At 36.1% G+C, this 57,671-nt stretch carries 53 protein-coding genes, 1 tRNA gene, 1 rRNA gene and 3 riboswitches (1 of these 58 running past the window's edge); of the genes, 5 read left to right on the top strand and 50 right to left on the bottom strand.

From position 1 onward, the window contains the following. From ptsG to ACQKP0_RS21810, 25 genes are all read right to left on the bottom strand, one after another. On the bottom strand, positions 1 to 143 hold the 5' portion of the coding sequence (gene ptsG, locus ACQKP0_RS21930) for a glucose-specific PTS transporter subunit IIBC (RefSeq protein ID WP_427407954.1). Its footprint begins 1,933 nt before the window's first position; 143 of the gene's 2,076 nt are visible here — the first part of the coding sequence; its start codon is at positions 141 to 143; the stop codon falls past the left edge of the window. Between the two features lie 248 nt (positions 144 to 391). After that, entirely contained in the window at positions 392 to 1,234 is an 843-nt protein-coding gene (glcT, locus tag ACQKP0_RS21925) for a glucose PTS transporter transcription antiterminator GlcT (RefSeq protein WP_427407953.1), read from the bottom strand. 256 nt (positions 1,235 to 1,490) lie between these two features. Continuing rightward, a complete protein-coding gene (locus ACQKP0_RS21920; protein WP_427407952.1) occupies positions 1,491 to 2,405 on the bottom strand; it encodes a nucleoside hydrolase in 915 nt (304 codons plus the stop codon). Between the two features lie 29 nt (positions 2,406 to 2,434). Next, a complete protein-coding gene (locus ACQKP0_RS21915; RefSeq protein ID WP_427407951.1) occupies positions 2,435 to 3,394 on the bottom strand; it encodes a nucleoside hydrolase in 960 nt (319 codons plus the stop codon). Positions 3,395 to 3,482: 88 nt separating this feature from the next. Continuing rightward, positions 3,483 to 4,433 carry an ABC transporter permease gene (locus ACQKP0_RS21910; RefSeq protein WP_427407950.1) on the bottom strand — a complete coding sequence of 317 codons (951 nt, stop codon included), beginning with the start codon at positions 4,431 to 4,433 and terminating at the stop codon, positions 3,483 to 3,485. Continuing rightward, positions 4,423 to 5,514 carry an ABC transporter permease gene (locus tag ACQKP0_RS21905; RefSeq protein WP_427407949.1) on the bottom strand — a complete coding sequence of 364 codons (1,092 nt, stop codon included), beginning with the start codon at positions 5,512 to 5,514 and terminating at the stop codon, positions 4,423 to 4,425. The genes ACQKP0_RS21910 and ACQKP0_RS21905 overlap by 11 nt, the downstream gene beginning before the upstream one ends. After that, on the bottom strand, positions 5,511 to 7,058 hold the full coding sequence (locus tag ACQKP0_RS21900; RefSeq protein ID WP_427407948.1) for an ABC transporter ATP-binding protein: 1,548 nt from the start codon (positions 7,056 to 7,058) through the stop codon (positions 5,511 to 5,513). The genes ACQKP0_RS21905 and ACQKP0_RS21900 overlap by 4 nt, the downstream gene beginning before the upstream one ends. A 72-nt stretch (positions 7,059 to 7,130) precedes the next feature. Beyond that, a complete protein-coding gene (locus ACQKP0_RS21895) occupies positions 7,131 to 8,195 on the bottom strand; it encodes a BMP family ABC transporter substrate-binding protein (RefSeq protein ID WP_427407947.1) in 1,065 nt (354 codons plus the stop codon). A 35-nt stretch (positions 8,196 to 8,230) separates the two neighbouring features. Continuing rightward, positions 8,231 to 9,160 (bottom strand): ribokinase, encoded by a 930-nt coding sequence (gene rbsK, locus ACQKP0_RS21890; RefSeq protein WP_427407946.1) that lies wholly within the window; start codon positions 9,158 to 9,160, stop codon positions 8,231 to 8,233. A gap of 20 nt (positions 9,161 to 9,180) precedes the next feature. Next, the gene (locus tag ACQKP0_RS21885; protein ID WP_427407945.1) at positions 9,181 to 10,158 is read right to left on the bottom strand and encodes a LacI family DNA-binding transcriptional regulator; all 978 of its coding nucleotides are present in this window, start codon (positions 10,156 to 10,158) and stop codon (positions 9,181 to 9,183) included. A 264-nt stretch (positions 10,159 to 10,422) separates the two neighbouring features. Beyond that, positions 10,423 to 11,757, bottom strand: coding sequence for an NCS2 family permease (locus ACQKP0_RS21880; RefSeq protein WP_427407944.1), 1,335 nt, complete (start codon positions 11,755 to 11,757; stop codon positions 10,423 to 10,425). A gap of 111 nt (positions 11,758 to 11,868) precedes the next feature. After that, a riboswitch (purine riboswitch) is annotated at positions 11,869 to 11,971 on the bottom strand. A gap of 100 nt (positions 11,972 to 12,071) precedes the next feature. Further along, positions 12,072 to 13,613, bottom strand: a complete 1,542-nt coding sequence (guaA, locus tag ACQKP0_RS21875) for a glutamine-hydrolyzing GMP synthase (protein WP_427407943.1) — start codon at positions 13,611 to 13,613, stop codon at positions 12,072 to 12,074. A gap of 339 nt (positions 13,614 to 13,952) precedes the next feature. Beyond that, positions 13,953 to 14,054, bottom strand: a riboswitch (purine riboswitch). Positions 14,055 to 14,084: 30 nt separating this feature from the next. Next, positions 14,085 to 16,289 (bottom strand): transglutaminase TgpA family protein, encoded by a 2,205-nt coding sequence (locus ACQKP0_RS21870; RefSeq protein ID WP_427407942.1) that lies wholly within the window; start codon positions 16,287 to 16,289, stop codon positions 14,085 to 14,087. Continuing rightward, positions 16,286 to 17,476: a DUF58 domain-containing protein gene (locus ACQKP0_RS21865; RefSeq protein WP_427407941.1), complete on the bottom strand. Its 1,191-nt coding sequence runs from the start codon at positions 17,474 to 17,476 to the stop codon at positions 16,286 to 16,288. The genes ACQKP0_RS21870 and ACQKP0_RS21865 overlap by 4 nt, the downstream gene beginning before the upstream one ends. A 1-nt stretch (position 17,477) precedes the next feature. Continuing rightward, positions 17,478 to 18,434 carry an AAA family ATPase gene (locus ACQKP0_RS21860; protein WP_427407940.1) on the bottom strand — a complete coding sequence of 319 codons (957 nt, stop codon included), beginning with the start codon at positions 18,432 to 18,434 and terminating at the stop codon, positions 17,478 to 17,480. Positions 18,435 to 18,807: 373 nt separating this feature from the next. Then, complete coding sequence (gene nadE, locus ACQKP0_RS21855) at positions 18,808 to 19,635, bottom strand: ammonia-dependent NAD(+) synthetase (protein WP_427407939.1); 828 nt, start codon at positions 19,633 to 19,635, stop codon at positions 18,808 to 18,810. A 100-nt stretch (positions 19,636 to 19,735) separates the two neighbouring features. Then, the gene (locus tag ACQKP0_RS21850; protein WP_427407938.1) at positions 19,736 to 21,202 is read right to left on the bottom strand and encodes a nicotinate phosphoribosyltransferase; all 1,467 of its coding nucleotides are present in this window, start codon (positions 21,200 to 21,202) and stop codon (positions 19,736 to 19,738) included. A 24-nt stretch (positions 21,203 to 21,226) separates the two neighbouring features. Continuing rightward, the gene (locus ACQKP0_RS21845) at positions 21,227 to 21,781 is read right to left on the bottom strand and encodes a cysteine hydrolase family protein (RefSeq protein WP_427407937.1); all 555 of its coding nucleotides are present in this window, start codon (positions 21,779 to 21,781) and stop codon (positions 21,227 to 21,229) included. Positions 21,782 to 22,230: 449 nt separating this feature from the next. After that, positions 22,231 to 23,214, bottom strand: coding sequence for a hypothetical protein (locus ACQKP0_RS21840; protein WP_427407936.1), 984 nt, complete (start codon positions 23,212 to 23,214; stop codon positions 22,231 to 22,233). Then, positions 23,211 to 23,882, bottom strand: coding sequence for an ABC transporter ATP-binding protein (locus ACQKP0_RS21835; RefSeq protein WP_427407935.1), 672 nt, complete (start codon positions 23,880 to 23,882; stop codon positions 23,211 to 23,213). Before ACQKP0_RS21835 ends, ACQKP0_RS21840 begins: the two co-directional genes overlap by 4 nt. A 21-nt stretch (positions 23,883 to 23,903) precedes the next feature. After that, positions 23,904 to 26,387, bottom strand: coding sequence for an FtsX-like permease family protein (locus tag ACQKP0_RS21830; RefSeq protein ID WP_427407934.1), 2,484 nt, complete (start codon positions 26,385 to 26,387; stop codon positions 23,904 to 23,906). A gap of 261 nt (positions 26,388 to 26,648) precedes the next feature. Further along, entirely contained in the window at positions 26,649 to 27,362 is a 714-nt protein-coding gene (locus tag ACQKP0_RS21825) for an energy-coupling factor transporter transmembrane component T family protein (RefSeq protein WP_427407958.1), read from the bottom strand. A 22-nt stretch (positions 27,363 to 27,384) separates the two neighbouring features. Further along, complete coding sequence (locus ACQKP0_RS21820) at positions 27,385 to 29,049, bottom strand: ABC transporter ATP-binding protein (protein ID WP_427407933.1); 1,665 nt, start codon at positions 29,047 to 29,049, stop codon at positions 27,385 to 27,387. A gap of 5 nt (positions 29,050 to 29,054) precedes the next feature. Further along, positions 29,055 to 29,633, bottom strand: a complete 579-nt coding sequence (locus ACQKP0_RS21815) for an ECF transporter S component (protein WP_427407932.1) — start codon at positions 29,631 to 29,633, stop codon at positions 29,055 to 29,057. Between the two features lie 14 nt (positions 29,634 to 29,647). Continuing rightward, the gene (locus ACQKP0_RS21810) at positions 29,648 to 30,241 is read right to left on the bottom strand and encodes a YkoF family thiamine/hydroxymethylpyrimidine-binding protein (protein WP_427407931.1); all 594 of its coding nucleotides are present in this window, start codon (positions 30,239 to 30,241) and stop codon (positions 29,648 to 29,650) included. A 104-nt stretch (positions 30,242 to 30,345) separates the two neighbouring features. Further along, positions 30,346 to 30,456: riboswitch (TPP riboswitch) on the bottom strand. Positions 30,457 to 30,759: 303 nt separating this feature from the next. On the opposite strand from ACQKP0_RS21810, the gene ACQKP0_RS21805 reads away from it, so the two are divergent. Next, positions 30,760 to 32,226: an amino acid permease gene (locus ACQKP0_RS21805; protein ID WP_427407930.1), complete on the top strand. Its 1,467-nt coding sequence runs from the start codon at positions 30,760 to 30,762 to the stop codon at positions 32,224 to 32,226. 240 nt (positions 32,227 to 32,466) lie between these two features. Here the strand turns inward: ACQKP0_RS21805 and ACQKP0_RS21800 are convergent, their stop codons facing one another. The 15 genes from ACQKP0_RS21800 to groES form a co-directional block, all read right to left on the bottom strand. After that, a complete protein-coding gene (locus tag ACQKP0_RS21800) occupies positions 32,467 to 32,655 on the bottom strand; it encodes a hypothetical protein (RefSeq protein ID WP_427407929.1) in 189 nt (62 codons plus the stop codon). A 52-nt stretch (positions 32,656 to 32,707) separates the two neighbouring features. Then, complete coding sequence (locus tag ACQKP0_RS21795) at positions 32,708 to 33,424, bottom strand: hypothetical protein (protein ID WP_427407928.1); 717 nt, start codon at positions 33,422 to 33,424, stop codon at positions 32,708 to 32,710. A gap of 19 nt (positions 33,425 to 33,443) precedes the next feature. Then, complete coding sequence (locus ACQKP0_RS21790) at positions 33,444 to 34,295, bottom strand: hypothetical protein (RefSeq protein ID WP_427407927.1); 852 nt, start codon at positions 34,293 to 34,295, stop codon at positions 33,444 to 33,446. Positions 34,296 to 34,298: 3 nt separating this feature from the next. Then, positions 34,299 to 35,609, bottom strand: coding sequence for a hypothetical protein (locus ACQKP0_RS21785; protein ID WP_427407926.1), 1,311 nt, complete (start codon positions 35,607 to 35,609; stop codon positions 34,299 to 34,301). Positions 35,610 to 35,669: 60 nt separating this feature from the next. Next, entirely contained in the window at positions 35,670 to 36,326 is a 657-nt protein-coding gene (locus ACQKP0_RS21780) for a hypothetical protein (protein WP_427407925.1), read from the bottom strand. After that, a complete protein-coding gene (locus ACQKP0_RS21775) occupies positions 36,327 to 36,737 on the bottom strand; it encodes a TadE/TadG family type IV pilus assembly protein (protein ID WP_427407924.1) in 411 nt (136 codons plus the stop codon). 18 nt (positions 36,738 to 36,755) lie between these two features. After that, positions 36,756 to 38,150 (bottom strand): vWA domain-containing protein, encoded by a 1,395-nt coding sequence (locus ACQKP0_RS21770; RefSeq protein WP_427407923.1) that lies wholly within the window; start codon positions 38,148 to 38,150, stop codon positions 36,756 to 36,758. A 32-nt stretch (positions 38,151 to 38,182) separates the two neighbouring features. Continuing rightward, positions 38,183 to 38,431 carry a hypothetical protein gene (locus ACQKP0_RS21765; protein WP_427407922.1) on the bottom strand — a complete coding sequence of 83 codons (249 nt, stop codon included), beginning with the start codon at positions 38,429 to 38,431 and terminating at the stop codon, positions 38,183 to 38,185. Positions 38,432 to 38,553: 122 nt separating this feature from the next. Beyond that, positions 38,554 to 39,486, bottom strand: coding sequence for a type II secretion system F family protein (locus ACQKP0_RS21760; protein WP_427407921.1), 933 nt, complete (start codon positions 39,484 to 39,486; stop codon positions 38,554 to 38,556). A 4-nt stretch (positions 39,487 to 39,490) separates the two neighbouring features. Beyond that, complete coding sequence (locus ACQKP0_RS21755; protein WP_427407920.1) at positions 39,491 to 40,414, bottom strand: type II secretion system F family protein; 924 nt, start codon at positions 40,412 to 40,414, stop codon at positions 39,491 to 39,493. Between the two features lie 7 nt (positions 40,415 to 40,421). Further along, positions 40,422 to 41,747, bottom strand: a complete 1,326-nt coding sequence (locus ACQKP0_RS21750; protein ID WP_427407919.1) for a CpaF family protein — start codon at positions 41,745 to 41,747, stop codon at positions 40,422 to 40,424. Positions 41,748 to 41,770: 23 nt separating this feature from the next. Next, positions 41,771 to 42,931: an AAA family ATPase gene (locus tag ACQKP0_RS21745; RefSeq protein ID WP_427407918.1), complete on the bottom strand. Its 1,161-nt coding sequence runs from the start codon at positions 42,929 to 42,931 to the stop codon at positions 41,771 to 41,773. A 26-nt stretch (positions 42,932 to 42,957) separates the two neighbouring features. Continuing rightward, a complete protein-coding gene (gene cpaB / locus ACQKP0_RS21740) occupies positions 42,958 to 43,752 on the bottom strand; it encodes a Flp pilus assembly protein CpaB (RefSeq protein ID WP_427407917.1) in 795 nt (264 codons plus the stop codon). A 536-nt stretch (positions 43,753 to 44,288) separates the two neighbouring features. Then, on the bottom strand, positions 44,289 to 45,917 hold the full coding sequence (groL, locus tag ACQKP0_RS21735; RefSeq protein ID WP_427407916.1) for a chaperonin GroEL: 1,629 nt from the start codon (positions 45,915 to 45,917) through the stop codon (positions 44,289 to 44,291). 64 nt (positions 45,918 to 45,981) lie between these two features. Further along, a complete protein-coding gene (gene groES, locus ACQKP0_RS21730; protein WP_427407957.1) occupies positions 45,982 to 46,266 on the bottom strand; it encodes a co-chaperone GroES in 285 nt (94 codons plus the stop codon). A gap of 468 nt (positions 46,267 to 46,734) precedes the next feature. On the opposite strand from groES, the gene ACQKP0_RS21725 reads away from it, so the two are divergent. Next, a complete protein-coding gene (locus ACQKP0_RS21725) occupies positions 46,735 to 47,466 on the top strand; it encodes a CPBP family intramembrane glutamic endopeptidase (RefSeq protein ID WP_427407956.1) in 732 nt (243 codons plus the stop codon). Continuing rightward, positions 47,463 to 47,654: a YdiK family protein gene (locus tag ACQKP0_RS21720; protein ID WP_427407915.1), complete on the top strand. Its 192-nt coding sequence runs from the start codon at positions 47,463 to 47,465 to the stop codon at positions 47,652 to 47,654. The genes ACQKP0_RS21725 and ACQKP0_RS21720 overlap by 4 nt, the downstream gene beginning before the upstream one ends. 264 nt (positions 47,655 to 47,918) lie before the next feature. Here the strand turns inward: ACQKP0_RS21720 and tatC are convergent, their stop codons facing one another. The 4 genes from tatC to moaC are packed head-to-tail and all read right to left on the bottom strand — an operon-like array spanning position 47,919 to position 50,113. Beyond that, on the bottom strand, positions 47,919 to 48,674 hold the full coding sequence (gene tatC / locus ACQKP0_RS21715) for a twin-arginine translocase subunit TatC (protein ID WP_427407914.1): 756 nt from the start codon (positions 48,672 to 48,674) through the stop codon (positions 47,919 to 47,921). A gap of 19 nt (positions 48,675 to 48,693) precedes the next feature. Then, positions 48,694 to 48,894, bottom strand: coding sequence for a twin-arginine translocase TatA/TatE family subunit (gene tatA, locus ACQKP0_RS21710; RefSeq protein WP_427407913.1), 201 nt, complete (start codon positions 48,892 to 48,894; stop codon positions 48,694 to 48,696). A gap of 55 nt (positions 48,895 to 48,949) precedes the next feature. Further along, complete coding sequence (locus tag ACQKP0_RS21705) at positions 48,950 to 49,609, bottom strand: redox-sensing transcriptional repressor Rex (protein ID WP_427407912.1); 660 nt, start codon at positions 49,607 to 49,609, stop codon at positions 48,950 to 48,952. Between the two features lie 15 nt (positions 49,610 to 49,624). Continuing rightward, a complete protein-coding gene (gene moaC / locus ACQKP0_RS21700) occupies positions 49,625 to 50,113 on the bottom strand; it encodes a cyclic pyranopterin monophosphate synthase MoaC (protein ID WP_427407911.1) in 489 nt (162 codons plus the stop codon). A 412-nt stretch (positions 50,114 to 50,525) separates the two neighbouring features. Here moaC and ACQKP0_RS21695 point away from each other — a divergent pair, with 412 nt between their 5' ends. Beyond that, positions 50,526 to 52,454 (top strand): ABC-F family ATP-binding cassette domain-containing protein, encoded by a 1,929-nt coding sequence (locus tag ACQKP0_RS21695; protein ID WP_427407910.1) that lies wholly within the window; start codon positions 50,526 to 50,528, stop codon positions 52,452 to 52,454. A gap of 467 nt (positions 52,455 to 52,921) precedes the next feature. Here the strand turns inward: ACQKP0_RS21695 and tsaD are convergent, their stop codons facing one another. The 4 genes from tsaD to tsaE are packed head-to-tail and all read right to left on the bottom strand — an operon-like array spanning position 52,922 to position 55,543. Then, positions 52,922 to 53,941 (bottom strand): tRNA (adenosine(37)-N6)-threonylcarbamoyltransferase complex transferase subunit TsaD, encoded by a 1,020-nt coding sequence (tsaD, locus tag ACQKP0_RS21690; RefSeq protein ID WP_427407909.1) that lies wholly within the window; start codon positions 53,939 to 53,941, stop codon positions 52,922 to 52,924. After that, positions 53,941 to 54,384, bottom strand: coding sequence for a ribosomal protein S18-alanine N-acetyltransferase (rimI, locus tag ACQKP0_RS21685; RefSeq protein WP_427407955.1), 444 nt, complete (start codon positions 54,382 to 54,384; stop codon positions 53,941 to 53,943). The genes tsaD and rimI overlap by 1 nt, the downstream gene beginning before the upstream one ends. Further along, complete coding sequence (tsaB, locus tag ACQKP0_RS21680) at positions 54,384 to 55,091, bottom strand: tRNA (adenosine(37)-N6)-threonylcarbamoyltransferase complex dimerization subunit type 1 TsaB (RefSeq protein ID WP_427407908.1); 708 nt, start codon at positions 55,089 to 55,091, stop codon at positions 54,384 to 54,386. The genes rimI and tsaB overlap by 1 nt, the downstream gene beginning before the upstream one ends. Next, positions 55,088 to 55,543, bottom strand: coding sequence for a tRNA (adenosine(37)-N6)-threonylcarbamoyltransferase complex ATPase subunit type 1 TsaE (tsaE, locus tag ACQKP0_RS21675; RefSeq protein WP_427407907.1), 456 nt, complete (start codon positions 55,541 to 55,543; stop codon positions 55,088 to 55,090). Before tsaE ends, tsaB begins: the two co-directional genes overlap by 4 nt. 544 nt (positions 55,544 to 56,087) lie before the next feature. Between tsaE and ACQKP0_RS21670 the strand changes: the two genes are divergently transcribed. After that, a complete protein-coding gene (locus ACQKP0_RS21670) occupies positions 56,088 to 56,996 on the top strand; it encodes a glycerophosphodiester phosphodiesterase (protein ID WP_427407906.1) in 909 nt (302 codons plus the stop codon). A 342-nt stretch (positions 56,997 to 57,338) separates the two neighbouring features. Here ACQKP0_RS21670 and ACQKP0_RS21665 read toward each other — a convergent pair. Beyond that, a tRNA-Met gene (locus tag ACQKP0_RS21665) sits at positions 57,339 to 57,412 on the bottom strand. Between the two features lie 166 nt (positions 57,413 to 57,578). Continuing rightward, positions 57,579 to 57,671: ribosomal RNA gene (gene rrf / locus ACQKP0_RS21660) — 5S ribosomal RNA — on the bottom strand; the annotation flags it as partial.

Below are 57,671 nucleotides of genomic sequence, written 5' to 3'. Positions count from 1 at the left end.
AAAAACGGAGCCACATTTAGCAGCGTTGGATTAGTAAGCGCTGTACCAACAGCCAACAAAATACCTGCAGCAGGTAGAATGGCTACTGGTAGCATTAGTGCTTTACCAACTTTTTGTAAAACACCAAAGATTTTCTTAAACATTTGAATACCTCCCTTAAATTTTTAACCAATGACAATGCACAAAACAAACGAAAGTAAAAAAAAGGCATGAGTAATAAGATAAAAAAAGAATATAGGGATATGTTCCCCATAAATACTCTTTTCATTATCTTCATTACTCATGCCTGATCGAATCAGTAACACGTAGAATAGCAGCAGCAAGTCTTCTCCAACTTATGAAATCTATCTTTTGATCTCATAATGGACAGCTGCTACAGCTAAACAGATAATTACTTTATTTTATTTTGAATACGCTGTAAGTGCATCGTTAAATACACGGCTTCAGCATCAAATACAGGTTTTTTCAATGTTTGTTGCATTATCTTAATTAGTTTCCACGCTAAATTGTAACATAGAGGATATTCGTGTTTCAAGAAGGATGAAATTTTTTCAGGTTCTTTGACTTTTTCCCCATTTAATACACGTTCAATGGTGTAGCGCAAATGCCTTACTAGCCGCATATAATTAATTTCATCTTTATTTATCTTGATTCCAAATTGATCCTCTATTGTATCAATTAACTTGGCTATCAAACCCGAATATTGATTGATTTCAGATAAATCTTTATTAGTTACAGCACTGTGTATGTGCAATGCAATAAATCCAATTTCGCCTTCTGGAAGCTGAATATTTGTCGTATCATTAATTAACTCGACAACTTCTTGAGCAATACCATACTCAAATGGATACAATACCTTCGTTTCAGTAATGAATGGATTTTTAATCTCAAGCCCTTTCATCAAACGATTAATCGCAAATAATATGTGATCAGTTAAAGCAACATGAATATGCTCACCCAAAAAGGCCTCTGTTCGTCTACGTATTAAGTCTATAGCAGAGATTATGACTGATAAAGTAGCTTCATCTATATACGGAAGAAGTTTTTTATACTGTTCCTGCTCCACTTCTCCTTTTAATACATAAAGTTTTTCGGCCTCTTTATTTGATATGGAATGACCTTTTTTCCGGTTAAAGCCAATCCCTTTCCCAATAAGGACCACTTCATTAAATTTTGGACTAGAAGCAATTAATACATTATTATTAAGAACTTTTAAAACTTCAAACGCTTCCATAATACTCTCCTATTATCGACAAATTTCGTCATTATGAAAATAGTTTACCGAAAAAGTAGGAAGATATCAATTTATATCGAAATGCGCGAAAAGCCTTAATTTGCCTCAGACATTCTCTCATTTTTTCAAGAGTTTTTTATTAACGTAACAATGATTAATATTTACCATCATCATAAAGCCAGGAATATACCAAATATTTAGCTTCAAAGAAAAAAGTCTGCCATCAAAAATTAAGGGCAGACTTTTAATTAATTATTCATATTACTCTACTTAGAAAATGTTCTAAAAATCGTTCCGCTTCTACCCCCGTACAAATGCGAATCTTTGGCTCACCTTCAAAGTGGCCTATTGTTCTTCCTACTTCTTCCCCTTCTGTGACAACCTTAATATTCATCATTTCCGTCTTAACAAAACTCGAATCGATAACAACACCAACTGCGAGTGGGTCATGAAGCGCACAACCGCCAATATCTGGGGCAAAAGATTCATAAAATTTGATATAGAACTCAGTCATGTCTGCAAAAAAATGAGCCATTTCCTGTCCAGTAGCTCGCCATTCATTAAGCTTCGATTTTGGCAATGTTGTTTGCATTGTCACATCAAGTCCCACTAAGGTTACCGGAAAACCTGAAGAGAAAACATATTCAGCTGCTTCGGGGTCAGCCACGATGTTTGCTTCACCATACGGAGTCACATTCCCTGGTACCTTTACAGCACCACCCATAACAACAACATCTTTAACGATTGGGATTATTTCCGGTGCTTTATTTATAGCCATGGCTAGATTAGTCAGCGGGCCAACTGCAATAATCGTTACTTCATTTGGACGCTTTTTTACCTGTTCAATGATAAAATCCGATGCAAATTTGCTTTCTGCTTGTATAATTGGGGCATTCTTCAGGGCATTTCCTAAACCGTCTTCTCCATGAACATGCTTTGCCCAGCCTTCTTTCTCCCCGCGTACAAAAGTTTGATCGGCTCCTTCATATACAGGAATATGCTTCCCTATTTTCTCCAAAACCGCCAGCGTATTACGGGTCGCTTCTGCTACTGATACGTTACCATAACATGTGGTAAACCCAAGCACCTCTAGTTCTGGGGAATTTAATGCGTAAGCCATTGCCAAGGCATCATCTATCCCCGTATCAACATCAAATATAACCGGCTTCAAATTTTCTTCACCCCATTTATCAGTAAAAATTATCTTTCAGAATAAACTTTTGTATAACTTTTAAGTGCCTCAACTACCATATCCCAAAATTTAGTATGATCTAGCTTCATAGCAACATTTACATTCGGTTCAAGCCCAGTTACACCATGTACATCTACCAATGTCATACCGTAAGTAAGTTCTCCTTTTGTCTCTACATCAACCCGTAATTTTTTCGCTTCAACAACAGAAGGATCTATACAATATGCAACACAACATACGTCATGTACAGGTGGATGTTCAAATCCGAACACCTCTAAATATGTTTTACGGAAAAACACTAGTAAGTCGCTGACAAATTTTGCAGCGGGGTTATCGATCGCAGCAATCCGTTCACAAACCTCTTCAGTCGCTAAAGCTTGATGAGTAAGATCTAGTCCCATCATGGTAATAGGTACACCGCTTTCAAAGACAACCTTAGCAGCCTCCGCATCAACAAAAATATTGAATTCGGCAGCAGGTGTCCAGTTCCCAAAAGTACCTCCGCCCATGATAACCACTTCTTGTATTTTAGCTAAAATTGCAGGTTCGCGTCTCATTGCCATCGCAATATTCGTTAGCGGCCCAGTTGGAACAAGAGTAATATCCCCATCTGATTCCAGCAATTTTCGAATAATAAAGTCAACCGCATGTTCCTCTTCGCTTGTTTTACTTGGTTCCGGCAGTACTGGGCCATCCATTCCGGAATCACCGTGAATATCTGGAGCTGTTTCTCGTTTTCTAACAAGTGGCTGACCACTTCCTTTTAAAACTGGAATATCATAAATACTAGCAATTTCACAAACCTTCAGCGCATTATTTGTTGTTTTTTCAATCTCAGCGTTCCCCGCAACAGTCGTAATACCAACTAATTCAATGTTTGGATTTCCAGCTGCAAGTAATATCGCAATCGCATCGTCATGTCCTGGATCACAATCAAGAATAATTTTTCGTTTCTTATTTTCTAGCATAAAATGGTACCATCCTTTTTTTATAATCGAAATTTATACATATCAATTTTGAAAATGTCTGCTAAACGGATGCCTTACACTTTTCATCTTACTTTGTAGATGCTGCTTTTAAAGAACCTCCCTGTCTTCTTTGCTTCCGTATTGCATATAGAACTAGCGCCAAAATGGTTACAACATATGGAATTACTTGAACGAACTGGCTATGAATGGGACTGTTAGGAACCGTTTGCAAAATCGTTTCAATTGATTTCGCAAATCCGAAAATTAATGAACCTATTAATATGCCAATAGGATTACGATTACCAAGCAGAACAACAGCCAAGGCTAAAAATCCGGTACCCGCAGTCATGTCTTTAACAAACATACTTGTCATCCCCATCGACATAAAGGCACCTGCCATGCCAACAAACACACCGCTCCATGCCAGAGCAGAGTATTGAAGGCGGCGAACCGGAATACCAAGTGAGTTGGCAGCTTGCGGGGATTCTCCGATTGCCCGCAAATGGATACCATATGGAGTACGATATAACATGATAAAGCACAACACAACAGACAGCAGTGCTACCCACACAATCAGGTTATGGCCGTTTAACAGTTTACCAAGGACCGGTACACCTTCGATAAACGGGATAGTAACGGTTGGGATTTTTTCTAAATTCCCTGGGTTGTAACTACCAGTCACGTTAAAAAATTTGCTCATTAAGAATATTGTCACTCCGGATCCAAAAATATTGATCACAAACCCAGTAATAATAATATCAACTTTCATTTTTAGATGAATAAAGCCCATAGCATACGAGAGAAGGACAGAGATGATAATGCCCGAAACAACTCCAAGGGCCCAATAACCAGTAACGGAACCGACAGCGATTGAAGTGAAAGCTGATATGAGCATCAGTCCTTCCAGACCAATATTCACTACGCCGGTTACATCCGAAATCAAACCTCCAAGTGCCGCAAGCAAAATGGGGGTCGTTGACCGAAGCAGAATGGCGAAAATCGTTAAATTGATTATTTGATCCCAAAGACTAGACCACATCTGTTTTCACCGCCTTTTCTTTCACGTTTATTTTTCCGCTTTTCAAAATGGCTCGCTGTTTTAAATAATTGAATACAGCTTGAGCAGATACAAAGATAACTAACAACACTTGAATAATAACGGCTAGTTCCCGTGAAACATCACTTTCAGCTTGCATAACTTGCCCACCTACTTGCAAATACGCATAGAACAATGCGGAAAGCAGGACGGCAAGGGGATTATTACGCGCTAATAACGCGATAATAATTCCATCAAACCCTAAGTTCACGGAAAAGTTGTCCTTATAGGCGCCATGAATTCCCAGTAACTCAACAATTCCACCTAAACCTGCAAGGGCACCACTAATCATGACACTGTATACAATAATTCGAGTCGTTTTAATACCACCATAACGTGCAAACTCGTTATTTTTCCCCACAAGTCGTAATTCATAGCCAAGTCTAGTCTTATAGAGCAAGAAGTAAATAAAGATTACAGTTATAATCGCAAGAAAAATACCGTAATGAACTGGAAAAGAGTCTGAAAGTTTCCCTAACAGAATATCCTTACTGAAATATTGCATCCTAGCAAATCCGCCACTTTTTGGATCCTTAAATACATTATTTATGAGATAGGATGTCATAATAATGGCTACATAGTTTAGCATTAAGGTCGTAACAACCTCGTTTGCATTCCATTTGGCTTTTAAATAACCCGGGATAAACCCGAACATAGCCCCGCCCGCAACGGCGCAAAGGAAAATAATCGGGATATGAATCAATGGTGAAAGACCTTGAATATAAGTTGCTGCTAAAGCACCTACAAATCCACCTACATACAATTGTCCTTCAGCCCCCATACTAAATACATTCGTTTGAAATACGACAGCTAGCGCTAATCCTGTAAAGATAAGAGGCGTGGCTTTGTTGATAATTGTACTTATATTAAATGGATTAGATATAGGTCCTAATAAAAAGGCTGAAATGGCATTCATCGGATCATCACTAACAAAGAAAATAATGATAAATCCGCATATAATAGCAAGGAAAACTGCACCGAGAATGCCGATTAAATCCAGGTACAAGAACCGTTTATTATTCATCGTACCGCAACTCCTTTTTCCGATTTCTTGATGCCTAGCATGTAATAACCAATTTCCTGTTCAGTTAGTTCTTTCGTATTCTCGAGTACCGCAACTAGATCCCCATTATATAGGACTCCGATTCGGTCACTTAAACTCATGATCTCTGACAATTCGGCAGAAACTAGCAATACAGCAGCACCTTCATCCCGCTTTTTGACAATTTCTTGATGGATGAATTCAATTGCACCAATATCAACGCCCCGTGTTGGCTGGGAAGCAATGAGAAGCTTTGGATTTTTAGCCATTTCACGCGCAATAACTACTTTTTGCAAATTACCACCTGAAAGAGAACCTGCTAGGACTTCTTCACTATCAGCACGAACATCGTACTTCTTCATATACTCTTTAACAAAATTCTTTAGTTTTTTTCTGTTTAGGAAAGGACCAATTCTGAATTCAGGGTTATGATATACATCTAAAATTAAATTTTCCTCAATAGTTGAGGTTAAACAAGCGCCCGTTGTTTGACGGTCCTCTGGAATATGTCCAATTTTTAAGTTTCGAATTTCGCTAATGCTTTTACCAAGAATATTTTCCTTTAAATAGATAACCTCCCCACTAGTTGCTTGGCAAAGACCCGTAATGACTTCTACCAATTCTCGCTGTCCATTACCTTCGACACCCGCAATGCCAAATATTTCTCCGCCTCTTATCCCCATTGATACCTCTTTGAGTACTTGCAATCCTTTTTCATCAGTAACCGTGACATCTTTTAATTCCAGAACAGTATCTTCAGGCGTTTTTTCTTTCTTTTCCACTCTAAATAACACATCACGCCCAACCATTAGACGAGAAATTTCTTCTTGGTTTGTTTCCATAGTGATAAGTGTTTTAATTGTTTTTCCTGCTTTTAACACAGTCACCCTATCAGAAATTTCCATAATTTCACGTAATTTGTGTGTGATAAAAATAATTGTATAATTCTGTCTTACGAGAGATTTCAATGAATCAAATAATTCATCTGTTTCTTGTGGTGTTAATACTGCTGTAGGCTCGTCCAAAATGATGAGCTTTGCTCCACGATATAATACTTTTAAGATTTCTACACGCTGTTTCTGCCCAACTGAAATAGACTCAACCGGAACCTCTGGATTCAATTTCAAACCAAAATTATTGATTAACTCATTAATATCCACTAATTCCTTGCTACGGTCTCGGAACATGTTAAAGAGTCCCTTTCTTGGCTCATCACCAAGTACAATGTTCTCAGAAACGGTAAGCGAAGGAGCTAGCATGAAATGCTGGTGTACCATCCCCAAACCTTGGCGGATTGCATCGCGAGGGCCCTGAAAGCTGACGGGTTCCCCTTTATAAATTATTTCACCTCTCGTCGGAGCTTCAAGCCCAAAGAGGATTTTCATAAGTGTGGATTTACCGGCACCGTTTTCACCGACCAATGCATGTATTTCACCTTGGTGAATTTCTAAGTTTACTCCGCGGTTTGCTACCGTTCCATTGGGATATGTTTTATGGATATCTTTCATTTGTAATAATACAGTCATTTTTTCCTGCACCCCCAATTTGGAAAGCGACGGGGCGGCTAAGTTCAACCCCATCTGTCTCATGTTTTTTATTTATTTTAGGGTTGATTTTACACTAATTTCGCCATTGCTTAACTTCTGTTGTACTTCGGTCATTTTATCACGTATAGCTTGAGGAACATGCTCGGTGTAAAGGTTATCCTGGGCAAGACCGACCCCTTCTTCTTTAACCCCTAGTTCTTCATGAGTTCCAAATGGCAGTTTCTCTTCCTTGAATAATTTCAATGCACGGAATGTGGAAGTATCAAGGTTTTTCATCATAGAAGTTAACACACTTCCTGGGTATAGAGAATTTTGGTTGCTGTCTACTCCAATGGAATAAACACCTTTCTCATTTGCTGCTTCTAATACTCCAAGACCAGCTGCAGCTGCAACTTGGTAAACGATATCAGCTTTTTGCGAATTGATTTGAGCTAATGTTAATTCTTTTGCTTTTGGGGCATCAGCAAAGTTACCAATAAATGACGCAACAACCTTTACATCCGGATCGATATATTTAGCTCCTTGCTCATAACCTGATTTAAAGTCATTAATAATTGGAATATCCATACCTCCGACAAATCCTATTACCTTTTCAGGATTTGCTCCTTTAAGTTCCGGACTTGTTGTTGCTAGGGCAGCAAATGCTCCTGCTAAAAATGAACCTTCACTTTGAGAATAGGTCATAGAATAGACGTTTGGCTGATCTGCCACTACATCATCAAAAAAGATAAACTTTTGATCTGGGTATTTTTGTGCTAATTCAGAGACTATTTCTACTGTTTGGCTTGTACCAACTAAAATGACATCATATTTTTTGCTTGAAACCATAGACTCAATTCCTGCAGACCAGTCTCCTTGATTCGTACCGCCTTCAATTGTTTTTACTTCATATCCTAGTTCTTTTCCCGCTTTGTCTACTCCACGTTTAACTGAATCAAAGAATGATTTATCACCTAAGGTAGCGTTTACATAATAACCAACAGAAAGCTTTTCATCTGAATTTGCTTTGTTCTTTTTATTACCCTCGGAAGATTTGTTGCCACCGCATGCAGCAAGAATCATCATCAAACTTGCTAAAATGATAGTCAACAATTTAACGTTTGATTTTTTTTTCATTTTTGTTGGCTCCTTTGAATATTATAGTTTCATTACTATTGCTGTGTAGAATGTTTAATAAATTGTTGTGTTTCAATTAAATCAGGCATGGAGGCTTGAGCTCCTGAACGGGTAACCGTAAGCGCTCCTACTGCATTAGCAAATTGAGTTGCTGACCAAGTGTCATTACCCCTTACCAGTGCTGTTGCTAATGCACCAGCAAATGCGTCTCCTGCTGCGGTTGTGTCCACAACCTGCACGTCATACCCGTCAATTGAAAATGTTCTATTTGAATTTGTGACCACAACACCTTGACCGCCAAGCTTAGAAAATACAGTGTTGACTCCTTTTCTCAAGAGCTCCACACTGGCCATTCTTGCCGAACGAATATCAGAAACTTCAATATTAGTAATCTCGGATATTTCCTTTTCGTTTGGTACGATATAATGCACCATTTCGTATAACTCGTCTGGCAAAACTCTAGCCGGTGCTGGATCAAGCATGAATGGAACATCATATTTTTTTGCTATTTTAGCTGTCTCTATTACTGATTCTAATGGTATTTCTAGTTGAACCATTACAAGCTTTGCTTGAGCGATTACATGTTCATGTTCTCTTACATACTCAGGAGTTACTAGATTATTAGCCCCAGGAGCGACAATAATACTATTATCACCATTTTCGCTAATATTAATAAATGCAACTCCTGTAGACACATTCTCAACTCTACCAATATAAGATGTATCTACTCCGACTTTCTGCATATTTTGTAATAGTTGATTGGCAAATACATCGTTTCCAACTCGACCAATCATTGCTACTGATGCGTCAAGTTTACCTGCGGCATAAGCCTGGTTTCCACCTTTCCCTCCCGGACTCATAAACAAATCACTACCAAGGATAGTTTCTCCCCACTCAGGTTTTCGATTAATTTTAACTACCATGTCTATGTTTAAACTGCCTACTACAACTATGTCTGAACTCATTTTACTTTTGGTCCCCCTGATCATGATTCTCTTTGGATGAACTTATGCTCCAGCACCTGGTTCTTGGCTGTGGACCTCACCCCCTTTATTCGTTCAACGAGCATATCAACAGCTGTCACTCCAATTTGATAGGCTGGAACTGAAATGGTACTTAACTTTGGATTACTCATTTGTGCGAATAAAATATCATCAAAGCCAATGACAGAAACATCCTGAGGAATCCTTAGTCGATTTTCTTGAATAGCATTCATAGCGCCCAATGCAATTAAATCGTTTGCCGCAAATACTGCAGTAGGGGTTGATTCGTCTAAAATAGATTTCATAAGCTGATAACCAGACTCATAACTAAAGTTCCCAATCCGAATGTTTGGTTCAAGATTGTGTTCATGCATGGCATCGCAGTACGCTTGGTTTCGCATTTCTGCTGATTGAACAAGGCTAGGTCCTGATAAATGACATATATTTTGATGCCCTTTTTGGATAAGGTGAATAACTGCTTCGTAGGAAGCCTTGTAATGGTCAATCGATACAGTATCAAATGGTGTATTTGTTATGAATCTATCGCACAAAACAAAAGGAATTTTTAATTCAGTCAATTCGTTTACTTTATACTCATCCAATATGGAAGATATTAGAATAATCCCGCCAACTTGCTGACTTATCATTTTCTTAATATATTCTTGCTCGGTACTAGGACTGTTGTCAGTATTACTAATAAACAGTGAAAATCCCTGACGATGTGCTGCATCCTCAATTCCTCTTGCTATGATTGGAAAGTATGGATTCGTAATATCAGGTAAAATCAAACCAATCACATTCGAGGTACTATTTGCCAAATTTCTAGCGATTGCATTGGGATGATACCCCAATTCTTCAATGGACTTAAGGACGAGCTGCCTAATATGGTCTTTAACTTTAGGATTATTATTTATAACTCGGGATACTGTTGCTTTAGATACACCCGCATGATTAGCTACATCCATAATAGTTGCTTTCATATTTTTCTTTCCCCTTAAATTTATGAAACCGGTTTCTTGAATAAATAAAAAAAAGAAAGCGGTTTCTTGAAAAGAATGTAACATATTATTAAAATAAATTTCAAGAGTTTTTTTAAAAAAATATTCAATAAATTTAGAATCATCTTTATGTAGTTTGATAGAGAATACTATTCTCGAACAGTTATCCACACGTCTAGAATTTTATAGTTTCACTAAACAATAAAAAAGAACCTCGAAACGAGGCTCCTTTCAAAAAAAGCAATATTACAAAATAAAAATAAAGTACAAGATAAAAATAACAAAGAAAAAATACATGACTGGGTGTACTTCTTTCCATCTTCCTTTAACAACCATTGTTATTGGGTAAAAGATAAACCCTAATCCAATACCTGTCGCAATGGAATATGTTAAAGGCATCATAATAATTGTCAGAAAAGCTGGCACGGCGATCTCAAATTTTTTCCAGTCAATTTCATTAAGAGACGATACCATCAATACCCCAACAACAATTAAAGCTGGTGCGGTTACAGGAGCAGTGATAACCCCTAAAACAGGAAAGAAAAATAAGGAAAGTAAGAATAAAATAGCTGTTACTACACTTGCAAAACCTGTTCTTGCACCGGCCGCTACACCTGCAGTTGATTCAATATACGCAGTTGTTGTTGATGTTCCTAATATAGAGCCAATTACCGTTGCTGAAGAATCCGCAAATAAAGCCCTTCCAGCTCTTGGGAGCTTATTATTTTTGATGAGTCCTGCTTGATTGGCAACTGCTACTAATGTTCCTGCTGTATCGAAAAAGTCAACAAATAGGAAAGTTAAAACAACGACAAGCATATTTAATGTAAATAAATCGCTTGTGTGATGGAATAATGTTTCAAATGGTGCTCCAAAAGTAGGAGCTATGCTTGGTATCGAACCTACAATCTTATGAGGAACATCAATTAAACCAAAGATCATTCCAACAATTGCAGTTAATAACATACCAATAAAAATGGCACCGTTCCAACCTCTTGTCATTAAAATAATTGTGATTACAATCCCAAAGATAGCAAGTAAAGTAGAACCATCAGTTAAGTTGCCTAAACCTACTAATGTTGCATCATTTTTTACGATGATTCCGGCATTTCGCAACCCAATAAAGGCAATAAATAAACCAATACCTGCACCGACTGCTAATTTTAATTCAACTGGAATCGCATTAATAATTTTTTCACGAAAACCAAATAAAGTTAAAATAACAAAAATAATTCCTGAAAATAATACTCCAGTTAACGCTTGTTGCCATGGCATACCAAGTCCCAAAATAACAGTATAGGCAAAAAACGCATTCAATCCTACCCCAGGCGCGAGAGCAATTGGATACTTGGCCAAAAATGCCATAATCAGCGTACCAATAGCTGCAGCAAGTGCGGTTGCCACAAACACAGCTCCTGCATCCATTCGCAAAGCATCAGGAAAATCTTTAACGGATGATAGAGATAATGTAAGTGGATTTAACACTAGAATATATGCCATTGATAAAAATGTTGTAATTCCACCAATGATCTCACGTCGATAATTCGTACCTAATTCATCAAACTGAAAATATTTTTTCAAACCTTCCCTCTCCCCTTTTCTTTATCGGAATAAAAAAGCTCCGAACAATATTGTTCGGAGCGTTGACTTAAAGGAATGAAAACTCATTTCGAGAGAAACAGACACTTCTCCCCCAAAAATCCATTACCTCGTAGTCAAGCTATTTACGGCAGCTTGGTAGAAACTTATCAGGCCATATCCCCGAAATTATACGATGTTTCTATTCAATTCATATTTATATTTTATATAGTTATTTTGGACTAGTCAACAGAAAAATGCGAATATTATATAATTATTTCTTATTAATGTTCGCATTTTAACTATTAACAACTAGCTTATTCCCACTCAATTGTTGCAGGCGGCTTACTTGTAATATCATAAACGACGCGATTTACATGTTTCACTTCATTTACAATTCTTGTTGAGATGAGTTCAAGTACATCCCATGGAATTCGCGCCCAATCTGATGTCATTCCATCAATAGACGTTACTGCACGGATCCCGATTGTATAGTCATATGTTCTTGCATCTCCCATAACCCCTACACTTCGGATATCAGGGAGTACAGTGAAGTATTGCCAAATTTCACGATCAAGACCTGCATTTTTAATCTCTTCACGTAAAATATAATCTGATTCACGAACAATTTCTAATTTATCTTCTGAAATTGCACCGAGAACACGAATACCTAAACCAGGACCTGGGAAAGGCTGTCTCCATACAATTTCATCCGGAATTCCTAATTCTGTTCCTAACGCACGAACCTCATCTTTAAACAATGTGTTTAATGGCTCAATCAAGGTAAACTGCATGTCCTCAGGAAGTCCGCCAACATTGTGGTGTGATTTAATTGTTTGAGCAGTAGCAGTTCCGCTTTCGATAATATCTGTATACAATGTTCCTTGTGCTAAAAACTCAATACCTTCAAGTTTTGTAGCTTCATCATCAAATACATAGATAAATTCATTTCCGATGATTTTACGTTTTTTCTCTGGATCTGATACACCTTCTAGCTTGCTCATAAAGCGATCTTTTGCATCAACTTTAATAACGTTCATATTGAAGCCATCGGAAAAAGTTTTCATAACCCCTTCAGCTTCACCTTTACGAAGTAAGCCGTGATCAACAAATATACATGTTAGTTGGTCTCCAATTGCTTTATGGATAAGGACAGCTACAACTGATGAATCTACCCCGCCGCTAAGTGCACATAAAACTTTTTTATCGCCAACTGTTTGACGAATTTTTTCCATTTCCATTTCAATAAAGTTTTCCATGGACCAGTTTGATTCACAGCCGCAAACATCAAATACAAAGTTCTTTAAAATGGCATTCCCATATTCAGAATGTTGAACCTCAGGATGGAACTGTACGGCATATAGTTGACGAGCCTGATCGCTCATAGATGAGATTGGACATGATGCGCTTACTGCATCAATAGCAAAACCTTCAGGTGTTTCTGTCACTAAATCTCCGTGGCTCATCCAAACGATTTGCTCTTTAGGAAGATTTCCAAAAAGCTTAGACTCATTTTGAATCGTAATCTTCGCTTTCCCGTATTCACGATGCTGTGCAGGCTCAACTTTCCCACCATAATGCTTCGTCATTAACTGCATACCATAGCAAATACCAAATACTGGTATACCTAAATCAAAAATTGCATGATCACAGTGAAATGCGTTTTCATCATAGACACTGTTGGGACCACCCGAGAAAATAATTCCCTTCGGATTCATTTTTTTAATTTCCTCTGCAGTAATAGTATGTGGGTGTAATTCACTATACACACCAAATTCACGGATTCTTCTCGTAATTAATTGATTATATTGACTACCAAAATCAAGTACAACAATCATTTCTTGTGTTAATTCAGCCATATCCTTTCCCCCTATATAAATTAATACTTTTTACAACCAAAAGATCCTTCGAGCAAATCCATATAATTTATTTTTCCCTACATTAATGAAAACTATTTCATCATCTAATTAAAAGGCTTTGTTAATGATTATTATTGATAAAATTGCCTGTAGGGTATGCGTTCAGCTAGTTATACTCCGTATAGAAATCGCTTCACGCATACCCTACAGAACAACAGTATTGTTTAACAAAGCCAATGAAAAAAACTAGAATTCCACCTCTAAATAAAAAGAAGGCAGAATTCTAGTTTTGAAGCATAGCCAATAACACCATTACAAAACATAATGATGACAAAAACGATAGAATCTTACTGCCTTCATAGTTAAATCATTTAAGGTGATTTAGTAGAGACTTCTGGACCTTATTACCAAAATTATATGAAGCACTATTTTTTTAATTTGTCATCATTTTATACTTGTTTAAACATGCGGTCAACCCGTTGTTTTTTTAATTAAATTTTCCCACAATTCACGGTTCTCCTCCCAATCAATTTCTGTATTTTGACCGCGATAAATACTTCTTTCGTATAGCTCTGTTAAGGAACGCATCGTTTGGGTTCCGAAGAAATTATCCACATATTTTGCATATTCTCTCAATGTTTGACCATTTTCTTTTTTCAATCCATATCTGCCTAACTGTTTTACAAGTGACATATAGGCTTTGGAAAAGGTTTCTGGATCCTTTTTCATCCGATACTTCCAAATAAGTACGGAAGGTAACCATTTATTGCGTTTTAAATAGATAAAATACGAAACTAATCCAATCATTAATATAATGAAAACAGAAAACAGCCAATGAGTTTGGATATAGTTCGTGATTTTCTCCCATAACTTACTAAAAGCAAATCCATCTGAACTGTTCGCTTCTTCATCCAAAGCTGAATCTTTTTTCGGCTTTTTCCCAGTGTCCTTTTCATTTTTTTGATCAGTAGATCCGGCCTGTGTGTTTGAACTAACTAAATCATTATTAAAAATAGCGTTATTTCGAAAACCCATCGTAGGTTCAAATGGTACCCAGCCAACATTAGGGAAAAAGACTTCTACCCAGGAATGAGCATTGTTATTGGTCACTTTATAGATATTCTTAGAAACACCTTCAGATCCTTGATAGTCTCCTGATGAATATCCCTTTACCCATCTCGCAGGAATGTCGATTGAGCGCAGCATTGTGACCATTGAAGTTGAAAAATTATCACAGTAGCCTCTTAATGTTTCAAAAAGAAACTGATCAACATAATCCTGTTTTTCTTTCGGAATCGCAACATTCTTTTGATCATAGGTATATTTACCAGATTGAAGATAAGCTTCTATCGCCTTTGTCTTCTCGTACCAATTCGTTTTTCCTTTTGTTATATCCTTTGCAAGGTCCTTCACACGTTTTGGTAAGCTTTCCGGCAATTGTGTATACCGAGAGTCTATTTGAACATTCTCCCCAGTGATTTCACTCATTTTTTTCATACTGTATCTCTGAATTTGGTAAACAACTTCAAATTCTTTAACATTAATGGGATCTTCATTTTGAAATGCCGTTATTTTTTCTGTTCCTAATTTAACAAAAAATCGGTCATCAATTTCAGGGCTAATAATATTTGTAAATCCATAAGTATAAACTAGATTTGAATTAGGCTCTGCCATAGTAATATCAGCAATTTTGGAGGTTTTTTCATTGTGTTCTATAGCTTCATTTATGGAAATTGAAATTTTCTCCATGGCTGGGTACGTTCTAACTGCAGGTACTGATGACTCCCATCCTTTCCCTGTATATATGTCCTTTGTCTCCATCCTCCAATATTGACGAGATTCGGAAATTGCTGTAAATACAGTTGTATTATCACCAATAAATGGACCACCGAGTTGAGAATCATCTAGTCGATATCCGACTTTACTTATACCTTTTCCTTTTCCTTTTTGAGGATCATTTCCTGCGTAAGATTTAAAAAATGGAACAGGATCCGGCCAAATCGGTGATGCCTTTGGCGCTATAAGCGCAAAAATGGTACTACATGCAATCATCACCGATAACGGGATCATCCATTTTCCCAACATCTTACTTGATGTTTTTAGATTTTCTCGATTAACAAACCGTTGAAAGAATAACATTCCAAGTAAAACAAAACCAATGATAATAGTTCGTAAAATAGCCATTTTACTATTGTATGTTGTAAATGTATCAAGAACCGTAATGTACACAATCGTCATTACAAAAAACAGAAAAATGTTTCTCCTTACTAATAGCCAGTACTTTAATAAATAAGTAATCAGCCAAAGTAAAATAAAAAACAGCAAGGTACGAAACTCATTGGTTAAATGGTTCCAGTCTCTTTCAAATAAGAGATTAATATTTTTAAAGATATCTTTTAAAAGAATACTAATCCATTCTAGTCCCAATAAAGGCACTTTAAAAAAGGTATGATGAAGTGAAAACAAGATATAAAACGTTTTTATCACAAATGTAACAAGAAATGATGCATTTAATAAATACAATGTAAATGAAAGGGCAATGAATATTACAAACAGGTACGTATTTCCGGTATTAGCTACTACCTTTAAAGGATAGATCCATTCCAGAACAAGGAGAAAGCTAAAGAAATACAGCACAAATGTTAACAAGCTTTTATTATTTTCTATAGTATTCACCTATGTTTCACCCCCGTTAAAGCCGAGCGAAAGTCCTCTTCATGAAGGAAATGAACAAATAGCCCGTACCTAGAAGCCTCTGTGCTTAAATGATACTCCTCATTCTGAAAAGCCTCATTAGTTATTTTTACTACAAAAATGATCACGGTTCCCGTTCTTCTTCCATGTTTCCTCAGTGTTTGAATTAATGACTTCGATAAATTAGAGGTAATAATAATCAAGGATGCCGCTTGCTGATAAAAAGCTATTTCTCCATCTAAAATGGTTGACATGGAAACCCGACTATCTGCTTTCACCTTGGCTAGATGGTGAAATAGTTGCTGCTGGTATTCATCCCCTCCCCGAATAGGAAAAATGGACTGATCTCCCCCGATGGAATAGAATCCGATTTGTCCTCCGTGACGAATAACTGTTCGAATGAGTGATGCAGCAAATTTCACACTTGCTTCAAATGAAGAAGAGGGTGACCGATCAAGGATAATAGTTAAATCATTGGATTGACGTTCCTCGAACTCTTTTGTTTGCATTTCATTCATTCTTGCTGTTGCTTTCCAATCGATCCATGTGAAACGGTCACCCGGTTCATAATTCCTTATCCCGGTCACCATTGTCGTGTCATTTTGAATTTTTATCTGAGAAGCGGTCGCACCTTGTTCATATCGACTTTCAATAGAACGGTAAATAATATCTGTGTAGGCAGGATAAACTAGGATTGTTTTTTCTAATGAAAAACTCTTTTCCTTTTCAAACAAGCCAATCGGATCGCCAATTTTGATATAAATCTTGTCAAAATGGTGTTCTCCTCTTGGTACATTTGGCATACTGTATTCAAGGCGGATATGCTTTTTAAAACCCGGAAATATGATTTGCTTCCCATTCTCAGTTGAGAGGCTCGAGGTGTTTTTTATAATAAGAAAAAAGAGTGGGAATGAAAATTTCCTTTCGATCGTAATGGTCATTTCAAGATGCTCTCCGGCAGTATAAGTGTCTCGATTGAACACTCTCTCTACCTTCATATCCCCTAATGGATATAAGGCAACACATAGAGCATAAAGGGCAAACGGGATAAAGCTATAAAATAAAAACCAGCTTACAAATCCCCCCTGAAACATCGCATAGGAAAAAGTTAATAAAAGAAAAATAACTAAAAGGATAAGTTTTCCCCATGTTTTTATTTTCTCTTTCATCTTATCTCACTGCCCTTTGAACTGGGACCTGAACAAACTTGATGACTTCTTTGACAATATCTTCTGCTGTTCGACCGCCATATTTGGCTTCCGATTTTAAAATAATTCGATGCGAAAAAACGAATGGTGCTAAATATTGAACGTCATCAGGAATAATAAAGTCTCTTCCATGTAAAAAGGCATAGGCTTGTGATGCTCTCATTAATGCAATAGAGGCACGTGGACTAACGCCTAAATACACGTTTGAATGATTTCTTGTATAATGTGCAAGATCTACAATATATTGTTTAATGGTCTGGTCGACATAGACTTCTTTTACTTGATCTTGCAGTTCCACTAATTCTGATAGTGAGATAACCGCCTCTAACGTCTCGATCGGTGCTTGTTTTTGCGTGCGATTTAATACTTCAATTTCTTCTTTACGATCAGGATAGCCCATCTTCATTTTTAATAAAAATCGATCTAACTGGGCTTCCGGAAGAGGATATGTACCTTCATACTCAATCGGGTTTTGTGTCGCCATAACAAAAAACGGCCGATCTAGCTTTCTAGTATTTCCGTCTACTGTGACGCTACTTTCTTCCATTCCTTCTAGTAATGCTGATTGTGTTTTTGGAGATGTCCGGTTAATTTCATCTGCTAAAATAATATTGCCCATAATCGGACCTGGTCTATATTGAAACTCTAGCTCTTTCGGATTATAAATGGATACACCTAATACATCAGACGGCAGTAAATCTGGTGTGAACTGGATTCTTTTAAATGAAGCATTTACTGACTTTGCTAATGCACGAACCATCATCGTTTTTCCCACACCCGGTACATCCTCTAACAGAACGTGACCTTCGGCAAGTAAGGTAACAAGACTTAACTCAGCTACATTCGCTTTACCTATCATTACTTTTTCAATATTATTTAGCACTTGCTTCAACTTTGGATGCATGATCGTTCCAGTCATTTTCTAGCCCCCTATGTTATCTAATTTTTCCAGATACAAATAAAGTCCGGAAAATTTATAATTTTGCTATTATTTTTAGAATACTATGAATTGACAATAAGAAAAAGGGTGAAACTGAAAATTCCCCAAATTTCTCCCTTTTTTTCTACGTATAGACCTAGTCCAAAGTTCCCGAATCATAATAAATTTATTATCTAACGGCTTTGTTAAACAATATTTTTGTTTCTAATAAAACCCTGTATGGTATGTGTTCAGCTAGTTTTACTTCGTAAAGAAATCGCTTCACACATACCATACAGGTCATATTATTAACAATAACCATTAACAAAGCTATTCTAACAAAAAAAGAGCCCATATCAGGCTCTTTTTCACTCTATTTCCAGAAATCATCAAAAATAGTAATTGGCATATGCCGTTTATGTTCAGATTTCTGGTAGAGCATTTCTATCGTTTTTCTAGCATGTTCAGATACTTCTTTTCCTTCTAAGTAATCATCGATTTCTTCATAAGTAACGCCTAGTGCACTCTCGTCGGATAATTGTGGACGGTCATCTTCAAGGTCTGCTGTAGGAGTTTTTAAGTATAAGTGCTCTGGGCAGCCTAATTCTTTAAGTAGCATTTTCCCTTGGCGTTTGTTCAAACGGAAAATTGGAACAAGATCTGCTCCACCATCCCCGTACTTCGTATAAAAACCGGTTAAATTTTCAGCCGAATGATCTGTTCCTAGAACGACGCAATTTTCCATCGCTGCAATACTGTATTGTGCTTTCATGCGTTCTCTTGCCTTTTCATTGCCCTTCACAAAATCAGATAAGGTGATTCCTGCTTCTTTTAACGAAGCCTCACTTGCATCTACTGCTGGTTTAATATTAACGGTTAATGCTTGCGTCGGTTTAATAAAATGAATAGCGTCATCGACATCCGCAGCATCCTTCTGTACCCCATAAGGAAGGCGAACTGCAATGAATTTATAATCCTGATTGCCCGTTTCTTCTCTTAGTTCATCAATGGCAAGTTGGGCAAGCTTCCCTGTTAAGGTTGAATCCTGACCTCCGGAGATTCCTAAAACAAACCCTTTAAAAAACGGATACTTCTTTAAATAACTCTTAAGAAAATCAACACTCTTACGAATTTCCTCACGAGGATCAATAACAGCCTGCACTCTCATTCTCTCCATAATACTTTTCTGTAACTCATCCACTCAGTAAAACCTCCTTTATATATAATCACTTTTGCTCTTTTTCAATGTCGATCATCTGCCTGAAAGGGGAACAAAAAGCCTAAATGATAAAAAAGAACATCTATTGTTTTAAGTGAGAGACTTTTTCGCGAACTTCTTCAATATTTTTGATTTTATTGTCCCAGCACTTTTGACTAAGGTCAACTGGGTATTCATGTGGGTTCAAGGAACGTTTGTATTCCTCCCAAAATAGTCCGAGGCTTTCTTTCGTATATCCTTGAATTTCTTTTAAATCTGGTAATCGATAAACATACTCACCATTGACAAAGATATCATGATGTAAGTCCCTAGCTTCAAAGTCGGTGACGGTTTTGCTAATATACGTGTGAACAGGATGGAACATTCTCAGTTGCTTTTGGGAGTGAAGGTCCTCATCATACATCGCAATATAGTCACCTTCAGATTTATAGGTATTTGTATTAATAATTCGGTATACTTTCTTTAAGCCTGGTGTTGTAACCTTCTGGGCATTGGCTGAAATTTTAATTGTATCTTGCATCTTGCCATTTTCATCTTCAATAGTAACAATTTTATAAACCGCACCTAGTGCTGGCTGATCATAGGCTGTAATTAACTTCGTCCCTACTCCCCACATATCAATTTTTGCTCCTTGAGACTTCATGTGAAGAATGGTATATTCATCTAAATCACTAGACGCTACAATTTTTGCATTTGGAAATCCCGCTTGATCCAACATTTTTCTAGCCGCTTTTGATAAAAATGCCATGTCCCCGCTATCGAGTCGGATTCCAAGAAAATTGATTTTATCCCCAAATTCTTTCGCTACCCGAATAGCTGCTGGAACTCCTGATTTCAACGTATCATACGTATCTACTAGGAAAACGCAATCTCTATGGCTTTCTGCATATTTACGGAATGCTGTATAATCATCCCTATATGCTTGTACCATAGCGTGTGCATGGGTTCCAGATACAGGGATGCCAAATCTTTTCCCTGCTCGTACATTACTTGTGGAATCAAAACCGCCAATAAAAGCTGCCCTCGTTCCCCAGATTGCCGCATCCATTTCATGTGCTCTTCTTGTGCCGAATTCCATTAATATTTCATCACCAACGACATGTTTAATTCTTGCAGCTTTTGTCGCAATCAATGTTTGGTAATTCACAATATTAAGCAGAGCTGTTTCAATAATCTGTGCTTGAGCTAGAGGTGCTTCTACTTGAATCATCGGTTCATTTCCAAAAACTAGCTCCCCTTCCTTCATGGAACGGACGGTTCCTGTAAAACGCATTTCACTTAAATATTGAAGAAAATCTTCATCATAGTGAAGTTCTTCACGTAAATATTGAATATCTGATTCGGAAAAGTGAAAATCACGTAAATATTCAACAACTCTCTCTAAACCCGCAAATACCGCATACCCATTATCAAAAGGAAGCTTCCGAAAAAAAACTTCAAATACCGCTTTACGCTCATGCATTCCATCATCCCAATACGTCTTCGCCATATTGATTTGATAAAGATCTGTGTGAAGAGCTAAACCATCATCTATATATTGATTTACCATTAAACCCCACTCCTTTAAACACTCTTAAGAGAGTACCGTTGCACCCAATGTATTTTTAAAATGTTCCAACGCCCATTGATGACCTACTTCATTAAAGCTTGCTACTGTATTCCGATGTACAACGATTTTATACCCTTTATTATAGGCGTCAACTGCCGTATGTAACACACAAATGTCTGTGCAAACCCCACACAGATGGATTTCTTTAATTCCTCTTTCTCTCAGCTTTATATCTAAATCCGTTCCTGCAAACGCACTATAGCGTGTTTTATCCATATAATATACATTTTCGTTATTTTTATGTTGTTCGTAAAGAGTCTGTAAGGAACCGAATAAATCACGTCCGGCTGTCCCCTTTATATTATGCGGTGGAAACAATTTTGTCTCCGGATGAAGCGAATCCCCTTCCCGATGACAATCTATTGCAAACACTACATACTCACCAGATTGAAGAAAATCATTGGTTAATTGCACAATTTTCTCTTCAATCTCTTGACCTGGCTTCCCACAAGTTAACCGACCAGCATCTGCAACAAAATCAAACGTATAATCAATATTAATCAATGCCTTTTTCGTCATAACTAGGTTCCCCCTCCAGACAATCTCGTCCCTATTGTACACCAAATTCTTGAAATAAGAAAAGCGAAGGCGCCTTGCTCATCGGCGTACGGATTTCGTAGTCTTCGACTGAGATAAAGGAGACACGGCGAGGGACGAGTCGATGTTGACTTATCGTAGGGAGAAGACGGAGAAATCCGCTAGCCGATAGGCGCTGGAGCTAGACACAGCAGACACTTTTCATACCTAATATCCTTAGTAAATTTTATGCTTTCTTACCTTTTAAGAAAAAATCCTTGTTTATTCGGTAACTTTTTTCGAAAAGGCTTTGTTAATGGTTCATATGCTTCATCTATATCTAGACTTCGTAAAACTAGCTGACTACGTATACAAGAAGGCCTTAACTCAAAAAAACTCCCTATTATTCCAGTGAAATTTCCTTCACTGCAACCAAATGGGAGTTTTCATGTTTAATTTTTTTGCTTATCCTTTAAAATGCTTTCCACATTTTCTACAATCTTATCATATCCGTATTTTTCAGCTCGCAACCGGATCTCTTCCAATGTTTCCGTTCGGAACTGGGGCATTACTTGAATCTTTGAAACAATGTTTTTAAGTTCTTTGTTGTTTCCTTGAAGTTTATATAGTTTTAACTGTAATTCCATTTTAAGTGGATCGGAGCTGCCATTCATCTGTTTCAGCATCGCTTCGGCCTTTTTGACATCCTCCTCGTAAAAAAGGTAGTAATAAGCGTAAAAATATGAAAAATCGTTTTCCCACTTATTTTTTTCAATTTGCTTAATACTTTCCTTAAATAAAGCTTTGTCTCCCTTATAATAGGCATCACTAATTGCCAATTGATTGAAAAACTTAGAATCTAATCTTTTTTTATTTATCCCTTCACCCTCTTTAAACGGGATATAAAAAGAAACTTGTTTTTCAGGCTTTACTGCTTCTGACAACTGTTTATGAGTGATTTCCCGCTCTTTATGACTATTAACATCATAATAAAGGAGCTGATCCTTTGAGTATCCATAAAAGATCGCAATAATCTCTTGATTACCAATTGGTGAGAATTTAATTAATATGGGTTTATTTTGCTTCAGTCCTTCTAGTATATCTGTTTCATTCCCATAGGTCGGATAAATAAATATATTCCTTTCATCTAGAACCTTTAACATATCTAACATTGATATTGTATGGAAATCCTCAAACTTTGTTATCCGTTTCTGATCCTGTTCTTTCAGTTCACCACCATAATATTGAGATATTCTCTCTAACCCTTCAAAAATAGGATACTCCTTAAATATTGTTTCTTCATGAAATAAATTTTTTTCATGATCGATTTTGGTATATTTAATCTCTTCCTTCTGTGTCGTTTTTACTTGTGGCTTAGGATTGCAGGCTGCAAGCAAAATTAATAGAAAAATATTCAACAACACAAATCTTTTCATGAGATCTTTTCCTTTATTCGACCATCAAAGATATGAATCGTCTCATGTGCTCTTCCTGCAAGTATTTGGTCATGCGTGATCATGACAACTGTTACTCCGTCCTTTTGATGGACTTCCTCCAATAATTCAATAATTCGAACCCCTGTTTCAGAATCAAGATTTCCGGTCGGTTCATCTGCCAAAATAATACTTGGCTTCGTCATTAACGCTCTTGCAATAGCCACACGCTGCTGCTCACCACCTGACAACTTAGAAGGAAGATGGTGCATCCGATGTTCTAACCCTACTCTTTTTAAGGCCTCTACCGCATCCTTCTTGATTGCCTGCGAAGAAAACATTGATAATAATGGCATCATGACATTTTCCAAGGCCGTTGCAGTAGATAAAAGCTGGAACTGTTGAAAGACATAACCAATATTATCCAAACGTAGTTTAGCTAGCTCAAAATCCTTTAATTGATGAACTGGTTTGTCTTCCACCCATATTTCACCACTGTCAATTGACTCTAAACCACCGATTACATGTAATAAAGTTGATTTTCCTGATCCTGAAGGTCCAATAATCGAGGTATAGCTTCCTGAATTTATCGTTAGCGAAATATCCTTTAAAACTTCCACATTTTCGCCGCCAACCTGATAGCTTTTATTTACATTCTTTAATGTTATCATCGTGTTTTCCTCCCTCAATCTCTATGCAGCATGCTGATCCTTGACAACTGTTTGCATTTTTATGGATTGAACAATAAAAAATGAGAATAGCCACATTAAGGAAACTGGTCCAACAATAAATACAATAACGGTCCAAACAGGGATCCAAAGACTTGAGAAGAAGGTTAGGGCTATATAAGCACTAATTGTTCCAACTGTTGAACCAATAGCAGCTACAAATATCGTTTCAATACCGATGTAATATTGAATTCGTTTTAATGACCACCCAATTGATCTTAAAATGAAAAACTCTTTTTTTCGTTCATTGATATTCATAAACAATAAAAGAAAAACGATAGAAACGGTTAAAAGTAATCCAATCACCAGAAATATCGTTTGGAAACTTTTTAAATTTAAGTCAACTGTTTCCCCTAGAAAGCTTAAGAATAAAAAGTCGGATAAACTTTGCTGTGTTGCAATAAATAAAATGGACATAAATGTAGACAACGCAAGAGAAAGTGCTAATAAACCAAAACGGAGAGGACGGCGCAATAATTGATGCAGGACATAAGAATACAAGCTTCGAATAGCAAACCAGCGCATAAAACTCCATTCCGTTCCTTCTCCTTCTAATCCAGCTCTCGGAGATAACTTTAATGCCTTTCTAGATCCAGTCAAATACCCAATCCCGATAAGTAACATCATTAATATCCAAATGATAATAAAGTGATACCAAGAGAGCGTCTTTAACCATAGATTAGCAAAAAACATAACGGATACTGACAGTATGCTTAATCCGATAACTTCAACCATAAGCGTCTGCACAATTTTAAATCGTGACCATCCTACTGCCCGAAGCATTGCAAAATCAACAGAGCGCCGCAATAAGCTTTGCGTTATTACTGTATAGCAAAAAATAAAACTAATCATGAGTAAATAGATAAATAGGAGTATATTTGTTTTTTCAATTTGCTTTTCAATAGACCAGCTAACGCCTTTTTGCTGCCAGCCTTCTTCTACCATTCCGACTTGTCCAGGTTTATTTATACCAAGATCAATATGCACCTTGCTTGCGGAAGATCCAAGCATAATTTCGACACGATGTCCGGTTTCCTCGACAATTTGCTGTGCTACATTTTCAATTTTCCTTTGACTTTCTTCTGAACGTTCATTTACTCCATCAACCACCACTCGTATCGATGATAATGGAGGTTTATCACCATAAAAAGACGATGCCGCATCCAATATCGTTATCGCATCAGGTGCGCCAGTATAATAGGAATCCTTCAATGGTAATGGCAAAAGTGGGGTTGGTTTCATTTCCTTGTCTGTTCCATCCTTGATGATCATACTGTGGTGTGGTGTATAAATATCAACAGGGTCTCCCTTTTTCCAAGAGCTAGCAAGCTGCGGCTTAATTTTGTCTGAATCATAGTAGCCAACAATATCAATAGCGAAAGGAACCATTTCATCTTCTTTTATTTTCTGACGATATATAGGCATATCGAGATTTTTATCAACACCTTCTGCTCTTACTGTTGATTTTAGTTCTAGTTGTGGAATGGCTCCGCTTTCATTTTGGACAATTTTATATTGAAGAGGGGTATATCTTCTTAGATCTCGTTCCGCAAATGTCACCATATAAGGTTCTTCAACATAAGAGTTGTTTTCGTCTAATAATAAATTGACTTGTTTATATCTCCATTCCTCTGACATGGTAGGAAGGGAGAGCTTTGTTACTTCTTTTTTTGGCAAAGAATTCAAATAGTTTGTAGCACCAGTTTTCAAATCATTTTTAGAAACTTTTTTCGGAACTTGAATTTCTGTAATCGTCAACGTTTCATTTACATCATATTTTTGATTAGTAAGAGCTAATATCGGAAGAATCGGCATTCCTTGATCATATTCGATGGTTGCATTTGTTAAATTTTCACCATCTGTCATACTATTCGATAGCTTGTAAATTTCCTCTTCTGCAGCTGGATCTATCGCGATAAGCATCATCTCATTCGGGAATCTTAAACTACCGCCTGGAGGCATATAATTGACAAAACCACCATTTTCCTCTTTATAAGCTTGGGAAAGAATACTACTTTCTGTAGCCGAACCAGCATATTCACTAATGTGGGAATGGTCCCCAAAAATATGGGTATGCAAACCATCGAAGGCTGTTACTTTTGTACGAATAATATGAAAGCTTCCTGTTTCTGCTTTATTATAGTTTGCGGATAATTGATCGAAATCGAAATAGCCAAGGAGTGATAACGGAGCTGCCACTTTTACACCGGTAATAGATCGAATTTTTTTCAAGTCATTCATGGAGATGCCGCCATAGCTTGCAACGCTGGCTTGAGGTGCTACCCACCCATCCTCTAACCCTTTTGTTGCTTTTTCCTGCTTTGGCAGAACGAGAATATCGTATTGATAACGCCAATGCTTTTTTAAATCATCCTTCGCTTGAATAACAATCCGATTACTGACTGATTGTGAACTTAAGTAACCTAATCCTAAACAGCTTAGAATCATAAATAATGTTAAAAATAGAGGCCAACGTTCGCGTAATGTAGTTTTTAAAAAAATAAATATTTTTAATCCCTCCTTAAGATTTATGAACGTGGTTTTTATAAAAAAATTATAAACTATTCCGAATATTGATTCTATTATTAGTTACATTTTTGTAAATATTTATTAATTTTCCAACACTATAATACTTATAAACTAATTTTTTTATGAAAAAATAACCTCACTTAATGAGGTTATCAATATTACTTTATATATAGATTTTTCTTATTGAAACCATGTTTTAGATACGAATAAACAAACACAAAAAATACATATCATCGACAGCGAAAACAACCAATCCTTACCTGATATCTTCAACTCATGATAGAATGTTCGTTCCTTACTACCTGCAAATCCTTTTGATTCCATCGCAATTGCTGTTCGTTCTGCCTTTCGAATAGCGCTTGCCAACAGTGGAATGGTGTATTTCTTTACTAGTTGAATTCTCCCCTTCAGCCCCTTCTCCCAATGCACTCCTCGTATTCGATGAGCATTTCTAATGATAGTGAATTCTTCCTTTAATAAAGGCAAAAATCGATAACCTGCCAAGATCCCATATACAAGTTTGGGTGGAAGTTTGCACTGCTGCAAAAGGCTTAGCATAAACTTTGTTGTGTCCGTAGTTAAAATAAACATGAGAGAAAGTGCAGCAAAGCAAAGAACTCTAAGTCCTAAGGATAATCCCGTACTCAATCCATAATTAGTGATCTCGATTGGACCAAATTTAACATAAGTCAGCACATTTACACCATTCGGTGGATTAGAAAATATCGTTGTTGTCCATACATATCCAAATGCAATGATAATAAAAGGGAGAAATCGAACGAACCATTTTTTAGGCATTACCTTACCAAAAATAAAAGTGATCAAAATCGTAAAAAGCAAGAAAAGCAGCGGTGTAACCGGATCAAAAACAAAAGCTAGAAGCAAGACAGACATCAAGACTGTAAATGCTTTTATACTAGGATTTAACGACTGAAGTCGCAACTAACTCACCTCTATTTCTCCACTGTTTCACTACTGCATATCGTAAAGGCAATTCAAGATTTGCTTTCTCAATTTGTTCAGTATGCATGGAAAATAGATCATGGGGTGTTCCTTGAAAGGAGACTTCCCCATTTGAAAGTACAATCACTTGATGGGCATAGTTTGCGACCAATTCCATATCATGTGTCACCATCAATGCTGTCATCCCTGATTTAACACGGTCTTCAACGAGTTTCATTAATTCGTCGGTTGCCTTTCCATCCTGCCCAAAGGTGGGCTCATCAAGAATAAGCAAGTCTTGATCATCAATAAGCATTGTAGCTACACTTAATCTCCTCTTTTGTCCCTGACTTAGCGAAAAGGGATTATTGTTCTTTAGTTCAGTTAATCGACAAGCTGAAAGAACATTCTCAACCTTGGTCTCGATATCCTTGTACCCAGTTTTTTTCATTTTCAAACCAAATGCCACTTCATCAAATACAGTGTCAGTTATAAATTGGTGCTCTGGATTTTGAAAAACATATCCAATGGAATTCCGCTTTTCTAATTCCGATAAGTCCTTTAATAATTTATTCTCAAAAATGATTTCCCCATGCTTTGCCGTAAATAACCCTGCTAACAGCAATGATAAGGTAGACTTGCCGGCGCCATTTGGACCAATAATGGCTGTCCATTGACCCTTCCCGATCGTTAAATCAATATTTTTTAATATAGGTTCACTTCCACGCAAAAATGAAACGTTTTTCATTTCAATCAATGTTTTGGATGGAGATGAAATAGTCGGCATGAATAAATTTTGGACATATTTTTCATCCAACTCCTTGACTAATTCATCCAACGTGAACGAAAAAAAATCCGCCTTAAATTGTTGACCAAAAATCGTTACCTTAGGTAAACACAAACCCAGCTCTTTCATTTCCTCAAAATGATTAACCAATCCTTCTTTCAATAAACCATCATACATGAGATTCCCAGTTTGTGTCAGAACAAGACAGCGGTCAAGGTATGGGATCCAATAATCAAGCTTATGCTCAATCACAATCAGTGAGAAATCCAGCTTCTTTTGAAGTGAATCAATGGTTTGTACAAACTCCTTTGTTGCAGCTGGATCCAATAATGCAGTAGGTTCATCGAGAATGAGGATTTCTGGCTCCATGGCAATCACACATGCAAGAGCTAGCTTTTGTTTCATTCCCCCCGACAATGTAGAAATTTGAGCATACTTATATTTTTCAAGACCAACTAAAGAAAGGGATCTATCTATTTTTTTCACCATTTCTTCTCTAGGTATGTTTATATTTTCTAAACCAAACGCAATTTCATCCTCTACTGTAAGCATGCAAAATTGTGATTCAGGATCTTGAAACACAACCCCTATGTGCCTGCTTAATTCCCCTGCAGCATATGCTTCAATTTCTTTTCCTCTAAAACAAATAGTTCCCGTTCGATTACCTTCAATAGAACGTGGGATTAGCCCATTTAAACAGAGAGTTAAAGAGCTCTTTCCCGATCCGCTTGGCCCTAATAAAAGAAGTTTTTCTCCCTTATCTAAAGAGAATGATATATTTTTTAAAATTGATTCATCCTCATACGAAAGTGAAAGATTCGAAACCTCTAATATTTCTTTACTTGGCTCCATTGTTATCACGCCGCTTTTCTCTTTTTTATCTCTTTGCCCAGTGGCATTCCGTTGAGTACTCCCGTTTTGGCCAATCCTTCACTAATATATTTTCCAAGCAAACCAGCAAGTAGTGCACCGGATATCATTCTTATGACAAGCATCGATAACACGTAAGTAGTTGAAAGTGTGGCAAAGCCTGAAATAAAATACCCCCAGGCAAAACTAAAAATGGATGCACCCACTCCAGCAAGCATTAACACCCAGGTGGAATAACGCTTCCATCCAGTTGCAGCAAATACAGCCTCTGCACCAAGTCCTTGGATAAAGCCAGAGATTAATAGTCTAGGCCCAACTGCATTTCCAATTAAAATTTCTACAAATGCAGCAATCGTTTCAGAAAGAACCGCCGCACCAGGTTTACGAATAATATTCGCTACAATAATAGAAACAATAAACCAGATTCCAAAGATCGGTTCGTAACCTATCGGACCAACTAATCCAAAAAAGACATTCCCCAGCTGGGCAAATAATAAATAAACGATAGCAAAGACAATCCCTAATACCGACATTACAACAATTTCACGTAGATTCCATTTCGACATTGTTCCTGCCCCCCTTATTTATTTTTCCTTGATGGACTGTTCGCTGAAATATTGACCGTCATTGTCACATGGTTTACTTTTTCCTGTGTGTAATGGAAGGACTGCTCTAAAGTAGCAAATACATCATGAGCATCACCATCTAATCGACTAGCATAGTGGATTCCACTTGTAAATGTGCCCTTTTCCTTAGCCAAATCAACAACATCAGCAATAATTTGCATATATGATTCATTATTCATAGGATAGAGAGCGAATTGTGTCGGCGCCTCAATATGTAAGTTCTTTATCTTATCTTCATTCATTCGTACACCATCAGCTGACATAAAGACATCCCCATCTGAATCCCCTGGACATCCGATTGAAAAAGTTCCATTTAGAACGACATGTTTTTCAGTTTGTGCAGATAATAAATAAATCGCTTTAGCTACATCAAATACATGCTCCATTTTCCCTCGAATCACTGTACTTATATCATCTGTTTTAACCCATACTTTAGAAGTATCCACTTGTTCAAGGGTGGATAAAATAATGTCTACAAACTCATCTGTCATTGGGTAAAGCGAAAAACGAAAACCTACAATTCTACTTGTTCCGCATGATTGTGTCATAAAAATTCTCCTCCAATATAGAAATTAATCTTTTTAGAGAATAAAAAAACTGCATCTCACGGAAGATGCAGTAGTATCCAAATAAATGTAACCAAAATGATTTACAAAATACTACTACACTTCCCCACGCTAGTATTATCTAGATCGGGTAATAAGGGATCGGAACGCTCTTCCACGTTCACATCTCAGCTATTTCAGCACCCCTAGTGCAGATAGGTTATATGCAGTTTTATTATTCGCACTTATCATACATGACAAAGAATCATGTGTAAAGATACTTAATTTTATTTTTTCTGAAAATGTCTAATTATCATCTTTTTATATTATTCTAGAAAAATATTTTTTATGCAATAAAATTCATTTACATGGTAAAATATACACTTTCTATTTTCATTGCTTTTGGTTTATGATATCGTTATATAGTTATTAATATTAATTTTCATAAATAAATATCCATCTGATAGATTTTATACTAGTTACTATAGGAATAATGAACGAATGTTAGAGGTGCCATAATTATGGGTAATCAAATAGAACAAACTAACGTCACCCAAAATGGTGAATTAAAACGCAGCTTAAAGGCGCGGCATTTGATGATGATATCACTTGGCGGATCAATTGGTACAGGGCTTTTTCTAGGAAGTGGAGCCGCTATTTATCAAGCAGGACCTGGAGGGGCATTACTCGCCTATCTGATTATTGGTGTCATGGTCTATTTCATTATGACCAGTCTCGGTGAACTTGCTTCCTTTATGCCCACAAGCGGCGCCTTCAGCACATATGCTACTCGGTTTATTGACCCTGCATTAGGGTTTGCATTAGGCTGGAACTATTGGTACAGCTGGGCGATTACACTTGCTGCAGAACTTTCCGCTTCTACACTAGTAATGAAGTTCTGGTTCCCTAATAGCCCATCATGGTTATGGAGCGGGCTTTTTATACTCATCATTTTCGGTATCAATATCCTTTCCGTTAAAGGATATGGAGAAGGGGAATATTGGTTTTCGTTTATCAAAGTCGCTACCATCATTATTTTCATCATTGTTGGTTTCTTAATGATATTTGGAATTATGAAGGGCGATGCCGTCGGCTTTAAAAACTTCACGATTGGAGACGCTCCGTTCCACGGAGGAATCTTAGCAGTCATAGGTGTGTTTCTAACAGCTGGTTTTTCCTTTCAAGGGACAGAAATTGTTGGTGTCGCTGCTGGAGAAAGTGAAAATCCAAGGGAAAACGTTCCAAAAGCAATCAAAAGCATTTTTTGGCGAATACTTTTATTTTATGTACTTGCCATCATCGTAATCGGTTTAATCATTCCTTATACAACTGAAAGCTTGAAGAGCGAGGATATCATGGTTAGTCCTTTTACATTAGTGTTTAAGAAGGCGGGACTTGCCTTTGCTGCTTCTTTAATGAACGCAGTCATCTTAACAGCCGTCTTATCAGCTGGTAACTCAAGTCTCTATGCATCAACAAGAATTTTATATGCTATGGCAAAAGAAGGACAAGCTCCAAAGTTCTTTGGAAAGATCAATAAACGTGGTATTCCAGTAGCGGCATTAGTTGCCACTACATTAGTCGGAATGCTCACCTTTCTTGCTTCCGCTTTTGGTGATGGAGCTATTTATATGTGGTTATTGAACGCTGCAGGTATTACAGGATTTATCTTCTGGTTAGGGATTGCAGCCAGCCATTATCGTTTTCGAAAAGTATATATTGCCCAAGGACACTCACTCGAAAAGCTTCCTTACCGTGCAAAACTTTATCCATTTGGACCGATATTTGCTTTCTTAGTAGGTTTAGTCGTCATAATTGCCCAAGACTATCAAGCCTTTCTAAGCGAAAGAATTGATTGGATGGACATTATCGCTGCTTATCTCGGGATCCCATTATTTTTAATTATGTGGTTTGGCTACAAGTTTATTAAGAAAACAAAGGTTGTTCCTTTGAGGGAATGTGAGATTGATGTGGACGGGATGAAGTAAATACATTCATGTTATTTTGCTTCCTCATTTGTTGTGAATGGTGTAACAATAACAGCATGTTCTCTACTAAAAAGGTCTTAAATATTAACATAATTAACAATAAAAGGGGTACCATCGGAAAAATTCAATGGTACCCCTTTTTTATTTTACTATTCCGAAAATGAAAAAAAAGAACTGTTTTATTATTGAGTAAACAATTCTTTTTTCTATTTATCCATATTTATGTTTGAAAGAAATTACTTACCCCTTCATAGTAGTTAAGTGATTTTTCCTTATAAAAGGTAATGCAATTCCCACGATGATAGCTGTATAAGGAAACTTACCATCTCCTGCTAACCAATCCAAGGCTGTTACAGGTACAAAAATTGCATAAATGAAAATCATTAAAAACAGGTAAATTCTCCGCCATTTCTTTTCACGTTTTGACATATCCAACCCCCTAACCAAGATAAGTTACTATCTCCATTTGAATTGGAATTATTTATGCTAAATATTTATTACTAGTATCAAGTGTTGGACTTGTTTCCAATTCCTGCTTCCATTTAGAAGCGAATAAACTTACAACGATTACATTAAACGGAAAGACAATCATATTTATTAGCATCTGCCCTGATATAATAGCTAAATAACTATTTGTCACAGCGGATATAGCAAATAAACCTAAGAATCCTGCACATACATCAATTAAACTTGTAAAAATAATAATCGTTAATAAAGAAAAAAAGTATCTTTTCCCAATTTTCCTAGCCTTTTTAAAGCTTTTTGACATTGGCTTTTCCTCAAATATCATTATTTGTGGTGTTAAATAGAACAGCACCATAAACAAGATTCCAGGGATAATTAACAATAAAAGGCCGAATACAACAGCTACAGAAAAAATAACGCTAAAAAGAAAAACAGCTGATCCATGATTTAGAAACGCCCCATAGGCTTTTCTTAACGGCTTTTCATCTCCTTCTAAGTCACTTTTGACCAGTTGAATAAATGGCACTTGAACAATAACTAGCAAAAGTAACATAAGTAAGAGATTCGTAAAGTCCGCTACAAAATCAGCACCTGTAATAGTAGCTATTTGATAAACACTTCCCGAAATAATATTATGAATGATTAGAAAAGGAAGTGTAATGGATAAAGACAATATAATGATGGAATAAAAATTTCGATTGTATATTGAAAATCCTTCTAAAATAGTTTTCATTATTCTCTCCAATAAAAAATCAGTTTCTTAAAATCGGTAATATATCATGCTGGAAACAATATTCTATTTCTTTTTGATCCAACTCTTTAAATGCCTCAATTCCAGCTTCTCCCTTAGGTAAATCAAAAACACTGCCTACTCTTTTATCAATATAATTATCTAAAGATTTTTGTAATCCGCTAACATTTCTTGGATGACTATAATTTGATAATTGTTTTTTTAAACTTTTGTACTCTTTTTTATTTGGATTATCTTCATGTTCCTCTAAATACTGAAGTACCTTTTTTATTGAATCGATGGTTTCCCACTGAGTTACTCCTTGCTTATGAATAGTCAGTGAATACTCCGAAAAAACATTTTCCGCCTCTTTTGCATGTTCTTCAGTCAAAATATGGTTTGTTAATCGAACATCCATGTCAGATTTTTTTATAAAATCTTCAATTTCCACTAATTTCTTTTGTCCGTCTATAAAAGTATCTGCCATATAATAAATTTTTTCTATGTCTTTCTTTACTGGTTCGAGATTATACTTAACATCACTTAAATAGAGATCTAACCAGCCTTTTATATTATGCATCACTTCAACAGGACGGTTTAATTCCGCTCTTAATTTAAGTGATGCAGTTACAATTAAATTATTGTAATTATTAATTAGCCGCGATATTTTTATTGCCTCATTTCTATTAGCAATGACTCCATCCCTTGAAATGATAACATGTCCCTTAACTTTCTTTCTAATATCATAATAAACGATGTTATGATAATAATTATTTCTATATTGAAAAAGATAGTTAAAACATTGATAACTCTCGAACATTTTTTTGTGTTTTTTTATTTGTTGTTCTACTTTTTGTGTTAGTAATGTGTGCATTTTCTATCCCCATGAAAAGATTTTTTTAAGCTTACTGCCAAATGTTTTTACTTTTTCAACAGTCGTTTTTACTGCTTTAATGATTGCTTCCTTAGGATTGCTTATAAACTCCATTATTTTTTTTCTATTTTTGTAGATCACACTACCTAATTTTAATGTTCCTCCTACCACAATCAGCCCTACACCTACTGCCGCTGCAGCTCCCGATGCGGTAGCAACAGTACCTCCGCTCATAAGCATATCACCTAAGCTACCTACACTATCAGCAATGGCATTTTGCCTCTCTTCACCAGGTTTTGCATGAATGGCTTTATTGATATTGATTCCCATGTCAATACCCGATGTTACTACGCCAACAGCAGCAACTCCTGCATTAAATTTAGAGATAGGACCAAGTTTAAAATGTACACGTGGGTCTATGTATCCCCCTTGTAAGTTGACGTTTCTTGTATTCTTGAAGTAGGATATTAAATCATAGGCTTTTCGACTTGTATCAACACCTAATTTACCATTATCATAGATGCCTTTATATTTATCATATTCTTTATTAACATCCTCAAAAAATGTGCCTTTAGTAGCAAGTTTATAGGTGGCGGAGCCTAATTTCCACTTAAGCTTTCCATTTTCCTTCAAAAAATCACTTGTTGATATTGAACCATTCGTTTGTTCCAATTTTATTAAATTATTTACGTATTTGGCCGTATTGACACCAACATCTTTTATCGCATATTTACCTAATGTCCATGGATCAATCTTTGATTCATTTCCTGTATTTGAATTACTATCTTGATTCGAGTTGCTTCCTGTATTTGAATTACTATCTTGATTCGAATTGCTTCCTTTGTTAGAACTATCTCCTATAGGATTGTTCTTATCATGCGTATTCTGGCCATTATTGTTGTTTGTATTTCCATCATTAGCATGTTCTTTTCCAGAAGAGGAATCATTATTATTTGATCCATTATCCCCAGAATTTTGGCTCGGCACTTTTCCATCTGGTGATGTTTCCCATCCTGGATTTTGCCACTCTGGTGATTGGTTCCATTCGGGACTTTGCCAGTTAGGATTTTGCCATTCTGGTGATTGATTCCATTCAGGACTTTGCCAGTTAGGGCTTTGCCATTCTGGTGCTGAATTCCATGTTGAAGGGGATTCCCATACAGGTTGCTTCCATGCTGGATCTTTCCATACCGGTTGTGACCATGCCACAGTATCACTTTTTGCAAAGGCTAGGAGTGCAAATGGTCCCCAATTAATGGTTAATAGAATAATGATTGCAACAAATGCAATTATTCTTCTATAAAGTTTTTTCACTTATTTCCCCTCCTTTTCATACGAATATTTGAATCGGCATACTTTTGATAAAATTTACTTTTAAGGGAACGTTTCATGCCATTCCCATCCACCTAATTCATTAATAAAGTCAAATTTATTTCCTTCTCCAACTTGCTTAATTGCACGTTTGTCATCTGGAAAATATTTATCAAATTTTAACGCCTTAAATTTCGTGGATGTAATTACTTCGACACGATTGTTTTGATTAAACAGCCTTATTTCTGTATTGGATATCTCTCCTTGATTATTCAAAATATTTTCTTTCACAGCACTTGGAATTTTCGATGTTGCCTCATTGAGTCCTTGAGTAATGTAATTCGCTAAATCCGAATTATAGGATAATTCTTCCTTTAATACACTATTAATTGCTTTGTGTTTTATTTCTACAGATGAAAGTTGGGGATTTGATGGGCGAAGTTGATCTATCTTTTTTCTTATTTTTTCGTTAATTGACTTATCAAGAAAATCGATTTCTCCTACTAATGAAGCATCATACTCATCAATGGCCTTTTGTAGTGAATCAAAAATAATTGCAGATGCAGTAATGCTTGCTTGTTCAGCATTATTCGCGGATTTCTCCTTTTGAATAAATATATTTGCAAAGCTGCCAATAATAATGAATAAAAGGGACATGATACTTAGACACCCTAAAATCAATATCATTGTATTACCACGTTCATTTCTAAGTAGTCTCACTTAATCCATCACCCGGCCATTAATTGATTTAGAAAAAGTTACTTGCGATAGTGTCCCGACAATATCCTTTGGTATAAATAATAAATTCATATTTACTTTTACTGTCATTGTAAAATCTCTACCTGTTAGATTAGTAGATAAATTTTCAAATTCTAAATTCTTCCCTGAATGATTAATCACTTTTCTAGCCGCCTCCTCAGCTGCAGCTTTAGCAGATGCGGGGCTACTATTCACATCAGCCGCTGAATATACTTTTGCTGCCTCATTTGCTGCGGATTGTGTAATGATGACAGCATAACCAGCGACTAAAAATTGCCAAAATAATAACATAACTAACAATACAAGGGGTACCATTGAAAGAAATTCAATGGTAGCGGACCCTTGTTCATTCTTTATCACACTTTTTTTCATACACATAGATCTCCTGCGTCATTTTTCTGAGGAACTGTTTTTATTATAAATTTCATCAATTTTATTTTTTGTGTCTTCATAATTCTTTTCACTTAGAGCCATAAAAGTGTCAAATACCTCGTCAACTAATTTCCTTTGCATTTTATAAAAGCTTTCTAGCTGAGCTTCAAGTTGAGCTTCTTGTTCATCTGTGATTTTTTTCCTATTATTAAGTTCAACAATTGCACGGAGTAGGTTTGAATATTCTTGATTGGTATTGCTTCTCCACCCGTTAATTAAATCAATAATCTTACGTTGTTGTTCAACTAAATGAGTAATAGCACTAGAATTGTTTTTAGTATACCAATTCATCCATTTATAGGACTCTTCCGCTGTCTTTTTAAATTCACCATTTAGCTGTTGTTGATTTTTTACATTTGCATATGTTCCCCCGGCAGCCTTTGCCATGTCCATTAATTGTTTTTCTTCTGATCCTGGGACATCAAAACCAACAATATGAATAACTGGATTAATTGAAGATGCTTTTAAACTCTTTGAAGCGGCAATAGGATCTCCATTACATGTTTCAATTCCGTCACTAACTAAATAAATGATATTCCGATTCTGTTTTCCTTTAAATTTTGCTAAATCCTTTTGAGCAAGCTTTAATGATTCTGCCATAGCAGTCCAACCAGCAGGATTAAACTTATTTAAAGATTGACTAAAATTAGAATCATTGAAAGGTTGTAATGGATATACTAATTCATTTGCTTTACAAGACATTTCTTTATCTTGATCTGAACCAGATCCTTTATGGCCATATACACGTAAACCGACATTTGCATTTTTAGGAAGGGACGCAGTAAAATTCTTAATAGCTTCCTTTGCAAGATCCATTCTTGTTTTGGAACCAATGCGATTTGCCATACTTCCACTAGCGTCTAAGATGATTTCGACATTAAAATTTTCAGCCTGTAGTTCCTTTGGCGTGTCACCTTTTGAGGGACCTTTACCAATTCCTGTAGTATTCATTAGCATTTTCGGATCATTGTAATTCATCTTAAAAAGTGAGTATAAATAAGTAAATAGCTGAACTTCGTCCTTTTCATTTACAAAAGACTTGTTTTCCATTAATGATGTAAATTTATCATCATCAAATTCTGAAGCCAACTCACCTGCGGGGTACTCTATAATTTCTGAAATAGTGGCTGGTAGTTTAGGGATATCTTGATCGATACCATTATCAACTTCTTGTTCTTGATTATCGTTTTCATTACTATTACTGTTATCATTACTATTATTATTGTCTGGCATAACCTCTTTTTCTTTCGGTTCTGTGTTTATTTGATCAGGTTTCGTTTCGGTATTCGACTGGCAACCAGTTACTACAAATATAAGTATGACTAGAAGTAAAATTTTGATAGACTTTAACATGGTTCCTTTTAACCCCTAACCTTGTTGTATTATCAACCACCTGAACCAACTTTGCTTATGATTTCACTAATTTTATTAACAATAGCTCCAGCTAACGAACCACCTTGACCACTCATAGCAGCTTGAACAGCAAACATCAACATAAGAACAACGAATGCTAAGCCGACCCACTCAACTGTAGAAACTCCTTGTTCATTTGAAATTCTAGATTTTACTTTTGCATATGCAGAAGCTATGCCTCTATTAAACTGCTTCCCCATGTCTAACATTTTTGTTTTCATTTTATTTCCTCCATTCATTTAAAAAAACTCTCCATTGTAAAAAATGACCACTGATTAAAAGAATTATAGTTTGATCTCCCCAGAATCACCCCTTTCAAGTACAAACCTTCTTTCGAATAAACCTACAATAAAGAAAAAATATTGTTATCCCCATAAATCATATTTAAAATAACCAATCCTAATATTGTTATCATTATGAGTGGTGCTATCAGTAGTGAAATAATTAGAGTAACTTTAGGAGATGCCTTAGCCGCTCGCTCCTTCACCTGCTCTAAACTGATTCTTCTAATTTCATCAGACTGCGCCTGAAAAGTAGAAGCAATCGGAACACCTAATCTTTGTCCTTGAATAAGAGTTTTTATAAAACCTTGAAATTCCGGATTATCATTTCTACGCAGAATCTCCTCGTATGCTTTCTCTCTAGGAACACCTAACTCAATTTCATGAATATACTTGGAAAATTCCTGCCTTATTGGCCCGCTAAAATATTTAATTGTTTCTTTAATGGCACTATCTAATCCGGATCCTGCCTGTAAACTAATACTCACAGTATCCAAAAAGTCTGGCAAATCTTTCCTTAATTGCTGCTGTCGCTTTTTTACAGTGCTTTTTATAAGAATAATAGGAACAAAAAATCCTAAAACCGGGTAAGCTACTAGAGCAATATTTGATAATGGGAGTCCCATAATTACACAGAAAGATCCTAATAGTAATCCACCAAACACACATACAATCTTAAAGCCCTGAAACCTATTTACACTTAATTCGAATGGATTTCCTGACTTCTCTAACAGCAACTTGATATCAGCTGATTCACTCATAAAGTTAATTCTTTCACCTATATTGGATAGGTCATCAGCATATTTCGAAAGATGTTTTATTAACTTTTTTACAAATGATGTTTTCTTTGTTTCGCTTGTCAATCCAGCTAGTGCCACTTCACTCATATAGAGCTTTAAAGATTCTTTTTCCCGTGAATATTTGAATAAATTTCCAAGCCCAATAAAAAGACATAACCAAAAAAGTACGATTGATAAAAGTATGACTGTATCCATAGCTTTACACCTTAATATTCGTTACTGCTTTTACAAGCAGAAACGCTATTATCATTCCGATAATAAAAATAATCATTAAAATAGCACCGGGTATTGTAAATATAGGATCCAAAAATCCATCCATCATGGTATTTAGCATGAGAATCAATACGATCGGCATAGCAGGCAAAATATATGAAACAAAACGTTGTTCAGCGGTAGATGTCTTAATTGTTTGACGAAGAATTTTTCTTTCCTCTAACGTTTTTGACATTTCCTCTAAAACCTTCGTTAAATTTCCACCAGATCTTTTTTGAATGAGAAGTGCTGATACAAATAACTTAAATTCCCTTGTCTCTATACGTTTTTCTAAGGACTTTAAAGCACTTTCAAAATTAACTCCAAGCCTTAAATTATGTGTTAACTCTTTAAATTCTTCCTTAGCAGGTGAATCCATTTCAGCTGCTACCACTTCCAATCCTTGATTAATGGTCATTCCTGCCCTTGTACTATTTGCCAACAAACGACATACCTCTGATAACTGGTTATTCAATTTCTCTACCTGTTTATTTTTTTTAAATATCAGTAGGAACCAGTATGACAAAATACAAACTATAACAGATGTAATCATACTTAGTACAAGCGGCAAAGAGAAAATAACAGTTAATAACATAGTTAATGCAAATGCACATAATAGCAAAATGGCAATAAATTCTGAAGGAAGTATAGAAATATTAGCTTGAACTAGCTTTCTTTTAATGCTTTCTGCAGAAGATGTTTGATCAAAACGATCCCCTAATTTTACAATGAAACTATTTCTCTCTTTCTTCTTAAAAAAGTTTTCATACTGTTTCTTCACTTCACGTTTATCTTTACGAAAACCAAGGTAATTATATAATCCCCATATAAAGAATAAGACAGATACTCCAAAAAGTATGGCACTTTCCATTGTCCAGTCACCTCCTATTGAATAACTGTTTTGGTAAGCTAATACCAAACATCTTTATTCTTTCTAAACACCTTGGTTGAATACCTGTAGCTGTAAAATGGCCATCAATTTGACCATTCGCTTTTAAACCTGTTCTTTGAAATTTGAATATTTCAGAAATAGTAATTTCCCCATCTTCATTTCTAAAAATTTCACAGACAGAGGTGATTTTCCTAGTACCATCTGTCAACCTTTCACCTTGGATAATAACATCCAATGCCCCGACAATGTATTCTCGTATAATATGAGTTGGTAAATCCATACCAGCCATAACGACCATTCCTTCTACCCTACGAAGAGCATCAAAAGGAGTATTCGCATGGACAGTCGTAATTGAACCTTCATGTCCAGTATTCATTGCTTGCAACATATCAAATGCTTCAGATCCCCGAACCTCCCCTACAATAATCCGATCCGGCCGCATCCTTAGAGAGTTTTTTACTAATTGTCGAATGGTGATTTCACCTTTTCCTTCCATATTTTCTGGTCTCGCTTCCATTCCAACCACATTATGTTTATCAAGGCGAAGTTCAGCTGAGTCTTCAATCGTAATAACACGTTCACCATTCGGTATAGAGTTACCTAATACATTTAAGAGAGTTGTTTTCCCACTTCCTGTTCCACCTGAAATTAAAATATTCATCTTTGCTTTTACAACAGCATCTAAAAAAATAGACATATCCTCATCTAGCGATTCAAAGTTCAAAAGATCATTCATTTTGAAAGGTTCTTTACGAAATTTTCTAATTGAAACAAGTGGACCATTTAAACTTATAGGTGGTATAACAGCATTTACCCGGCTACCATCTGGTAAACGCGCATCTACCATCGGTGAACTTTCGTCAATCCTTCTGCCAATCGGAGCAACAATTCGATCAATAACATGCCGAACGTGGCTGTCATCTTTAAATGTGACTGGGGTAAGCTCGAGCTTTCCAAGCCTTTCTACATATATTTCGTTATATCCATTTATTAGTATTTCAGTAATTCCAACATCATTTAATAGAGGTTCTAAAGGGCCAAAGCCTACAGATTCATCAATAATTCTTGTTAATAGCACCTCTTTATCATGACGTGAAATGACTACTTTTTCCTCACTCATGTATTGACTTATCAGTTGCTCAATTCTTAATTTCATTTCCCCTTGAGGAAGGTTGGTCAATAGCTCTAAATTAGCTTCACGCAATATTCTCGTTTTATAGTGTTCTACCAATTCAGAAATATAAGAACCTTCAAAAGGCTCTCTTTGTTTTGCCTGTGTTTGGACAACCTTTCTTTTTTCAAACAGTGACATTTTCTATCAATCCTCTTAATGAATTATTCCAGTATTTGAACAACCCATTTTTTAATACTTTTGGCAAATGGGATTAACTTCTTCTCGTTTTGTTCTTTTCTGAAAGGTTCACTTTTGTTTATATGTGATTGAACACCCTTAATATCTCTAGGAAGCTTAGCGGCTATTGGAAAATGAATAATATCTTTTATATCTTTAGGATTAATCTCATTTTCCTTGCCTACATCATTTAATAGAACTTCCAGCCTATTTTCATATTCGATGCCGAGGCGTTTAAAGAGCCCTTCGACTTGCTTTAGCATGCTAATTGAAGGAGTATCAAGATTTAATATATAAAAAATCTTGTCTGATTCTTCAATAGCGGAATATGTGTGTTCATTTATTACAACAGGTAGATCTACTAAAACAAAATCATAACTTCTTCGACAAGTTCTAAGTAGCTTTGATACAAATTCTCCAGGAAGCTGTTCGGCTACTTCTGCATCTCTTGGACTCAAGAGAACCTCTAGCTTTGAGTATTTTTCTTTTTCAGAGACATTTCTTATATGACTTTCATTTAATTCATTTACAACTGGCAAAAGGTCAGCAATTGAGCGGTTTGACTCAATAGATAAGAATGTTTCTATTCCCCCAAATTGAAGATTTAAATCGATAAGAATAACTTGTGCTGTTGATTCAAATTTTAACGTTTGGGCAAAAGCACCAGATATTAACGATTTACCAGCTCCGCCTTTGCCACTATAAAAGGAATATATTCTTCCTCGTCCTCTTTTAAATGTTTGGTTTGCAGATGCTGTCTCAGTTAATTGCTGCTTCTTTTGAAATGCCATCTGGACAATACTATCCATTCGTCCAAAAAGCATTGCATTTTCATCAGGGAGAACAAAGAAATCGATGACTCCAGCCCTAGTTACATTTCTTAATAAGTCAAAATCCTGTGTAAATGCAATAAATACAATTGGAGTAAAAGGGTTTATAGAATGAATGTATTCAATTGAGTCAATCGAAGAATCATCTTCGGGTTGAACTAAAAAGATAAGATCTGGTGCAAGGCGATCTAGTTCCGTTTTTAATTCGCGATAGGTAATATTTTCTAAATTATCATAATTATTCAGCAATCCTTTTAGATGGTTAAGGAATTGTTCATTTTCGCTTACAAGTAAAATTTTTACCTCTGCACTCATAAAGGCCCTCCTATTAGTATGTGTCTTTATTTTTTGTCGCCCTTTTTGTTGGCTTCATGAGGTTTTTTACCGTTTTTATCTTGATTTCCCTTTTCCTGGTCCTTCTTTACCTGTTCCTCCGGCTTCTTTTTATCCTCTGTTTTTTGTTGATTACTTGCATTATCTTGCTGAGTTTGATCACTGTTCACATTCTGTGTTGTTATTTGATCACCCTTTCCAACATTTGCCTTTAATATTCGAAGACTGTCTGCATAATTTTGCATATGTATTAAACGTGGTGCATCATCAGCTGAAATTTCAACCGCAACGCCAGAAAATTTTTTATCACTGTTGATTACAGCAGCAACTGGCACATCCTTCATGAATACCTCTGTCTTGGGAGCATTACCGAATTTTTGAGAAACGATAATATCAACCCTATCTAATGCTTCCACAGTTTGGTCAAATTGTACTTTCTCTGATTGATGGATTGTGACTAATCTATGATTCTCATTCGTTGCATTTGTTACAGGTTTAATCATTGATTTAGCAATGATATCTTCCTCCGATAGTGGAACAACTAACACTTTATTAATGAGATCGTCTACATCTGTAACATACGACTTATTTACATACTTATTTGGGATCTCAATTGTTTTCACTTGATTTGGACGAATAAGCGTTCTACTTGGAATATCAGCTGCCGCTACATAGATTTTTGTCATTCCACCTAGGCTGCTGTTAAGTTGTTTTACTTTTTGCAGGAAAAACACACCTGCTACAATTGCTAGTATTAGAGAAATTGAAATAAAGATAATTGCACGACGTTTTGATTCCAACATTTGTAAATACCCCTCATTACAGTGTTAAATTGATAAATCGTAAAATAATTAATTCCATATAAATCAATAGTTTCTAAAGCATCTTTTGTATACCTTTTCCAAAAACATATTAATTCAAACTTTTCGCATAATTATTTTGAAATTATTGGTTCAAATATATCTATCAAATTTTACTAAAGGTTTGATTTCCTACTTTCTATAAAAGGAGTTTATTCCCATATATAACTATTTACCACCAGATAAATAATCGGTCAAACCGCTCTCATGATAATGTCGAATTTTGTCTGGTACTTTATTTCCAGCATTACTTTGAAACTAGTATTTTTTGTAGGAGAATAGGACGAGTATGATTCTTTTTTATTAGGGTAATAGATTGCTCTTTTTGGAAAATAACGGAATAATTTTTACGAATATTACAAATTGTAGGGAAATTTTACTGTTTTTTCTGGAAAAATAGGTTGGAGTTTAAATTTTTTTATACAAAAAAAATCCCGTAAGACAATAATTGTCTTACGGGATTTTGGCTAGTGAATGAATTACATCATTCCGCCCATGCCCATGCCGCCCATATCAGGCATTGCAGGACCTTTATTTTCTTCTGGTTTGTCAGCAACAACAGCTTCAGTTGTTAATAACATAGCTGCTACAGATGCTGCATTTTGAAGTGCGTAGCGTGTTACCTTAGTAGGATCAACGATACCTGCTTCAATCATGTTTACCCATTCACCGTTTGCTGCATTGAAGCCAACGCCAACTTTTTCTTTCTTCAAGCGGTCAACAATAACAGATCCTTCAAGACCAGCATTGTGAGCGATTTGACGAACTGGCTCTTCTAATGCACGAAGAACGATATTGATACCTGTAGCTACATCACCTTCAGCTGCAATAGAAGTTACTTTATTATATACGTTTACAAGTGCAGTACCACCACCGGAAACGATACCTTCTTCAACAGCTGCACGTGTAGAGTTTAGAGCATCTTCAATGCGAAGTTTGCGTTCTTTTAATTCTGTTTCAGTAGCTGCACCAACTTTAATTACTGCAACACCACCAGCAAGCTTAGCAAGGCGCTCTTGTAATTTTTCACGGTCAAATTCAGAAGTAGTTTCTTCTAATTGAACACGGATTTGGTTTACGCGAGCAGAGATGTTTGCAGTATCTCCAGCGCCCTCAACGATTGTTGTATTTTCTTTTGTAACAACAACTTTTGCTGCACGGCCTAAAGAATCAATAGTTGCAGTCTTAAGGTCAAGACCTAAATCTTCAGTGATTACTTCACCGCCAGTTAGAACAGCGATGTCTTCAAGCATTGCTTTACGACGGTCACCGAAACCAGGAGCTTTAACTGCTACTGCATTGAATGTTCCGCGAAGTTTGTTCACGATAAGTGTTGCTTGTGCTTCACCTTCTACATCTTCAGCAATGATAAGAAGTGGTTTGCCTTGTTGTACCACTTGTTCAAGAACTGGTAATACTTCTTGGATGTTTGAGATTTTTTTATCAGTAATCAAGATGTATGGATTTTCAAGAACAGCTTCTAATTTATCTGTGTCTGTAACCATGTAAGGAGAAACGTAACCACGGTCAAATTGCATACCTTCAACTACATCTAAATCAGTTGTAAAGCCTTTTGATTCTTCGATAGTAATTACACCATCGTTACCAACACGTTCCATTGCTTCAGCAATTAATTGACCAACTTCTTCATCAGCTGCAGAGATAGCAGCAACTTGAGCGATTGACTCTTTGCCTTCAATTGGTTTTGAAATAGCTTGAAGCTCTTCAACAGCTGTTTGAACTGCCTTTTCAATCCCTTTGCGGATTCCAACAGGGTTTGCACCAGCTGTTACGTTTTTCAAGCCTTCACGAATCATTGCTTGTGCAAGTACAGTTGCAGTTGTTGTACCATCACCAGCAACATCATTTGTTTTGCTTGCTACTTCAGAAACAAGCTTTGCACCCATGTTTTCGAAAGCATCCTCTAATTCGATTTCTTTCGCAATGGTTACACCGTCATTTGTAATTAATGGAGAACCAAATTTTTTCTCAAGTACCACGTTACGTCCTTTTGGTCCAAGTGTTACTTTTACAGCATCTGCTAATTTATCAACTCCGCGAAGCATTGCACGGCGTGCTTCTTCACTGAATTTAATTTCTTTTGCCATTTGAAATTACCTCCTCGTTCATTATCTTAGATCAGTGTATTATATTTACGAAAATGGTAAATGACTATTTAACGATAGCTAAAATGTCACTATCACGTAGAATTAAATATTCGTTACCTTGGTATTTCACTTCTGTACCAGCATATTTAGAGAAGATGATGCGATCGCCTTCAGATACTTCAAGAGCAACTCGCTCACCGCTATCTAACACACGTCCAGTACCTACAGCAACTACCTTACCTTCTTGTGGTTTTTCCTTTGCAGAGTCCGGAAGAACGATACCGCTTGCAGTTTTTTCTTCTGTTTCTACTAGTTCAATTACGACGCGATCTCCAAGTGGTTTTAACAAGTGAAACAACCTCCTCAATATTTTATGTAAATTTTAGGTTATTAGCACTCGACACACTTGAGTGCTAACACAATTATTATAATAAATAATTCATTTCCTTTTTGCAAGTCTCAAGGAAAAAAATTTTTTAAAATATTCTAGATTAAAGAAGTTTCAACTTTTACAATAAATTAGTTTAAATTTATTACATTCATACATCAGAACGAGTTTTACATATAATAGAATGAAGGGCTTAAATTTGAACGTACATTTATTCAATAGTAGAATGGAAATTGTGATACAAGTAAGTGTTTGAAAGAGGTTGTTCAAAAAGTCCGGGAAAAATAGCTGTCGAATTTCTCGTCAGCTTGCTGCTACGCTCCTCACGTATTAAAAGCATACGCTCCGGTGCTCGCAGACTTCGCTTCCTCGAACTTCTCGGCTCTTTTTGTTCTCCTTTTTGAACTCTCATTGAAAGGAAAAAAAAATGTGAAAAAAGAGTATGCATATATTTTAATTACTTATATTGTCATGCAATTATCTGGATATATCGGCTATCCCATAGTTTACGGGATTGGGGTAAAGGGATTTCATGCTTCGGAAAGCTATATGAAAATGATGACACCTATTTATTGGATAGTGTTCAGCTTTATTTCCGCGCTAATTATTGTTTTACTTATCTTAATAAAATCTGAACGTAAATATCGATTAGAGAGAGAAGCACCACTTTCCCTGGGCAGATCACTAGTATGGGCAATTGGAGGGATTTTCTTGGCCTTTTTTGCCCAAGCTATCGCTTCAATGATTGAGCAGCTCCTAGGAATTAAAGTAGGATCTGAGAATACTCAGCGGATCGTTAATCTAATTGAAAGCTTCCCTATTGTTGTAGTAGTAAGTTCGATTATTGGTCCTATCTTAGAGGAAATCGTCTTTAGGAAAGTAATCTTCGGTTCATTGCATAAGCGTTTATCCTTTTTTCCTTCAGCACTGATTAGTTCAGTTATTTTTGGGTTAGCCCACATGGAGTTTGTACATTTAATTCTTTATTCTGCGATGGGGTTCACTTTTGCGTTTCTTTATAAAAAAACAAACAGAATTATGGTTCCTATTATTGCACACGTGATGATGAATACACTAGTGGTTATTGCGCAATTGTTAAACCGTGAAGAAATTCAAAAATTAATAGAGAACCAAAGTTTTATTGGAGGATTTTTCTCATGAGACCATTATTCTCTGGAGTTATCTATTGCCTTTTAGGCACTCTTTTTACATATTTCGCTATTCAGCAAGTAAACAGCAATGGCTGGTCTTTTTTTGCGTACATGCTAATATTTTTAGCAACTATCGACTATGGATCTGGTTTCCGTTTAATCTTATTGCACTTTAAAATTAAAAGCAAACTAAAATAAGAAAAGCGCAAGCGCCTTGATCATCGGTGTACGGATTTTGTAGTCTTCGACTGAGATAAAGGAAACACGGCGAGGTAGTTAGGAGCCGATGTTGACTTATCGTAGGGAGAAGACGTAGAAATCCGCTAGCCGACGGCTGCTTGCGCTAGACACAGCAGACACTTTTCATGCCTAATATCCTTAGTAGATTTTATACTTTCTTACCTTTAAATAAAGGTCTTACCCTCTATCCTACATAAAAAACCTTCCATTCTGGAAGGTTTTTTATTCGGAGCTGCTCTCCAATTCATATTTTAATTCTGCTGCTTTTAATTTCCTGTAGCCTATTTTCGAAACCCAAATACTAACTTCATATAATATCATTAGTGGAACACCGACAACAATTTGCGACATAACATCTGGCGGTGTAATAAATGCTGAAAGAACGACTAAAAAGAAATAAGCATACTTCCTTATTTTCTTTAAAAACATCGGTGTAATAATTCCTAATCGGGTTAAAAATAGAATCACTATTGGCAATTCAAATAATAACCCAAAGGGCATTGTAATCTGAAATAAAAATGAGAAATATTCATTTATTCCGATTACAGTATTAATATCCATTTGAGCTGATAGCTTCATCATAAATTGAATAATCATTGGAAATAAAACAAAATAAGAAAAAGCGACACCAGCAAGAAATAATAACACTGCTATTGGTATATAGCTTAAGGTAATTTTTCGCTCTTTTTCATATAATCCCGGACTTATAAATGCCCACAATTGATAGAGGATAACAGGTAAGATAATAACTATAGCTAAATATACTGTCATATCCATATAAACTTTGAAAGGGTCTGTCAACCGAAAAGCATTCATTGTCAAATTTTTAGCTAAATCAGATGTTTGAAGGAAACGTATGAGCGGCTGAGAAAGAAAAAAGCTTATAATTACAGCCAAGATAAAGAAAACGACTATTATCAGCAGCCGCTTCCTTAACTCGGATATATGTTCGAAAATGGTCATATTTTTTTGACTCATATGATTTCATCCTTACATTTTACTTAACAGAATCACTTTTGGAATCTTTTTTTGCGTCATCCTCTTCATCGTCTGCTAAGCCTCTAGTTGCGTTTTTGAATTCTTTTAAAGTATTCCCCGCAGCTCTACCTAATTGCGGTAATTTTTTCGGACCAAAAACTAGCAAGGCAACAATTATAATGATAATAATACTTCCAATACCAGGTCTCACGTGGCCCACCTCCTCATACTAACATGATATAGGATATTTTTTGTTTTATCCATTATGTTTTCATTTAGTCTTGTGAAATTTCCGTGTCATTTGGATAGTGTTTTAAAAAATATACTAACGACTGTAATTCTACTGCTAGATCAATATGATGAACCCTTATAGACGCAGGTACATTTAGTCTAGCCGGTGTAAAATTTAATATACCTTTTACATTTGTCCCTGTCACTTGATCTGTAATCCTTTGTGCAACATCTGCCGGTACCGTGAGAATAACAACTCGAATATCCTCTTCCATTAAACGTGTGGCAAGTTCATCTAAACTGTAAATCGTTACATTACCGATTTTTTTGCCCACTTTTTTTTGATCAATATCAAAAGCCATTTCTATTTTCGTATTATTATTTTTCAAAAAGTTATAATTTAAAAAAGCAGTACCTAAATTACCGACACCGATAAGTGCTACTTTTGTCAGTTCATCTTGGTCCAAGGTTTTTCGGAAAAATGTTAAAAGGTAATTGACGTTATATCCATATCCTTTTTTTCCTAGTGCTCCAAAGTAAGAAAAATCCCTTCGAATCGTTGCTGAATCAACCTTCACAGCCTCACTTAATTCGGCCGAGGATACACGTTGTTTACCAGATGAGTGTAAGTTTTGTAAAAATCGATAGTAAAGTGGTAACCTTTTAGCTGTTGCTTGAGGTATTTTTATTAATTCTTCATTCATACGCTGGCCCCCCATCTAACTCCTATGATAATCAGCACTTGAAACACCGCCTGTTTTCTCTACTAAAAATGTAGGGCCGATAACCATTCCTTTATCTACTGCTTTACACATATCATAGACGGTTAAAGCAGTTATTGATGCAGCAGTTAATGCTTCCATCTCTACACCTGTGTTTCCCTTCGTTTTTACACTAGAAGTGATCTTTAAGATAAAGTGATGTTCATTTTTTCGTTCCCAATTAAATTCTATATTAATTCCGTTTATTGGAATTGGATGACACATCGGGATGAGGTCCCATGTTTTTTTTGCAGCCATGATCCCAGCTACTTGTGCAACCCCTAGAACATCCCCTTTTTTCATTTTATTTTCGTGAATCAATTGATACATTTCTTTACTCAGCTCGATACTTGATCGTGCAATCGCAGTCCGAACGGTTTCAGGTTTAGCGCTTACATCAACCATTTTCGCCCTGCCTTGATCATTAAAATGTGTAAGCTCAGACATCTAAAACACCTCTTCATTCATCATACACTATTTTAGTGAACTTGTCCTATATGTGGGTGTTCAAAAAGGAGGACAAAAAGAGCCGAGAAGTTCGAGGAAGCGAAGTCTGCGAGCACCAGAGCGTATGCTTTTAATACGTGAGGAGCGGAGCAGCGAGCTGACTTAAAAAGTGGAAGTGCCTTGTTCAGCCCCGACAAGCAAATGTTCTCTAACCTATGAAGTCTGTTCTTTGACTTCATAGGTTAGAGGTTATTTGACCTCGAGGGGCTAGGCACTGGAACTGGATTAGAAGAAATTCGACAGCTATTTTTCCCGGACTTTTTGAACATCCTCTATATGTAAAAACGCAGGAATCATTGCCGAAGTACTCTGCTATACGTTACACTACCTATATAGATGAGGTGAAATAATCATGATTTTATTACAAGTTCAACAACTAACAAAACATTTTGGTGCTGAACTTATTTTATCAAATATAAAATTAGAGATTCAGCAAAGGGACCGGATTGCACTCGTTGGTAGAAATGGAGCAGGAAAATCTACATTACTCAAAATTATCTCCGGTCAAATATCTTTAGATTCCGGGGATATTATTAAACCGAAGGATGTTTCAATTGGTTACCTTGCTCAAAATACGGGATTGGAATCGAATTTATCGATTTGGGACGAAATGTTAACCGTTTTTAAGGACCTACAAAAAATGGAGTCGGAATTAAGAGATTTAGAGCAAAAAATTGCCGACCCGAACTATTATGAAAATACTGATCTTTACAATAAAGTATTATCCGAATATGATCGTTTACAAATTCATTTTAAAGATTCTGGCGGCTATCAATATGAAGCAGATATTCGTTCCGTCCTCCACGGTCTCAGATTTAGTGACTTTGATTATCGTACAATGATTGAAACATTAAGCGGAGGACAGAAAACTCGCCTTGCACTTGCTAAATTACTCTTGACGAAGCCCGACATTTTAATATTAGACGAACCAACTAACCATTTGGATATCGATACTCTTTCTTGGCTGGAACAATATTTACAAGGCTACGACGGAGCTATCCTTATTGTTTCTCATGATCGTTATTTCTTAGATAAGGTCGTTAATCAAGTGTATGAGCTTTCTCGTCATGCTATTCAAAAATACCACGGAAATTACAGTCAATATTTAGTTCAAAAAGCAGAACAATACGAACGTGAACTAAAGCAGTATGAAAAACAACAAGAAGAAGTCTCTAAGCTCCAAGAATTTATTCAGCGAAATTTAGCTAGAGCTTCCACAACTAAAAGAGCGCAAAGCCGCAGAAAAAAGCTCGAAAAAATGACGATTATGGACAGGCCGTTAGGTGATGAAAAATCTGCCACTTTTTCATTTGACATTGAAAAACAAAGTGGAAATGAAGTCCTTACTCTTGTAGATGGGGTCATTGGGTATGAAGACAAAATAATTGCAGAGGATATTCAATTATCTATTAAAAAAGGCGAAAGTATAGCACTTGTAGGACCGAATGGAGTTGGGAAATCCACTCTTTTAAAAACCCTTATCAAGAAATTAAAGCTTCAATCTGGAAAAATAAATTACGGATCAAATGTTACTATTGGTTACTATGATCAAGAGCAAGCCGAACTATCATCCAATAAAACGGTTTTAAGTGAATTATGGGATGACTATCCATTAAAAGATGAAAAAGAAATACGTACGGTTTTAGGAAACTTCTTATTTTCTGGAGATGATGTTCTCAAGATAGTTTCAAGTCTTAGTGGTGGAGAAAAAGCGAGACTCGCATTATCCAAACTATTGCTGCAAAAAGCAAATTTCCTCATACTTGATGAACCTACAAACCATTTGGATCTAGATAGTAAAGAAGTATTAGAAAATGCTCTTATCGATTATCCAGGAACTATCCTTTTTGTTTCTCACGACCGCTATTTTATAAATAGAATAACAACGAAGGTTATTGAACTTTCTCAAAAAGGAACAAAGGAATTTCTAGGTGATTATGATTATTATATTGAAAAGCAGCTTGAATTGATGGAATTAAAAAAGCTAGAAAATAAAAAACATGAAACGCTATCAGATAAACCTAATACAGCAAAACAATCATATCAACTAGATAAAGAAGCAAAAAAACTAGAAAGACAACGGAAGCGCAGGATAGAGGAAATTGAGACTCTAGTTGAACAGCTTGAAAGTGAATTAGAGACTAAAGAAGCATTACTATGTGAACCTGAAATTTATCAGGACCATGAAAAAGTAACCGAACTTAATAAAGACATTAGCGATATAAAAGAGAAAATTGACCATTTAATGGAGGAGTGGTCAGAAATAGAGGAATTAGTATAAAACTAGATGAGGGTGAACTTAGTTATCAAACAGATATGTTCACCCTCATTATTTTTTCCACATAATTGTCCACAATTATAGTTCGATGGACCTGTTAGAAAAATATTATTTTGTGTGCATTTATGATATTATCAACAAACTTATACACATTATCCACAGAAAATCTAATTTTACTCTAATAATTTATTCACAACACCATTACTTTATCAACAATTTATCCACAACATGTGCACAACAACAGTTGTTCGTATTTTATTTATTCACATGTTAAGAAAAGCGGAAGCGCTGGAGCTAGACAGAAACTACACTGGTTAAATAATTTATTTAGTATAAAATTTTATACTTTCTTAACCTGTGGACAGAAAAATACTCCAGGTCTTCAGCCGAATCATTCTTCCGACCCAGATTTTGACTAAATAGCTTTCTTTTCGACAGTAAAAAAGAAGCATGCTAATTGCAGCATACTCCTAAAAGTTTTCAATATCTAAACTTGGATTTGCATTTAACGAATACTCACTTCTTTTTCCTTTTTCAAACAGGATACTTCCAGCTGCCGCAATCATTGCTGCATTATCTGTGCATAAGTTTAACGGCGGAATCACTAACTCAATATTATTGATATCAGCGAATTCTGATTCAAGCTCAGATCTTAACCCTTTATTCGCAGCTACTCCACCTGATAATAATACTTGCTTAACATTAAATTCTTTAGCAGCTTTTAAAGTTTTCGTTACTAGTACGTCAATAACGCTTGCTTGAAAGCTTGCGGCCATATTTTTAGGATCCACAGTAATACCTTTCTGTTCTGCATTGTGAAGGGTGTTAATAACTGCTGATTTTAAACCACTAAAACTGAAATCATAGGTATCTTCCTCCAACCAAGCTCTCGGTAAATCAATGGTTGGTGAACCTTCATGTGCGAGTCGATCGATATGAGGACCGCCAGGATAAGGGAGATTAAGTGTCCTCGCTACCTTATCATAGGCTTCTCCAGCTGCATCATCTCTTGTTTCTCCTATTACTTCAAATTCACCATGTTCCTTCATTAACACTAATTCCGTGTGCCCGCCTGACACAACCAAGGATAATAAAGGAAAGCTCATTTCTTTAATCAGCCGATTAGCATAAATATGCCCTGCAATATGATGAACACCAACCAGTGGAATATTTTTCGCAAAAGCAATGGCCTTAGCTGCATTTACTCCAACTAATAGTGCTCCAACTAGGCCGGGACCTTCGGTGACAGCTATTGCATCAATATCTTGAAACGTTACCTCGGCTTTTTCTAAAGCCTCTTCGATGACAATTGTAATTTGTTCAACATGATGCCTTGATGCCAGCTCCGGGACAACTCCGCCAAATCTTTTATGACTTTCAATTTGGGAAGCAACAATATTAGATAAAATTTTCGTCCCATTTTTTATTACAGCTGCAGCCGTTTCATCACAGCTCGTTTCTATTCCTAAAACAATTAAATCCTTTTTCATTATAAATTCACCCACATGACTAAGGCATCCTCTTGGTTATCAGAGTAATAGCTTTTCCTGACTCCACCTTCAAAGAAACCTAATTTCTTGTATAAGGATTGAGCAATTGTATTGCTTACCCTTACCTCTAATGTCATTGATCTAGCGCCAGACTTGATAGAAAAATCCATCATACTTCTTAATAATAATTCACCTAATTTTTTTCCACGATACTCAGGTAAAATTGCAATGTTGGTAATGTGAGCCTCATCAACTACAAGCCAAACACCACAATACCCTATAATTTTATCCCTATCTTCAATTACAAAGTATACAGCAAAATGATTTTTCACAAATTCATTATAAAAAGCATCTCTTGACCAAGGTAAAGAAAAGGATTTTAATTCTACTTCCATTATTCCATCTAAGTCAGCTAAAGTTGCCTTTCGTAACTGATAATCCATCATAGTTCTTTTCCTTCACTTTTTTGTGATTCCAGCCACTTCGCTTCTGCTTCGACCAAACGAATATAATTAGGTACAAAGGAATGAATATCTTCACCAGGTAAATCCATTCCAAGAAGTCCGAGCTCACTCGGTCTAGGATTATGTTCCGTTAGACTCGCAAAAATCGCTCTATCCCCTAACGTATTAACCAATGTATCTTTATGAAGCTCTACATCATTCCCGACAAATAATATGGACTTCTCAAGTCTCTTTAACTTTTCTGCCCATTCGACTGTTAAGATATTACAATCACTTATTTCTGTTTCTAATGTAGAACCATTGTAGTGATATAATCCAGTATAAATTTGTCCTCTTCTTGCATCAAAAAGTGGTGAAACAGACCCTTGAAAATGTCTGCCTACACCCGCCATTAGTGCAAGACTTGATATTCCAACAAGAGGTATCCCTAAACTCCAAGCCATTGTTTTTGCAATGGTCACACCAATTCTAACCCCAGTATAGGAACCTGGCCCCTTAGCAACCACTATTTTTTCAAGATCTGAAGGTGTTATTTCACAATCATTCATAAGCTGCTGAATCGCAGGCATGACTCGAATACTATGGTTTTTCTTTAAATTTGTAATATATTCTCCTATCACCTTGTCACGATCTAATAATGCAATGCCTAATGCATAATTAGATGTATCGATTGCTAGCACTTTCATGAAAATAGCTCCTCACACAATAATTCATAACGTTCTCCGACTGGCTTAAATTCAAATTTCCTTTCCATATCTCCAATACGAAAAATAGAAACGGCTAAATATTCTTTCGGCAATTGGTCCTCAATTAAATGTGCCCATTCAACTATGGTCACACCATCACCTTCAAAATACTCATCAAAACCTAAATCCTCACTTGAATCCTGTAAACGGTATACATCCATATGGTACAAAGGAATTTTCCCATGATATTCTTTAATAATCGTAAATGTAGGACTGCTAACATTTTTTTGTATCCCTAATCCTAGTGCTATCCCCTTTGTAAATGTCGTTTTCCCTGCACCAAGATCTCCTTCTAATAAAAGGACATCTTTAGCTGCAAGCTTTTCAGCAATTTTTTGAGCAAGTGAAGAAGTATCCTCCGGCCCTTTAGACAGCCATTCATATATCTTCATAACAGTCTCCTCTAATTTACTCCCAAAACAGGGACTTTATTGATGATAAGAAAAGCGCAAGCGCCGCAGCTCTAGCGTACGGATTTCGTAGTCTTCGACTGAGATAAAGGAAACACGGCGAGGGACGAGTCGATGTTGACTTATCGTAGGGAGAAGACGGAGAAATCCGCTAGCCAATAGGCGCTGGAGCTAGACACAACAGACACTTTTCATGTCTAATATCCTTAGTAAATTTTATACTTTCTTACCTTTTAAAAAACCCTTAGATATTGATCCTAAGGGACTTCTGCCTATTCGTAGTTTACATCATTTTCATTAAATGAGCAAAAAAAGGCAAACAAAATAGATCTTTAAAATTTATGATTGTATCCATACCTTCAACAATTGAACTATAGAAAGAATACACCTGTATAATTCGTACAAACTATTGAAATAGTAAATATTTCTTATCTTTGATTGATTAACCAATTATTAATATTTTTATAGTAGAAACTTTACACTTCTTTCTTACAATAACATTGAAATAAGAAGGGAGAGATGAGGAATGAAAAAAAGCTTCAAAAAAATGGGACTATGTTTATTGAGTGTCGGGTTCATCTTCCATGCTGCTTCGACAATTGCTTTTGCGAGTAAAGATGAAGCTAATTTGCCATCACCAGAGGAAAAGATCCTAACGATTTCACACCGCGGTGCTTCCGGATATGCTCCTGAACATACCATTCCATCATACCGATTAGGCGAGCAAATGAAAGGAGACTATATTGAAATCGATTTACAGATGACAAAAGATGGATCCTTAATTGCCATGCATGATGAAACTGTCAATCGAACAACCAACGGAACGGGTAGAGTAAAAGATTTAACACTAAAGGAAATCAAGCAGCTTGATGCTGGTTCATGGTTCAATCGACAATATCCACAAAATGCGAAACCAGAATATGAAGGATTACAAGTACCCACCCTAGAAGAAATCATACAAACCTTTGGAAAAGGGTCAAAATACTATATCGAAACTAAATCACCTGAAGTTTATCCAGGTATGGAAGAAAAGCTAATTGAAACTCTTAAAAAATACAAATTAATCGGTTCAAATGGACGTTCAAGTAATGTCATCATTCAATCTTTTAGCAAAGAAAGCTTACAAAAAGTCCATCATTTAAGTCCTACTATACCATTGGTACAGCTTCTTTCTTATTCAGAACCTGCTACAATAACAGATGAAGAAATAGAAACGATAAAAACTTATGCAATAGGAGTAGGACCAAGTTTCAGTAGAATAGATAAAGCATATGTTCAAAAGATTAGAAGTCACCATCTCCACATCCATCCTTATACAGTAAATACTGAAGAGGATATGAGAAAAGCGTTAGAGTGGGGAGTAACAGGAGTATTCACAAATTATACAGATCGTTTTCAAAAGGTAATTAAAGAATTTAAAAAAGCACATGAATAACTTACTATTTTCAAGGTTGATTCAAGTTGTCGGGTCAACCTTTTTCTTTTTAAAATCTTTTAAAAAAACCATAATATCGAGACTATGGTATGACGAAATTATATACTTTATATAAAAAGGCTGTTTTCGAATAGATTGTTGTTTTTCGGATAGATTTACAGGGCTAGAATAATTTTTTTACGTGCTCTTTTCCCTATATAATAAGTCTTAAATTCCAAGTAAGATGATAAAATAGAACCGTAAAAATCCTAGTACCTATTTTTACTTGATGTTAATAACAACAAAGTTTACGAAAAGAGCCTAAAAAAAAAAACGAAACAAAGTTTCGTTTTTCGGCACTTATTGCGGAGGTAGGATTTGAACCTACGACCTTCGGGTTATGAGCCCGACGAGCTACCAGACTGCTCCACCCCGCGACGATAATAATGATATTTATTCTATGCACAAAGCTTATCATAAGACTGTCCCGATTTCAGAAAGCTTATTCAAGTAGCCGCTCAATCGGTACAACTCGCAGTTTATTCAATGGAGTAACGCTCGTTGCTCCACCCCGCGACGATATTAATAATATTAATTATACTAGCCTGGCAACGTCCTACTCTTGCAGGGGGAGAGCCCCCAACTACCATCGGCGCTGAGAAGCTTAACTTCCGTGTTCGGGATGGGAACGGGTGT

The organism is Heyndrickxia sp. NPDC080065 (genome assembly GCF_050281185.1).
In the GTDB taxonomy this organism is placed as follows: domain Bacteria; phylum Bacillota; class Bacilli; order Bacillales; family Bacillaceae_C; genus Heyndrickxia.
The sequence above is the reverse complement of the archived record's forward strand: the minus strand, read 5'-3'. Positions and strand labels throughout refer to the sequence as shown.

Bases quoted from the DNA above. Each gene is read 5' to 3' on its own strand.
- ACQKP0_RS21805 (WP_427407930.1), top strand. From the start codon at position 30,760: ATGGGTAATCAAATAGAACAAACTAACGTCACCCAAAATGGTGAATTA.
- cpaB (WP_427407917.1), bottom strand. From the start codon at position 43,752: ATGTTGGAATCAAAACGTCGTGCAATTATCTTTATTTCAATTTCTCTA.
- groL (WP_427407916.1), bottom strand. From the start codon at position 45,917: ATGGCAAAAGAAATTAAATTCAGTGAAGAAGCACGCCGTGCAATGCTT.
- ACQKP0_RS21790 (WP_427407927.1), bottom strand. From the start codon at position 34,295: ATGCACACATTACTAACACAAAAAGTAGAACAACAAATAAAAAAACAC.
- ACQKP0_RS21885 (WP_427407945.1), bottom strand. From the start codon at position 10,158: ATGAAAGCAACTATTATGGATGTAGCTAATCATGCGGGTGTATCTAAA.
- glcT (WP_427407953.1), bottom strand. From the start codon at position 1,234: ATGGAAGCGTTTGAAGTTTTAAAAGTTCTTAATAATAATGTATTAATT.
- ACQKP0_RS21670 (WP_427407906.1), top strand. From the start codon at position 56,088: ATGAAAAAAAGCTTCAAAAAAATGGGACTATGTTTATTGAGTGTCGGG.
- ACQKP0_RS21705 (WP_427407912.1), bottom strand. From the start codon at position 49,609: ATGAATGAAGAATTAATAAAAATACCTCAAGCAACAGCTAAAAGGTTA.
- tsaB (WP_427407908.1), bottom strand. From the start codon at position 55,091: ATGAAAGTGCTAGCAATCGATACATCTAATTATGCATTAGGCATTGCA.
- rimI (WP_427407955.1), bottom strand. From the start codon at position 54,384: ATGGATTATCAGTTACGAAAGGCAACTTTAGCTGACTTAGATGGAATA.
- ACQKP0_RS21695 (WP_427407910.1), top strand. From the start codon at position 50,526: ATGATTTTATTACAAGTTCAACAACTAACAAAACATTTTGGTGCTGAA.
- tsaE (WP_427407907.1), bottom strand. From the start codon at position 55,543: ATGAAGATATATGAATGGCTGTCTAAAGGGCCGGAGGATACTTCTTCA.
- ACQKP0_RS21825 (WP_427407958.1), bottom strand. From the start codon at position 27,362: ATGTCTGTCTTGCTTCTAGCTTTTGTTTTTGATCCGGTTACACCGCTG.
- ACQKP0_RS21815 (WP_427407932.1), bottom strand. From the start codon at position 29,633: ATGTCGAAATGGAATCTACGTGAAATTGTTGTAATGTCGGTATTAGGG.
- tatC (WP_427407914.1), bottom strand. From the start codon at position 48,674: ATGAGTCAAAAAAATATGACCATTTTCGAACATATATCCGAGTTAAGG.
- ACQKP0_RS21865 (WP_427407941.1), bottom strand. From the start codon at position 17,476: ATGAAAGAGAAAATAAAAACATGGGGAAAACTTATCCTTTTAGTTATT.
- ACQKP0_RS21750 (WP_427407919.1), bottom strand. From the start codon at position 41,747: ATGTCACTGTTTGAAAAAAGAAAGGTTGTCCAAACACAGGCAAAACAA.
- ACQKP0_RS21760 (WP_427407921.1), bottom strand. From the start codon at position 39,486: ATGGATACAGTCATACTTTTATCAATCGTACTTTTTTGGTTATGTCTT.
- ACQKP0_RS21745 (WP_427407918.1), bottom strand. From the start codon at position 42,931: ATGAGTGCAGAGGTAAAAATTTTACTTGTAAGCGAAAATGAACAATTC.
- ACQKP0_RS21820 (WP_427407933.1), bottom strand. From the start codon at position 29,049: ATGGAGCCAAGTAAAGAAATATTAGAGGTTTCGAATCTTTCACTTTCG.
- ACQKP0_RS21770 (WP_427407923.1), bottom strand. From the start codon at position 38,150: ATGTTAAAGTCTATCAAAATTTTACTTCTAGTCATACTTATATTTGTA.
- ACQKP0_RS21775 (WP_427407924.1), bottom strand. From the start codon at position 36,737: ATGAAAAAAAGTGTGATAAAGAATGAACAAGGGTCCGCTACCATTGAA.
- ACQKP0_RS21850 (WP_427407938.1), bottom strand. From the start codon at position 21,202: ATGGTAAATCAATATATAGATGATGGTTTAGCTCTTCACACAGATCTT.
- ACQKP0_RS21755 (WP_427407920.1), bottom strand. From the start codon at position 40,414: ATGGAAAGTGCCATACTTTTTGGAGTATCTGTCTTATTCTTTATATGG.
- tsaD (WP_427407909.1), bottom strand. From the start codon at position 53,941: ATGAAAAAGGATTTAATTGTTTTAGGAATAGAAACGAGCTGTGATGAA.
- ACQKP0_RS21800 (WP_427407929.1), bottom strand. From the start codon at position 32,655: ATGTCAAAACGTGAAAAGAAATGGCGGAGAATTTACCTGTTTTTAATG.
- ACQKP0_RS21905 (WP_427407949.1), bottom strand. From the start codon at position 5,514: ATGAATAATAAACGGTTCTTGTACCTGGATTTAATCGGCATTCTCGGT.
- ACQKP0_RS21910 (WP_427407950.1), bottom strand. From the start codon at position 4,433: ATGTGGTCTAGTCTTTGGGATCAAATAATCAATTTAACGATTTTCGCC.
- ACQKP0_RS21835 (WP_427407935.1), bottom strand. From the start codon at position 23,882: ATGATAACATTAAAGAATGTAAATAAAAGCTATCAGGTTGGCGGCGAA.
- ACQKP0_RS21810 (WP_427407931.1), bottom strand. From the start codon at position 30,241: ATGACACAATCATGCGGAACAAGTAGAATTGTAGGTTTTCGTTTTTCG.
- ACQKP0_RS21795 (WP_427407928.1), bottom strand. From the start codon at position 33,424: ATGAAAACTATTTTAGAAGGATTTTCAATATACAATCGAAATTTTTAT.
- guaA (WP_427407943.1), bottom strand. From the start codon at position 13,613: ATGGCTGAATTAACACAAGAAATGATTGTTGTACTTGATTTTGGTAGT.
- ACQKP0_RS21845 (WP_427407937.1), bottom strand. From the start codon at position 21,781: ATGACGAAAAAGGCATTGATTAATATTGATTATACGTTTGATTTTGTT.
- ACQKP0_RS21900 (WP_427407948.1), bottom strand. From the start codon at position 7,058: ATGACTGTATTATTACAAATGAAAGATATCCATAAAACATATCCCAAT.
- rbsK (WP_427407946.1), bottom strand. From the start codon at position 9,160: ATGAGTTCAGACATAGTTGTAGTAGGCAGTTTAAACATAGACATGGTA.
- ACQKP0_RS21840 (WP_427407936.1), bottom strand. From the start codon at position 23,214: ATGAAAAGATTTGTGTTGTTGAATATTTTTCTATTAATTTTGCTTGCA.
- ACQKP0_RS21915 (WP_427407951.1), bottom strand. From the start codon at position 3,394: ATGCTAGAAAATAAGAAACGAAAAATTATTCTTGATTGTGATCCAGGA.
- ACQKP0_RS21720 (WP_427407915.1), top strand. From the start codon at position 47,463: ATGAGACCATTATTCTCTGGAGTTATCTATTGCCTTTTAGGCACTCTT.
- ACQKP0_RS21895 (WP_427407947.1), bottom strand. From the start codon at position 8,195: ATGAAAAAAAAATCAAACGTTAAATTGTTGACTATCATTTTAGCAAGT.
- ACQKP0_RS21830 (WP_427407934.1), bottom strand. From the start codon at position 26,387: ATGATTCTAAGCTGTTTAGGATTAGGTTACTTAAGTTCACAATCAGTC.
- ACQKP0_RS21765 (WP_427407922.1), bottom strand. From the start codon at position 38,431: ATGAAAACAAAAATGTTAGACATGGGGAAGCAGTTTAATAGAGGCATA.
- ACQKP0_RS21860 (WP_427407940.1), bottom strand. From the start codon at position 18,434: ATGACTGGAACGATCATGCATCCAAAGTTGAAGCAAGTGCTAAATAAT.
- moaC (WP_427407911.1), bottom strand. From the start codon at position 50,113: ATGTCTGAGCTTACACATTTTAATGATCAAGGCAGGGCGAAAATGGTT.